At 69.5% G+C, this 55,946-nt stretch carries 54 protein-coding genes and 1 tRNA gene (2 of these 55 only partly in view); 27 read left to right on the top strand and 28 right to left on the bottom strand.

Going from position 1 to position 55,946, the window contains the following annotated elements; all coding sequences use genetic code 11:
- Positions 1 to 954, bottom strand: the 5' portion of a protein-coding gene (locus tag ACFY3V_RS14710; RefSeq protein WP_389773481.1) for a sensor histidine kinase. It extends 174 nt beyond the left edge of the window; only the first 954 of its 1,128 coding nucleotides appear in the window; the start codon lies at positions 952 to 954; the stop codon falls past the left edge of the window.
- A gap of 131 nt (positions 955 to 1,085) precedes the next feature.
- Here ACFY3V_RS14710 and ACFY3V_RS14705 point away from each other — a divergent pair, with 131 nt between their 5' ends.
- Positions 1,086 to 2,852, top strand: a complete 1,767-nt coding sequence (locus tag ACFY3V_RS14705; RefSeq protein ID WP_362905135.1) for a gamma-glutamyltransferase family protein — start codon at positions 1,086 to 1,088, stop codon at positions 2,850 to 2,852.
- Between the two features lie 187 nt (positions 2,853 to 3,039).
- On the opposite strand, the gene ACFY3V_RS14700 is transcribed toward ACFY3V_RS14705, so the two are convergent.
- Complete coding sequence (locus ACFY3V_RS14700; RefSeq protein ID WP_350946585.1) at positions 3,040 to 3,216, bottom strand: hypothetical protein; 177 nt, start codon at positions 3,214 to 3,216, stop codon at positions 3,040 to 3,042.
- Positions 3,217 to 3,346: 130 nt separating this feature from the next.
- On the opposite strand from ACFY3V_RS14700, the gene ACFY3V_RS14695 reads away from it, so the two are divergent.
- Both ACFY3V_RS14695 and ACFY3V_RS14690 read left to right on the top strand, forming a co-directional pair.
- Positions 3,347 to 4,252, top strand: coding sequence for an SURF1 family protein (locus ACFY3V_RS14695; RefSeq protein ID WP_389773476.1), 906 nt, complete (start codon positions 3,347 to 3,349; stop codon positions 4,250 to 4,252).
- A gap of 29 nt (positions 4,253 to 4,281) precedes the next feature.
- Positions 4,282 to 4,599: a DUF3817 domain-containing protein gene (locus tag ACFY3V_RS14690; protein ID WP_350946587.1), complete on the top strand. Its 318-nt coding sequence runs from the start codon at positions 4,282 to 4,284 to the stop codon at positions 4,597 to 4,599.
- Positions 4,600 to 4,813: 214 nt separating this feature from the next.
- Here the strand turns inward: ACFY3V_RS14690 and ACFY3V_RS14685 are convergent, their stop codons facing one another.
- A complete protein-coding gene (locus ACFY3V_RS14685) occupies positions 4,814 to 5,005 on the bottom strand; it encodes a hypothetical protein (protein ID WP_350946588.1) in 192 nt (63 codons plus the stop codon).
- 239 nt (positions 5,006 to 5,244) lie between these two features.
- Here ACFY3V_RS14685 and ACFY3V_RS14680 point away from each other — a divergent pair, with 239 nt between their 5' ends.
- Together ACFY3V_RS14680 and ACFY3V_RS14675 are read left to right on the top strand one after the other, a co-directional pair.
- A complete protein-coding gene (locus ACFY3V_RS14680; protein ID WP_362905129.1) occupies positions 5,245 to 5,379 on the top strand; it encodes a hypothetical protein in 135 nt (44 codons plus the stop codon).
- On the top strand, positions 5,366 to 6,322 hold the full coding sequence (locus tag ACFY3V_RS14675) for a winged helix-turn-helix transcriptional regulator (protein ID WP_389773472.1): 957 nt from the start codon (positions 5,366 to 5,368) through the stop codon (positions 6,320 to 6,322). Before ACFY3V_RS14680 ends, ACFY3V_RS14675 begins: the two co-directional genes overlap by 14 nt.
- Before the next feature lie 46 nt (positions 6,323 to 6,368).
- Here ACFY3V_RS14675 and ACFY3V_RS14670 read toward each other — a convergent pair whose 3' ends face one another.
- From ACFY3V_RS14670 to ACFY3V_RS14650, 5 genes are all read right to left on the bottom strand, one after another.
- Positions 6,369 to 7,706, bottom strand: coding sequence for a hypothetical protein (locus tag ACFY3V_RS14670; protein ID WP_389773469.1), 1,338 nt, complete (start codon positions 7,704 to 7,706; stop codon positions 6,369 to 6,371).
- A gap of 78 nt (positions 7,707 to 7,784) precedes the next feature.
- Positions 7,785 to 9,332: a serine/threonine-protein kinase gene (locus ACFY3V_RS14665; RefSeq protein WP_389773465.1), complete on the bottom strand. Its 1,548-nt coding sequence runs from the start codon at positions 9,330 to 9,332 to the stop codon at positions 7,785 to 7,787.
- Positions 9,325 to 11,199, bottom strand: a complete 1,875-nt coding sequence (locus ACFY3V_RS14660) for a hypothetical protein (RefSeq protein ID WP_389773462.1) — start codon at positions 11,197 to 11,199, stop codon at positions 9,325 to 9,327. The genes ACFY3V_RS14665 and ACFY3V_RS14660 overlap by 8 nt, the downstream gene beginning before the upstream one ends.
- Complete coding sequence (locus ACFY3V_RS14655) at positions 11,196 to 12,764, bottom strand: serine/threonine-protein kinase (RefSeq protein WP_389773459.1); 1,569 nt, start codon at positions 12,762 to 12,764, stop codon at positions 11,196 to 11,198. The genes ACFY3V_RS14660 and ACFY3V_RS14655 overlap by 4 nt, the downstream gene beginning before the upstream one ends.
- Before the next feature lie 430 nt (positions 12,765 to 13,194).
- A complete protein-coding gene (locus ACFY3V_RS14650) occupies positions 13,195 to 14,043 on the bottom strand; it encodes an arylamine N-acetyltransferase (RefSeq protein WP_389773456.1) in 849 nt (282 codons plus the stop codon).
- Between the two features lie 238 nt (positions 14,044 to 14,281).
- Between ACFY3V_RS14650 and ACFY3V_RS14645 the strand changes: the two genes are divergently transcribed.
- The 3 genes from ACFY3V_RS14645 to ACFY3V_RS14635 all read left to right on the top strand — a co-directional run bounded on the left by ACFY3V_RS14645 (position 14,282) and on the right by ACFY3V_RS14635 (position 19,956).
- A complete protein-coding gene (locus ACFY3V_RS14645) occupies positions 14,282 to 15,262 on the top strand; it encodes a GNAT family N-acetyltransferase (RefSeq protein WP_362905115.1) in 981 nt (326 codons plus the stop codon).
- A 191-nt stretch (positions 15,263 to 15,453) separates the two neighbouring features.
- Positions 15,454 to 16,143 (top strand): response regulator transcription factor, encoded by a 690-nt coding sequence (locus ACFY3V_RS14640; protein WP_350946596.1) that lies wholly within the window; start codon positions 15,454 to 15,456, stop codon positions 16,141 to 16,143.
- Positions 16,144 to 16,389: 246 nt separating this feature from the next.
- The gene (locus tag ACFY3V_RS14635) at positions 16,390 to 19,956 is read left to right on the top strand and encodes a DUF4153 domain-containing protein (RefSeq protein WP_389773452.1); all 3,567 of its coding nucleotides are present in this window, start codon (positions 16,390 to 16,392) and stop codon (positions 19,954 to 19,956) included.
- Positions 19,957 to 19,969: 13 nt separating this feature from the next.
- Here the strand turns inward: ACFY3V_RS14635 and ACFY3V_RS14630 are convergent, their stop codons facing one another.
- The 3 genes from ACFY3V_RS14630 to ACFY3V_RS14620 form a co-directional block, all read right to left on the bottom strand.
- Complete coding sequence (locus ACFY3V_RS14630) at positions 19,970 to 20,401, bottom strand: hypothetical protein (RefSeq protein WP_389773449.1); 432 nt, start codon at positions 20,399 to 20,401, stop codon at positions 19,970 to 19,972.
- A gap of 115 nt (positions 20,402 to 20,516) precedes the next feature.
- Positions 20,517 to 20,834, bottom strand: coding sequence for a hypothetical protein (locus ACFY3V_RS14625; RefSeq protein WP_389773446.1), 318 nt, complete (start codon positions 20,832 to 20,834; stop codon positions 20,517 to 20,519).
- A complete protein-coding gene (locus ACFY3V_RS14620; protein ID WP_362905091.1) occupies positions 20,831 to 21,061 on the bottom strand; it encodes a hypothetical protein in 231 nt (76 codons plus the stop codon). Before ACFY3V_RS14620 ends, ACFY3V_RS14625 begins: the two co-directional genes overlap by 4 nt.
- 399 nt (positions 21,062 to 21,460) lie before the next feature.
- On the opposite strand from ACFY3V_RS14620, the gene ACFY3V_RS14615 reads away from it, so the two are divergent.
- The gene (locus tag ACFY3V_RS14615; RefSeq protein ID WP_389773442.1) at positions 21,461 to 22,546 is read left to right on the top strand and encodes a hypothetical protein; all 1,086 of its coding nucleotides are present in this window, start codon (positions 21,461 to 21,463) and stop codon (positions 22,544 to 22,546) included.
- 184 nt (positions 22,547 to 22,730) lie between these two features.
- A complete protein-coding gene (locus ACFY3V_RS14610; RefSeq protein WP_362919962.1) occupies positions 22,731 to 23,237 on the top strand; it encodes a hypothetical protein in 507 nt (168 codons plus the stop codon).
- A 220-nt stretch (positions 23,238 to 23,457) separates the two neighbouring features.
- Here the strand turns inward: ACFY3V_RS14610 and ACFY3V_RS14605 are convergent, their stop codons facing one another.
- Entirely contained in the window at positions 23,458 to 25,167 is a 1,710-nt protein-coding gene (locus tag ACFY3V_RS14605; protein WP_389773438.1) for a glycosyl hydrolase family 8, read from the bottom strand.
- 203 nt (positions 25,168 to 25,370) lie between these two features.
- On the opposite strand from ACFY3V_RS14605, the gene ACFY3V_RS14600 reads away from it, so the two are divergent.
- The 4 genes from ACFY3V_RS14600 to ACFY3V_RS14585 all read left to right on the top strand — a co-directional run bounded on the left by ACFY3V_RS14600 (position 25,371) and on the right by ACFY3V_RS14585 (position 29,867).
- On the top strand, positions 25,371 to 26,894 hold the full coding sequence (locus ACFY3V_RS14600; RefSeq protein WP_389773435.1) for an amidohydrolase family protein: 1,524 nt from the start codon (positions 25,371 to 25,373) through the stop codon (positions 26,892 to 26,894).
- Between the two features lie 199 nt (positions 26,895 to 27,093).
- Entirely contained in the window at positions 27,094 to 28,212 is a 1,119-nt protein-coding gene (locus ACFY3V_RS14595; RefSeq protein WP_389773432.1) for an alanine racemase, read from the top strand.
- Between the two features lie 25 nt (positions 28,213 to 28,237).
- Positions 28,238 to 28,624 carry a Rid family detoxifying hydrolase gene (locus ACFY3V_RS14590; protein ID WP_362504357.1) on the top strand — a complete coding sequence of 129 codons (387 nt, stop codon included), beginning with the start codon at positions 28,238 to 28,240 and terminating at the stop codon, positions 28,622 to 28,624.
- Positions 28,625 to 28,655: 31 nt separating this feature from the next.
- Positions 28,656 to 29,867, top strand: a complete 1,212-nt coding sequence (locus ACFY3V_RS14585) for a hypothetical protein (RefSeq protein WP_389773429.1) — start codon at positions 28,656 to 28,658, stop codon at positions 29,865 to 29,867.
- Between the two features lie 205 nt (positions 29,868 to 30,072).
- On the opposite strand, the gene ACFY3V_RS14580 is transcribed toward ACFY3V_RS14585, so the two are convergent.
- Complete coding sequence (locus tag ACFY3V_RS14580) at positions 30,073 to 30,627, bottom strand: TetR/AcrR family transcriptional regulator (protein ID WP_362504362.1); 555 nt, start codon at positions 30,625 to 30,627, stop codon at positions 30,073 to 30,075.
- 107 nt (positions 30,628 to 30,734) lie between these two features.
- On the opposite strand from ACFY3V_RS14580, the gene ACFY3V_RS14575 reads away from it, so the two are divergent.
- A complete protein-coding gene (locus ACFY3V_RS14575; RefSeq protein ID WP_389773426.1) occupies positions 30,735 to 31,463 on the top strand; it encodes an alpha/beta fold hydrolase in 729 nt (242 codons plus the stop codon).
- Positions 31,464 to 31,532: 69 nt separating this feature from the next.
- Here the strand turns inward: ACFY3V_RS14575 and ACFY3V_RS14570 are convergent, their stop codons facing one another.
- On the bottom strand, positions 31,533 to 32,153 hold the full coding sequence (locus tag ACFY3V_RS14570) for a LysE family translocator (protein WP_362897405.1): 621 nt from the start codon (positions 32,151 to 32,153) through the stop codon (positions 31,533 to 31,535).
- Positions 32,154 to 32,297: 144 nt separating this feature from the next.
- Between ACFY3V_RS14570 and ACFY3V_RS14565 the strand changes: the two genes are divergently transcribed.
- Entirely contained in the window at positions 32,298 to 35,096 is a 2,799-nt protein-coding gene (locus ACFY3V_RS14565) for an ATP-binding protein (RefSeq protein ID WP_389773422.1), read from the top strand.
- A 163-nt stretch (positions 35,097 to 35,259) separates the two neighbouring features.
- On the opposite strand, the gene ACFY3V_RS14560 is transcribed toward ACFY3V_RS14565, so the two are convergent.
- Complete coding sequence (locus ACFY3V_RS14560; RefSeq protein WP_362897407.1) at positions 35,260 to 35,661, bottom strand: response regulator; 402 nt, start codon at positions 35,659 to 35,661, stop codon at positions 35,260 to 35,262.
- A 71-nt stretch (positions 35,662 to 35,732) separates the two neighbouring features.
- Between ACFY3V_RS14560 and ACFY3V_RS14555 the strand changes: the two genes are divergently transcribed.
- Positions 35,733 to 35,951: an RICIN domain-containing protein gene (locus ACFY3V_RS14555; protein ID WP_362897408.1), complete on the top strand. Its 219-nt coding sequence runs from the start codon at positions 35,733 to 35,735 to the stop codon at positions 35,949 to 35,951.
- A gap of 97 nt (positions 35,952 to 36,048) precedes the next feature.
- Here ACFY3V_RS14555 and ACFY3V_RS14550 read toward each other — a convergent pair whose 3' ends face one another.
- The 3 genes from ACFY3V_RS14550 to ACFY3V_RS14540 form a co-directional block, all read right to left on the bottom strand.
- Positions 36,049 to 36,249, bottom strand: coding sequence for a DUF397 domain-containing protein (locus tag ACFY3V_RS14550; RefSeq protein ID WP_362897409.1), 201 nt, complete (start codon positions 36,247 to 36,249; stop codon positions 36,049 to 36,051).
- A complete protein-coding gene (locus tag ACFY3V_RS14545) occupies positions 36,236 to 37,081 on the bottom strand; it encodes a helix-turn-helix transcriptional regulator (RefSeq protein WP_362897410.1) in 846 nt (281 codons plus the stop codon). The genes ACFY3V_RS14550 and ACFY3V_RS14545 overlap by 14 nt, the downstream gene beginning before the upstream one ends.
- A 167-nt stretch (positions 37,082 to 37,248) precedes the next feature.
- Positions 37,249 to 37,527 (bottom strand): winged helix-turn-helix domain-containing protein, encoded by a 279-nt coding sequence (locus ACFY3V_RS14540; protein ID WP_362897411.1) that lies wholly within the window; start codon positions 37,525 to 37,527, stop codon positions 37,249 to 37,251.
- Positions 37,528 to 38,391: 864 nt separating this feature from the next.
- Here ACFY3V_RS14540 and ACFY3V_RS14535 point away from each other — a divergent pair.
- From ACFY3V_RS14535 to ACFY3V_RS14520, 4 genes are all read left to right on the top strand, one after another.
- Complete coding sequence (locus tag ACFY3V_RS14535) at positions 38,392 to 38,751, top strand: hypothetical protein (RefSeq protein ID WP_389773415.1); 360 nt, start codon at positions 38,392 to 38,394, stop codon at positions 38,749 to 38,751.
- Complete coding sequence (locus ACFY3V_RS14530; protein WP_362897413.1) at positions 38,748 to 39,065, top strand: hypothetical protein; 318 nt, start codon at positions 38,748 to 38,750, stop codon at positions 39,063 to 39,065. Before ACFY3V_RS14535 ends, ACFY3V_RS14530 begins: the two co-directional genes overlap by 4 nt.
- Positions 39,066 to 39,501: 436 nt before the next feature.
- The gene (locus ACFY3V_RS14525; RefSeq protein WP_389773412.1) at positions 39,502 to 40,392 is read left to right on the top strand and encodes a hypothetical protein; all 891 of its coding nucleotides are present in this window, start codon (positions 39,502 to 39,504) and stop codon (positions 40,390 to 40,392) included.
- Complete coding sequence (locus ACFY3V_RS14520; protein WP_389773409.1) at positions 40,386 to 43,121, top strand: PQQ-binding-like beta-propeller repeat protein; 2,736 nt, start codon at positions 40,386 to 40,388, stop codon at positions 43,119 to 43,121. Before ACFY3V_RS14525 ends, ACFY3V_RS14520 begins: the two co-directional genes overlap by 7 nt.
- Here ACFY3V_RS14520 and ACFY3V_RS14515 read toward each other — a convergent pair.
- On the bottom strand, positions 43,118 to 43,342 hold the full coding sequence (locus ACFY3V_RS14515) for a hypothetical protein (RefSeq protein ID WP_389773406.1): 225 nt from the start codon (positions 43,340 to 43,342) through the stop codon (positions 43,118 to 43,120). The two genes, ACFY3V_RS14520 and ACFY3V_RS14515, sit on opposite strands and share 4 nt — an antisense overlap.
- 89 nt (positions 43,343 to 43,431) lie before the next feature.
- Here ACFY3V_RS14515 and ACFY3V_RS14510 point away from each other — a divergent pair, with 89 nt between their 5' ends.
- Entirely contained in the window at positions 43,432 to 43,917 is a 486-nt protein-coding gene (locus ACFY3V_RS14510; RefSeq protein WP_389773403.1) for a DUF5946 family protein, read from the top strand.
- A gap of 221 nt (positions 43,918 to 44,138) precedes the next feature.
- On the top strand, positions 44,139 to 45,311 hold the full coding sequence (locus ACFY3V_RS14505; RefSeq protein WP_389773400.1) for a glycosyltransferase 87 family protein: 1,173 nt from the start codon (positions 44,139 to 44,141) through the stop codon (positions 45,309 to 45,311).
- A gap of 63 nt (positions 45,312 to 45,374) precedes the next feature.
- Here ACFY3V_RS14505 and ACFY3V_RS14500 read toward each other — a convergent pair whose 3' ends face one another.
- Entirely contained in the window at positions 45,375 to 45,920 is a 546-nt protein-coding gene (locus ACFY3V_RS14500) for a TetR/AcrR family transcriptional regulator (RefSeq protein WP_389773397.1), read from the bottom strand.
- Between the two features lie 118 nt (positions 45,921 to 46,038).
- On the opposite strand from ACFY3V_RS14500, the gene ACFY3V_RS14495 reads away from it, so the two are divergent.
- On the top strand, positions 46,039 to 46,725 hold the full coding sequence (locus tag ACFY3V_RS14495; RefSeq protein ID WP_389773394.1) for an SDR family oxidoreductase: 687 nt from the start codon (positions 46,039 to 46,041) through the stop codon (positions 46,723 to 46,725).
- A gap of 168 nt (positions 46,726 to 46,893) precedes the next feature.
- Here ACFY3V_RS14495 and ACFY3V_RS14490 read toward each other — a convergent pair whose 3' ends face one another.
- The 3 genes from ACFY3V_RS14490 to ACFY3V_RS14480 all read right to left on the bottom strand — a co-directional run bounded on the left by ACFY3V_RS14490 (position 46,894) and on the right by ACFY3V_RS14480 (position 49,746).
- The gene (locus ACFY3V_RS14490) at positions 46,894 to 47,196 is read right to left on the bottom strand and encodes a hypothetical protein (protein WP_362897421.1); all 303 of its coding nucleotides are present in this window, start codon (positions 47,194 to 47,196) and stop codon (positions 46,894 to 46,896) included.
- A 4-nt stretch (positions 47,197 to 47,200) separates the two neighbouring features.
- The gene (locus ACFY3V_RS14485; RefSeq protein WP_389773391.1) at positions 47,201 to 47,722 is read right to left on the bottom strand and encodes a hypothetical protein; all 522 of its coding nucleotides are present in this window, start codon (positions 47,720 to 47,722) and stop codon (positions 47,201 to 47,203) included.
- A gap of 74 nt (positions 47,723 to 47,796) precedes the next feature.
- Positions 47,797 to 49,746: a hypothetical protein gene (locus ACFY3V_RS14480; protein ID WP_389773388.1), complete on the bottom strand. Its 1,950-nt coding sequence runs from the start codon at positions 49,744 to 49,746 to the stop codon at positions 47,797 to 47,799.
- A 1,251-nt stretch (positions 49,747 to 50,997) separates the two neighbouring features.
- On the opposite strand from ACFY3V_RS14480, the gene ACFY3V_RS14475 reads away from it, so the two are divergent.
- The 3 genes from ACFY3V_RS14475 (at position 50,998) to ACFY3V_RS14465 (ending at position 52,618) form a co-directional block, all read left to right on the top strand.
- Positions 50,998 to 51,417 carry a C40 family peptidase gene (locus ACFY3V_RS14475; RefSeq protein WP_389773385.1) on the top strand — a complete coding sequence of 140 codons (420 nt, stop codon included), beginning with the start codon at positions 50,998 to 51,000 and terminating at the stop codon, positions 51,415 to 51,417.
- 241 nt (positions 51,418 to 51,658) lie between these two features.
- Positions 51,659 to 51,733: transfer RNA gene (locus tag ACFY3V_RS14470), tRNA-Arg, on the top strand.
- A gap of 228 nt (positions 51,734 to 51,961) precedes the next feature.
- A complete protein-coding gene (locus ACFY3V_RS14465) occupies positions 51,962 to 52,618 on the top strand; it encodes an NAD(P)H-dependent oxidoreductase (protein WP_362897443.1) in 657 nt (218 codons plus the stop codon).
- Here the strand turns inward: ACFY3V_RS14465 and ACFY3V_RS14460 are convergent.
- The 5 genes in view from ACFY3V_RS14460 to ACFY3V_RS14440 are tightly spaced (at most 7 nt apart) and all read right to left on the bottom strand, a layout consistent with a single transcriptional unit that may run on beyond the window.
- Positions 52,561 to 53,121, bottom strand: coding sequence for a hypothetical protein (locus tag ACFY3V_RS14460; protein ID WP_362897444.1), 561 nt, complete (start codon positions 53,119 to 53,121; stop codon positions 52,561 to 52,563). The genes ACFY3V_RS14465 and ACFY3V_RS14460 overlap by 58 nt on opposite strands.
- Entirely contained in the window at positions 53,111 to 53,515 is a 405-nt protein-coding gene (locus tag ACFY3V_RS14455) for a carboxymuconolactone decarboxylase family protein (protein ID WP_389773381.1), read from the bottom strand. Before ACFY3V_RS14455 ends, ACFY3V_RS14460 begins: the two co-directional genes overlap by 11 nt.
- Positions 53,512 to 54,738 (bottom strand): MFS transporter, encoded by a 1,227-nt coding sequence (locus ACFY3V_RS14450; RefSeq protein WP_389773378.1) that lies wholly within the window; start codon positions 54,736 to 54,738, stop codon positions 53,512 to 53,514. Before ACFY3V_RS14450 ends, ACFY3V_RS14455 begins: the two co-directional genes overlap by 4 nt.
- 7 nt (positions 54,739 to 54,745) lie before the next feature.
- On the bottom strand, positions 54,746 to 55,258 hold the full coding sequence (locus ACFY3V_RS14445; protein ID WP_362897447.1) for an aromatic-ring-hydroxylating dioxygenase subunit beta: 513 nt from the start codon (positions 55,256 to 55,258) through the stop codon (positions 54,746 to 54,748).
- On the bottom strand, positions 55,255 to 55,946 hold the 3' portion of the coding sequence (locus tag ACFY3V_RS14440) for an aromatic ring-hydroxylating dioxygenase subunit alpha (protein WP_362897448.1). The gene runs 628 nt beyond the window's last position; 692 of the gene's 1,320 nt are visible here — the last part of the coding sequence; its start codon lies beyond the right edge, outside the window; the stop codon is at positions 55,255 to 55,257. The genes ACFY3V_RS14445 and ACFY3V_RS14440 overlap by 4 nt, the downstream gene beginning before the upstream one ends.

Below are 55,946 nucleotides of genomic sequence, written 5' to 3'. Positions count from 1 at the left end.
GGTGAGGGCGCGGGGAGCGTAGTCGAGCACGATCGTGACCGAGGCGCCGGGAGCGTGCCGGGTGACGTTGGTGAGGGCCTCCTGCACGATGCGGTACCCGGCCCGGTCGACGCCGGGAGGCAGCGGCCCGGCCTCGCCGACGATCTTCTTGGTGACCGGCAGCCCACTGCGCTCGATGAGCTCGTCGAGCCGGTCCAGCCCGGCGGTGGGGGAACGGGGGGCGCCGTCGCGCAGGACGTTGAGCACCGACCGCATCTCGGTCAGCACGTCCTTGGACGCCTGCTTGATCGTGGTGAGCGCGGTCCGCGCCTGCTCGGGGTGGTCGTCGATGAGGTGCAGCGCGGTGGACGCCTGCACGTGGATGAGGGAGATGTTGTGCGCCAGGACGTCGTGCAGCTCCTGGGCCATGGTGAGCCGCTCCTCGCTGGCCCGCCGCCGTAGCTCCTCCTGCTCCACCCGCGCGTGCTCGGCCTGCCGCTCCCTCCTGGCCCGGGAGAACTCGGCGGCCACCACCGCGAGGCCCATCAGCGCGGCCACCGCGAGGTCGTGGAACCAGCCGGTCGTACGAACGGGGGCGAACCAGGACGTGTAAACCACGAAGAACACGTAGGCCAGGCCCCATATCGACCAGGCCACCCGCCGGTGCCCGGTGACCACGGCGGTGTGGAACGCGATGATCGGACTGAGGAAGACCGGCCCGTAGGAGTAGCCGAGGCCGATGAAGATCACTGTGGAGCCCGCCGCGACGGCCAGGCTGAGCACCGGACGGCGCCGGCGTACGATCAGGACCAGCGGCCCGGCCAGCAGGAGCACCCAGCCCAGCGGGTCGAGCGGGATCCTGAGTATGCCGGGGTCGTGGACCTGCCACCACTGCACACCGCGGGTGACCACGCCCTGGAAGACCCCCACGAGCAGCGGGAGCGGCAACTCGGCCCAGCGGGGTTTGACGTGCACGTTCAGCACTGTACGTGCGCCCACAGGCAGGGCGCGTCCATCCCGTGAGGCATGGGGCGATACATCCCCTGCGGTAGGGAAGGGGCTGACAAGGCTTACGGGCTGAGTCAAGCTGTCTGCGGGAGGTCATCATGATCAATCGTCGAGTCGCCGCCCCCCTGGCGGGGGTCCTGGTGGGAAGTTCCTTACTGCTCGTCCAACCCGCCGCCGCCTCTCCACAGGCGTCACCGGTACGGCCGGGTGCGGAGAAGAAACCCGTCGCGGAGGGGTACGGGGGCGCGGTCTCGACCGTCGACCTCGACGCCAGCAAGGTCGCGCTGGGCGTGCTGCGCCAGGGCGGCAACGCCGTGGACGCGGCGGTCGCCGCCGCGGCCGCCCTGGGGGTGACCGAGCCCTATTCGGCAGGGCTGGCCGGGGGCGGGTTCATCGTCTACTACGACGCGCGCCACAAGAAGGTCCACACGATCGACGGCAGGGAGACCGCTCCGAAGGCGATGGGGCCGACCTCTCTGGAGGGCATCCCGTTCGAGGAGGCCGTGACCAGCGGGCTGTCCGCGGGGGTGCCCGGCAGCGTGGCCCAGTGGGAGCTGGCGCTGCGCAAATTCGGCACGCTCTCGCTGAAGCAGGCGCTGAAACCCGCGACCGAGCTCGCCTCCAAGGGATTCAAGGTCGACCAGACCTTCTACGACCAGACAGCCGCGAACGCCGCCCGTTTCAAGGACTTCACCTCCACCGCCAAGCTCTACCTGCCGAACGGCGCCCCGCCGCCGGTCGGTTCCACCTTCCGCAACCCTGAGCTGGCCGAGACCTACCGCAAACTCGGTAAGCAGGGCGGCGGGTGGCTGTACGGCGGCTCCCTGGGCGCCGAGGTCGTGGCCACCGTGAAGAAGCCGCCGGTCACCCCGGGCTCCACCCGTAACGTGCGGCCGGGGCTGATGGAGCTGGCCGACCTCAAGGCCTACCGGGCGCTCGAACGGCCGCCCACGAAGGTGACGTACAAGGGCATGGACGTGTACGGCATGGCGCCGCCGTCCTCGGGAGGCTCGACGGTCGGCGAGGCGCTCAACATCCTCCAGGTCCTGCCGAAGGTCGGTGAGCACGAGTATCTGGAGGCCTCCAGGCTCTCCTTCGCCGATCGGGGCAAGTACGTCGGCGACATCCCGGGCGTCCCGCTCCAGGAGCTGCTCTCCGACGGGTTCGCCAAGGAACGCGCCTGCCTGATCGGCGAGCGGGCGCTGACGAGCCCGGTCGCGCCCGGTAACCCCGACGGGACGTACGGGCCGTGCGCGCCCGCTCCCTCGGCGGAGGCCACCCCGTCGGCCCCCGAAGGGCCGGAGACCACGCACCTGGTGGTCACCGACCGGTGGAACAACGTGGTCGCCTACAACATCACCATCGAGTCGACCGGCGGCAACGGCATCGTCGTCCCCGGCAGGGGTTTCCTGCTCAACAACGAGCTGACCGACTTCACCTTCGGCCCGGCCCCCGGCGACCCGAACCTGCCCGCCCCGGGCAAGCGGCCCCGTTCCTCGATGGCGCCGACGATCGTGCTGGACGACGGCAGGCCGCTGCTCGCGCTGGGTTCCCCCGGCGGTTCGACGATCATCACCACCGTGCTGCAGATCCTGGTCAACCGCTGGGACCTCGGCATGTCGCTCCCCGAGGCGCTCGCCGCGCCCCGGGCCACCCAGCGCAACACCCCCCAGACCCAGGCGGAGCAGGCATACATCGACCGCTACGGCGCCGAACTCACCGAACGGGGCCACAGCCTCGTACTGAACCCCGAGATCGGCGCGGCCACCGCGGTCGAGTTCCTGCGGAACGGGAAGCTCCAGGCGGTGGCGGAGCCGACCCGTCGCGGCGGAGGCAGCGCGCTGGTGGTGAACGAGCGCAGATAGGGCTCCCGTACTCGCGGCGGCACGTACGGTGACGGCGCGAACGGACACCGGATCCGGCGGCGTGGTCTCGGCCGCGCCGCCGGGGACGCCGAAGGGCGTCGGCGGGACGTCTAAGGACGTCCGGGGACGTTCGGGAACGCGAAAAGCGCCGAGGGCGATGCCTTCGGCGCTGCGGACTCCCCGGTCGTCAGAGCAGCAGGTACGCGGCCACGGCGACGACGACCAGCACCCCGACCACCACCGCCGCCGTGATCGGCAGGACGAGCGACCGCTTCTCGGGGGCGGCCTCGGGGTCCTTACGCTGGGCGAACGCGCGGAACGCCTGGGTGTTGCCCGCGGGGTCAATCTGCTGAGGATCAGACATGGAGATGACTGTAGCGATACGGGATACCTCCCAACACTGATTTGTCCACTTTCACGAGACGGATTCCGCTGCTTGGCCAGGGACGAGGGCTGAGGGCCGGACCGCCGACCGGGGCGGATAGCGTGGTGTCATGCTCCGGATCCTGTTCTCCGCCCGCGTGGTGGTGCTCCACCTGCTCGCGGTCGGGGCCCTCGTCGTGTGCGGGCTGCTGGGCAGGTGGCAGCTCGGCGTCTTCGAGGATTCCGGCATGCCCCAGTCGCTGCGGGATCCCGCCCCCGTGGCGGTCGCCACCCTCACCGCGCCGGGGAAGCACATGACGGCCGACGCGGTCAGCCGCCAGGTGACCGCCGAGGGGACCTTCGACGTCTCGAAGCAGCTCCTGGTGGCCGAGCGCGACGGGGGTCTGTGGCTGCTGGCCCCGCTGGACCTCGGCGACGGCACCTCCATCCCGGTCGTACGCGGCTGGGTGGCCACGGCGGGAGATCCTGCCGTCACGGCCCCTGCCGAGGGGCGGGTGACCCTCAGCGGGCGCCTGCGGCCCTCGGAGTCCACCGACAGCGTCCAGCGCCGGACCAGGCAGCTGCCGCCGGGGCAGGTGCTGACCGTGTCGTCGGCCGAACTGGTCAACCTCTGGCGGGGTACGAAGCTGCGCGACGGTTTCGTGATCGCCACCGCCCAGTCGCCGGCTCCCGCGGTCGCGGCCAGGCCGGTGAGCGCCCCTCCGCCGACCGAGCCGGGCGGGCTCACCTGGCGCAACCTCGCCTACGCCGCCCAGTGGTGGATCTTCGGGCTTTTCGCGGTCTTCATGTGGTGGCATTTCGTTCGTGACGCGCTGCGCGGCGGCACGCGGAAGATCGACGCCACTCCCACCGCCGCCACCGAGGCCGACACCGCCACTGTCACCGACACCGAATCCGGTGCCGGTCCCGACTCCGCCTCCGACGCCGGGATCGCCCCCGGCCCGGGGGCCGTCCACGAGGGCGGCGCCGGTGGAGAGCCGGAGACGCCCGCCCTACCGGCCCGTACCGCCCCGTGAACCGAACCCCAAGACCGAGGTAACCGACCGTGGAATCCGCTCTCAAGCCCTTTCGCATCCTGGCCTACATCGTCGGCGTGATGCTGCTCATCCTGGTCACCTGCATCGTGCTCAGGTACGGCTTCGGTATCGAGGAGCCCTCGAAGATCGTCTCTCCGATCCACGGCTTCCTTTACATGCTCTATCTCGTGGCCACGATGAACCTGGGCATGAAGGCACGCTGGACGTGGCAGTACATCCTCGGGGTGATGCTCGCGGGCACCGTGCCGCTGCTCTCGTTCGTGTTCGAGCGCAGGGTGACCCGCCGGGTGGAGTCGGAGCTCGCGACCGCCGCCGCCACCGCCTGACCGATCCGGGCCGGGGCCGGAGGCGGGTCACGGTGCGTCCGACCGGGACCAGGTCAGGTCCGGAAGCGGACCACCCGGCCCGCGCCGGGTTCGAAGACGGGCTCGCGAGATGCGTCTGAACGGTCCGGCCTGGAGGCGGGTCTGTGAGGCGCGCCTGAACGGCCCGGCTCGGAAACGGGATCGCGAGGCCGGGCCGTGCGGGGGCGTCGCCGCGTCAGCGGCCGAGCCCCCGGCGACGCGAACGCTTGAGACGCTCGCGCTGAGACGGGTCGAGCATCAGGTAGCCGACGACCGGGGCGGCGACGACGCCCAGGAGGATCAGCAGCGTCAGGAAACCTGGCAGGAACAGCCACGACAGGAACACCACTGCTCCGGCGCCGATCGCGTACTTCTGGACGGGCGACATCCTCAACATCCTCCGAACGCGGGGCGGACGCCCCGTCTGTAGTTCATTGTGCGTCGCCCGTCCAACGTGTGAACCCATCGCCGTGGTTCCAGCCGAGATATATCGCGATTTTCCCGGTGATGGCCGTCCCCTGCCACGGGTGTGACAGGAGGGCATACCTGGCCGTCCGGGCGGCGCCGGGTTGGTAGTTTGGCGGTTTCGCCGGGAACGAGAGTGAACATGTTCCACCGGAAACCGACATGATCACGATCGTCGGTGCCGGGTTCGGCGACGGGCACCACCGCAGGAGGGACGACCGGACGGGCGCGACCACGCTCGCCGGCGGCGAGAACGATCACGCGACCATGTGGAGGACAGGCTGTGGACGGCACTGAGCGGGAGCCGGCGCGAGGCGAGCTCAGTGCGATCGGGCAGGCACTGGCGATCCTGGGAGACCGGTGGGTGCTGCTGATCCTGCAGCGGGCGTTCCTGCTGCGGATCCGGACCTTCGCCGGCTGGCACGACGCGCTGGGCATCTCCGAGTCGGTTCTCGCCGCCAGGCTCAGAGAACTGGTCGACCACGGCATCTTCGAGCTGTCGGCGTACCGCAGCGGTCGCACCCGCTACGAGTATCGGCTGACGGAGCGCGGGCTCCGGTTGTGGACCCTGCTGGTGGCGATCCACGCGTGGGAGCGAGACTGGGTCGAGCCGAAACGACGCCCGCCGCTGCTGCACGAGCAGTGCGGCCAGGACGCCAAGCCGCACCTCGGGTGCGGTTCCTGCCTGCGGCCGATGAGTGCCCGCGACACCCGGACCGAGCCCGGCCCGCTCGCCACGTTCTCCCGGATCGGCACGCCGCGGCGGCACCGCCGCACGGTCCGCGCCGACACCCCGATCGACCCGATCGGCTACTACACGACGTCGATGGAGATCCTCGGCGATCGGTGGGGCACCAGCGTCCTGGCCGGGGCGTTCCTCGGCATCCGCCGGTTCGTCGACTTCCAGTCCGGCCTCGGCGTCGCGCCCTCGGTGCTCACCGACCGGCTGCGCCGCTTCGTCGAACTGCGCGTCTTCGACGCCCGGCCCGACGGCTCGTACCGGCTCACGGACAAAGGACTCGCCTTCTTCGAGGTCTTCGCCTTCCTCGTCGACTGGGCCCAGCGCGAGTTCCCCGCCCCCGAGGGCTCGGCCCTGTCGATCACCCACGCGTTCTGTGGCGCCGCGTTCCAGCCGGTCCTGCTGTGCAGGGCGTGCGACCGACCGCTCCAGCGACGCGAGGTCCGCTTCATCCTCCCCGATGACCCGATGACGACGCTTGAGGGTTCGCCACACGGGTGACGGCGCTCGGAGGCTCGCGACCGGAGGGACGGCGCTCGGGGGTTCGCTACCCGGAGGGCGTCTCCCGGACGCGGAGTGAGTCGACCGTCCAGCGGGCCGCCTGGAGGGCTCCGGCGCTGCCCCTGCCATCGGTGTCCGGAACGGTGAACCGGTGATACTGCAGCGCCGTCACGATGTTTCCCACACGGATGACGATCACCGAGTTGACGCTCGAATGACCGTTGCTGATCTGGTAGGCGTAGGCCTCGTCGCCGAGCCCCGGCACATCGGCGAGAGCGCTCACGGTCCGCGTGTCCTTCATGTCCTGTGCGTGGAGGCGAAGGTATTTCGCGTGCGCGAGCGTCGCCTTCGATTCGCGGACGACGGTGATCTTCAGAGTGTTCCTGAGACTGCCGGGCGCGGTCGTGTCAGCCGCCTGCCACTCGCATGTCGCCTTCTCTCTCGACGGGGAGGGCGCGAGGTAGAGGCGGCCCGCCTGTTCCTCCGAGATCAGGGAGCACGGGTCAGGGGCCTTCGCGAAGAAGGTGGGCAGTGGTGCCGGAGCCGCGTTCGTCGGCTGGGACGCGGGACGGGACCAGAGCCAGAACGCCGTACCGCCGCCGGCCAGGAGGACCAGCGCGGCGGCCACGACGATCAGGAGGGGGCGGCGTGATCCGGCGGGCCGGGGAGTGAGTCCCCGCAGGATCGTGCGGGCGGTGTCGGCGTCCGGGCGGTGGGCCGGGTCGGCCGTGAGCAGACTCTCCACCAGCGGGGCGAGCGGGCCGGAGGTCGCCGCGCCGGTGCTCCCCGAGGCGGGGCCGGATTCGACGAGGTCCCCCAGGGGAGAGGCCGGGGCGGTGCCGTCCGCCGGGCGCGGGCCGGTGTCCGGCACCTGTCCCTCGACGGCGGTGAACAGGAGGGCGCCCAGGTCGCGCAGCTCGTCGGTGGTGTCGAAGATGGCGAAGCCGGTGACCACGACCCTGCCGTCAGGGGTGAGGAGCACGCTCTCCGGGCCTGCCAGAAGGTGAACACCGCGCTCGTGGGCGGCGGTCTGCGCGTCCAGTACGCGCAGCCCGACCTCGGCCGTCCGCTCGGAGGTGAGCGGCCCCTCGGCCCGGACGGTCTGCAGCACCGAGCGGCCCTCGACCGACTCCAGGATCAGCCAGACCTGGTCGGGGAAGGAGACGACGTCGTGCAGGGTGATGACGTTCGGGTGCCTGAGGTCCGCCGCGGCGCGGATCCTGGCGAGAAGGCCGTCGCGCTGCGGGCCGGGTGGCGGGAGCGCCATCCCGGTGACCGTGACGTCGCGCTGGAGCAGTTCGTCGCGGGAACGCCAGGTGGTTCCTGTGCGGTCGCGGCGCTCCAGCAACCGATAGCGACCGGCCAGCAGGTTCGGGTCGCTCATACCGGTTCCTCGGGTGCGCTGGTGTCGAACCGTGCGGGTCGCCCGAGGGCCGCCGGGGGAAACGCGGGACGAGGGCGCTCAGTCAAGGTTGTTCAGCTTCTCGGCAACCTGGCGGGCGGCGCGAAGGGCCTGCCGGCGCATTTCGGCGTTCGGGCGCTCGCCCTTCTGCGACACGTCTACCTCGATCAGCAGGTTGCTGATCCGGAAACGAACCGTGGAGTGGACCCGGTCCAGCGCGGTCACGTCGAAGGCGAAGGCCTCCGCGCCCACTCGATCGGCCTTCCTGACGGCACCGGTCGCGCCGAGAGGGCCTTCTCCCCTGTCGGCGATGGTCCTGGTGCGTTCGGAGACGAAGAACTCGTGGGCCACCTCCGGGGCGGCCTTCGCGTTCACGGGGGCCTTGCGGGTGAGTGAGACCCGCAACCAGTGCGCTTCCGACGGCCCGCCCCAGCCGCAGGAGGACCCCTCTTCCGCCCGCGTGGTCGTCGCGGGCTCGGGGGTCGCGCCGGGCGCCACGGCCCGGCTTTGGGAGTCCGCCAGCAGCGAGCAGGCGTCGGGCGCGGTGGCGAACCGTCCGGCGCCGGCCGTGGGCGACGGGGTCGCGGGCGCCTCTGAGCCGTTCGACGTCATCAGGACCACCGCCCCGGTCGCGGCGAGCGCCACCGTGGCGAGCGCGGCCCCGGTGATCAGGGCGGTACGGCGGGGCTTGGTCACCTGCCTTCCCGGCATGGTCTCCTGCGTGGAGAGGGGCGGGGCGGCCGGGCCGGGGGAGACCGGGGAGAGCGGCTGCGGGGGCAGTCCCTGGGAGATCTGCCGCAGGGCCGTGCGCAGTCCCGCCTCCCCTGGGCGGAGCCGGGGATCCTTGGTCAGGGCCGCCATGAGCACCGGAGTCAGATCCCCCGCCCTGCGGGGCGGTGGCACCTCCTGGGTGAGGATCGCGCCGATGGTCGCGGCCGGGGTGTCGCGACGGAAGGGACTCCGGCCCTCGACGGCCGTGTACAGGGTCGCCGCGAGGGACCACAGGTCGGTGGCCGGGCCGTCGTCGGTGCCGCGCAGCCGCTCGGGGGCCATGTAGCCGGGGGAGCCGATCAACGCGTCCGGGGAGGTGAGCTGGACGTCCCCCTCCAGGACGGCGATACCGAAGTCGGTCAGCAGCACCCCGCCGTCCACGGCGAGCATGATGTTCGCCGGTTTCACGTCGCGGTGCACGATGCCCCGGCTGTGCGCGAGGGCGAGCGCGTCCAGCACGGCCAGGCCGATCACGGCCGCTCGCCGGGGCGGTAGCGGCCCCTCGGCCTGGATCGCCTGTTCCAGCGAACGGCCCTTGACCAGGTCCATCACGATCCACGGGCGGCCGTCCTGCGCGACGACGTCGTGTACGGCCACGATGGACGGGTGCCCCAGCCGGGCGGCGGCACGCGCCTCGCGCAGGGTGCGTTCCCGCGCCTCGACGCGTTGCGCCTCGGGCAGGTGCGGGCCGAGCTTGACCTCCTTGATCGCGACCTCGCGGTGGAGCAGCTCGTCGCGGGCCCGCCACACGACACCCATCCCGCCCGCGCCGAGCTTCTCCACGGCCCGGTAGCGACCCGCCAGTATCGGCAGCGGCCCCGCCGTCCGATCAGTCATCGGTTTTCAGGGAGTCGGTGAGCCAGCGGGCCACCCGCAGCGCGCCTTCGGCGATCTTGCCGTCGGGGTCCTCCTTGACGCCGCCCCGCTCGTACTCGACCTCGGCGATCAGGTTGCTGACCCGGAAGACCACGGTCGCCTTGTAGGAGCCGTTGTACAGGTTGATGGCGTTGTACGTGCCCGAGGTGAACGCCTCCTCGCCGACGCCCCGCAGGTCCTTGGGCGGGAGGGGTTTGGGGGTGACGAACTGGCCCTTGTCGACGAGATCCTTCTTCTTGCCCGCCAGATACTCCCTCGCCCTCATGACCTCGGAACCGTCCTGCTTCTGGGCGATCAACCGGACGCGCAGGTCGTACTTCTCGACGTTGGGCTTGCGCCAGTCGTGCTGGTTGAGCCAGTTGCAGACGGAGTGCTCGACCTCCGAGCTCTTGTATCCCGGTACGACCTGGCTCACCTGGTCGTCGTCGAGCAGGCCGCAGGCCCGGGGAGCCGTGGCGAAGCGGCCCTTGGCGCCCGAGGGTTCGGCGGCGACGGTGTCGTCGGCGTTCGTGACGATCGAGGTGAGGAGGACGCCGATGGTGACCGCCATGCCGAAGAGCAGCGCGCCGGTGAGCGCGACGACGGGCCGGGGTACGAGCACTCCCGTCGTCCGCTCGGGAGGCTCCGCGGACGCGCCCGGTGGCGTGGGAACGGGAAGGGGGGCCGGCTCACGCGAGGTGGGGGCGTCCTGCGGGTTCTGGTGGGGCGGTGTGGGAGCGGAGGGGAAGGGCGCGCCGGGGTGAGGCTGTCCCTGCTGGGGTGTGCCCTGGTGGGGCTGTCCCTGCGGGGGGAGGCCGGGGGTGGTCCGCTGCTGCGGCGAGGACTGGTTCTGCGAAGGCTGGTTCTGCCAGGCGATCGGCGTGCCCGGAGAGGAGGAGAGCGCGACCTGCGGGGGGACGGGGGCGTCCTGCTGGGGAAGCTTCGCCGTGATGTCGGACATCTGCTCGGTGAGGGTCTTCCTGAAGGGCGCGGTCTCCTCTCCCGGGCGGGACGGGGCGGCCTCGTCCTCCTGCCTGCCCGCGACCCCGGGACCTCCGAGGGGCGCGGTCGCCTCGTACCTCTGCGGCCCTGTCGTGGTGGCCGCTCCCGGGGCCCCGGGAGCGGCGGGTCCCGGAGGGGGCGTCTGCCCGAAGGCCGCCGTCGCCGCGACAGCGGAGGGGGGGAAGGGGATGGAAGGGGAGGAAACGGAAGAGGGAGGAGGGCCGGAGGCTCCCGGCTCCGAGGTTCCCCCGAACTGGCCTCCCGAGGCCGAAGGGAGCGCGCCGGTGGGAGGCGGCGCGGCCGGAGGCCCTGGACGGTACTGGGAGACCTCGATCAGGGCGCCGCGCAGGGTGACCGGGTCGGGCCGCTGGGAGGGGTCGGCCGCGAGCAGATGGAACAGGACGGGCGCGATCGGGCCCGCGTTGTCCAGGGAACCGCCGGGCGACGGCGGACGGCCCTCGACGGCGGTGTAGAGGGTCGCGCCGAGTGACCACAGGTCGGCGGCGGGGCTGGTCACCCCCTCGGGGGAGGTGAAGAGCGGGGACGGCAGGGACGGCGCGGAGAGGACGATCTGCTCGTACGGGCCGAGCAGTACCGAACCCGGCCGTACGTCGCCGTGGAGCATGCCCTGCCGGTGCGACACCACGAGCTGGTCCAGCACGGCCACCCCGACCACTGCGGCCTGCTGCGGGGACATCGGCCCGAACCGGGCGATCACCTGTTCCAGTGAGCTCTGTTCAAGCATCGGCGCGCCCTCGGCTCCGGCGATCCCGGGGCCCGGCGCGGTGGGAGCGGCGTGCGCGCCCGCGTGCCTGCCCTGCGTTCGAGGGACCTCTGGATGGTTCATCCGCTCGCTTTCTGCTTGTTCAAGGCGTTCGCGACCCATGTCGCGGTGGTGTGAGCGCCCGCCTGGATCGCCGGGCCGTCCTTGCTGCCGTCGACCACGGTGTAACCGACGTCGAGGACGAGATTGTCCACGCGTACGACCACGTAGCTCTGCTCCAGCCTGCCTGTCTTGCGATTCTCGTAGACGTCGTAGCCGAACGCCTCGTCCCCGACGGGTTCCACCGCCATCGGCGCCGTGCTGCGCGAGGAGCGGATACCGGCCTGGATCTCCGGCCAGCTCCAGGCGTTCTCTCCGCTCGGTATGACCTCATGGCGCCGGTTCACGAACAGCTCGTGGGCCTGCCGCGGGCTCTTGCCCCACTGGTCGGCGCCGGAGAGACGCACCTCCAGCCCCATGCCGCTGGTGGCCCACTGGCAGCCACCGTCGTTGGTCGGTTTGCCCTCGCCCGTCAGCGCGGGCAGCAACTGCCTGGCCATGGAGCCGGGGACGAGCGCGCACACGTCCACCGGCGTGGCGAAGGCGCCGGGGCTCTCGCTGAGCCTGACCCGCTTCTCGGCGGCCGTGGGGTTCGAGGTGAGCAGGAACGTCACCCCGAAGGTGACCGCGATGACCGCCGCGATCCCGGCCGTCTCGACGGCGGCCCACCGCGCCGTACGGCTCAGGCGCGACGTGGGCGGCAGTACGGAGACGGGAGCGGGAGACGGCGGGGGGACGGGCGGCGCGGCCGGTGTCCCGGTCGCCGTACGCCCTGCGGCCAGCTCTCCCAGCGAGCGGGCGACGGACTCGAAGGACGGCCGGGTCTCGGGAACCGGGTCGAGCATGCGCGTCAGCAGCGCGCCCAGCTCGCCCGCGCGCTCCGGCGGCCTCGGCGGTTCGGTGAGCACCCGGCCGATCGCCGCGATGGGGCTCTCCGCGGGGTGCGGCGGCATCCCCTCGACGGCGAAGTAGAGCGTGGCGCCGAGGGACCACAGGTCGGAGGCGGGGCCGCCGCGCTCACCGCGCAGCCGTTCCGGCGCGATGTAGTTGGGCGAGCCGACCAGGTGGCCGGTCCGGCCCGAGGTGGCCTCGCCGTCGGCGACCGCGAACCCGAAGTCGGTGAGGACGGCCTTGCCGGTCCTGGTGAGGAAGACGTTGCCGGGCTTGACGTCGTGGTGGACCACCCCGGCGGCGTGCGCGGCACCGAGCGCGCTGAGGATGCCCACGCCGATCCTCGCCACCTGGTGTGCGGGCAGCGGGCTCCGGTCGCGGACGGTCTGCTCCAGGGAGGTGCCCGACAGCAACTCCATGACGAGCCAGGGCTGATCCCGATCGATGATCACGTCGTGGACGGTCACGATCGAGGGGTGCTTGAGCCGGGCGGCGAGGTTCGCCTCGCGGAGCGCCGAAGCGAAGATCTCCTGTCGCCTGGCGGGATCGAGGTCAGGCGGGAGTCGTACCTCCTTCACCGCCACGTCGCGGCCAAGCGTCTCGTCGGTGGCGAGCCAGACCGTGCCCGCCCCGCCCTCGGCGAGAGGGTTCAGCAGCCGGTAACGGCCCGCCAGCACTCGAGTGTCGATCCCGTTCACCCCGTTCGCTCAACCCATCGCGGACAGCAACATAGTCACTTAGTGGCACATGAACCAATGAACAATGATTCCGTCCCATCCATCGCCCCGTGGCTTCTGTTCTCGTAGTGTTACGAGCGTCCTCATGATGCCCTTGGGGTGCGATGAAACGGGAAGCGGGGGAACCGCCTCCTGTGAGTTCTCCGAACGCCGGGAGATCGTCGAGACGCTGCTCCGTCCCCTGAGAAGATCCGCAAGCGGAGCCGGAGCGGTCGTCGGCGACGGGCGGCGACGGGCGGCGACGGGCCGCGACCGGGGAGCACGGGAGTTTCGAGCCGGTCTGAACCAGGCCGGGCTGGGAGCCGAATCGAGCCGGGTCGAGAGCTGATCCGGGCCGAGCCGGCAGCTGATCCGGGCCGGGTTGAGAGCCAGGTCGGACCGGAGCCGGGGGTCAGTGGGAGTCGGACCACTTCTCGTGGGCGGTCCACAGGCGCTGCCAGAGCTTGGCGCGTTCCAGGGGGGTGACGTCGGGCAGGTGCAGGCCGAAGACGTCGGCGAGGATCTGGAAGTAGTCGCGCTCGGTCCGCGCGGTCAGGGAGTGCTCGCGGTCGCCGCGACGACTCAGGATCAGCCCTCGCATGACGTCGACACCGCCGGCGTCGCGCCGCTGGATCGTGGCCACGCGGACGAAACCCGAATCGGGCGAGGTGGAGAGAAATTCGTGCATCGCGGCGAACTCTCGCATCTCGGCGGGCACGCCGCAAAAGTCCATGCCGAGGAAGTCGCCGCGCGGGTCGTGGTCGAACCGCCACCCGCCGGGCTCCACCTCGGAGGGACGCAGGCCGTAGGTGAAGGGCCCCTGCCGGTATGTGCCCTCGACGAGCGGGAGCGGGTCGTGGAGCGCGTCGCCCAGGCCCTGGTCGACGAGCCACCTCCCTTGAGGATTGCCCGGGGTCGGCAGTCCGGAGACCGTGAGCACGAGGTGGCCGCCGTCCACGTTCGCCGGGCCCTGGGCACGGCCCTGCACCCCGCCGCGATGCCGGGTCACCCGGTAGCCGAGCGCCTTCAGCAACTCGGAGAAGGCCCCGTTCAGGTGGTAGCAGTAGCCGCCACGGCCCCGGACGATCCGCGCCGCCGACTCCACCGGGTCGACGGTCGTCGGACGGCCCAGCCAGATCTCCATGCACTCGTACGGCACGCGCTCGACGTGTGCCCGGTGCAGCAGATGCAGTGACTCCACGCTCGGAGGTCCGTCGACCTTCACGCCGATCCTGCGGAGGTACGCGGTGACATCGATCACCCTGTCACGTTAACGCCCAGGTGAGCGCGTACCTAGCCTTGGACATGCGCTTTCTCGGGAATGAGCGGTGCGCGCCCGGATTATCCGGTTGAGACCGCCCCGGGTACGCCGGTAGCCTGACCGTCCCCGCGAGTGTGAGGAGGTGAGGAGCACATGTTCGCCGTTTCGGTCACGCGCTCCCGCCTCGGGCGACAGGCCGCCTGAGACCGGGAAGCGCACCTGCTTTCTGGAGTTTCGCTTGTCCGAGCCATATCTGTCCGACCTGTCCACCTCCGACCTCTCCGATCTGCGGTTCCGTCCGCTCGAAGCGGGCGAGTTCGACCTGTTCCACCGCTACGGCCCGCTCCCGGCCTCCGGCGTCGGCGCCCGCCACCTGCCCTTCAAGAAGCTCGACTACCGGCCCGGATGGGTCTGGGTCGCACTGCGGGGCGACGAGGTGGTCGCCAGAGCCGCCTTCTGGGGTCCGCCGGGCTCTGAGCACCCCTACAGCCTCGACTGGTTCGACCCCGGCTCCGGCCCGCGCCGGATCGAGGTGGGAGCGGCCCTGCTGCGAGCCGCGTACGCGACCCTGGTCACGCCCGGGTACGCCACACCGTCCGGGGCGCGACCCGACTACCACCTGTTCCTGCCCGCCGACTGGCACGAGCGCCCCGACGCGTTCGCGGACGCCTCCGACCGGATCGCCGCCGCGGAGACGGCCGGACTGCGGCGGTCCGTCGAGCGGCTCAACCTGCACTGGCTCCCCGAGTACGGTCTGCCGCCCAGGTCGGCCCGGCTCACCTTCGCCCCGGCCGACGACGACGAGGTGGTGGTGAACCTGCTGGCCCGTGTCGCCGAGGGCAGCCTCGACGACTGGGACCGGCGTAACCTCGCCGAGCGGGGTGCGAGGGCGACGGCCGAGAGGACCGTGGCCGAGGTCGCCGACATGCCGGGAGGGCGCCGGAGGTGGCGGCTCGCCCGCGACGCGTCAGGAGAGCTCGTCGGCATCGTGATGGCGACGCGCAACTCCAGGAACGCCACGATCGGCTACCTCGGGGTCGACCCGGCCCACCGAGGCCGCGGTTACGCGGACGACCTCGTTGCCGAGGCGCTGCACAACTTCGTCGCGGAGGGCGAGCCCGAGGTGAAGGACAACACCGACGTGGGCAACGCGCCCATGGCGGCCTCGTTCGCCAGGATCGGCTACCGGATCACCGGTCGTCGCCTGATCCTCGCCTGATTCCGGCCTCCCCCGGATCCGTGGGATCTTCGCACGCGCGGAAGGCCCTGCGGACCCGTTCGGGAGGGCCGCACTCGCCGACGGGACCTCGTACGCGAGGCCCCGTCGGCGGGTCGGCCGGTCGCCGGGTGCGCAGAACCTTCACAATTCACCACAGGTCTTCTGCACGGCTCAGGTCTACGCTGCCGAGCATGGCAACCCCTCAGCAACGCCGTGTCCTCGTGGTCGAGGACGACGAGACGATCGCGCGGGCCGTACGCCACAGGCTGGCCGCCGAGGGCTTCGACGTGCAGGTCGTCGGGGACGGGCAGACCGCGCTCGCCGCCTACGCGAAGACGGGACCCGACGTGGTGGTGCTCGACCGGCTGCTGCCCGGCCTCGACGGGCTGGAGGTGTGCAGGAGGATGCAGGCCGCGAGACCGGTACCGGTGCTCATGCTCACCGCCCTGGGAGAGGAGACCGACCTTCTCGTGGGGCTCGGGGTCGGGGCCGACGACTACATGGCCAAGCCGTTCAGCATGCGCGAGCTGGTCGCCCGGGTGCACGCCCTGCTGCGCCGGGTCGAGCGGGCCTCGCAGCTGGCCGTGGCCGACACGGTCATCCGCCTCGCCGACATCGAGATCGACACCGCCGAGCGCCGCGTCTACGTGCGGGGCACCGAGGCCCAGCTGACCAGGACCGAGTTCGACCTGCTCTGCCGCCTCGCCGAGCGCCCCGGCCAGGTCTTCGAGCGGGAACGGCTGCTCGCCGACATCTGGGGCTTCTCCGAGGCCGCGGCCACCCGTACGGTCGACAGCCACGTGCGGGCCCTGCGCCGCAAGCTCGGCCCCGGAGTCGTCCGCACCGTCCACGGCGTCGGCTACGCCCTCGTCAAACCGTGAACGGCCCTCCCGGTCCGCCGATCGCCGTTCACGGTCCGACAGGGGCGCCCGGCCGCGACCGCGTTTCTCCGTGGTGCCACGGAGAAACGCTCGACGGTGCCACGGACCCACGCTCGTGTACGGCCGCGAACGCTGGTTTCCGCGCGCCTCGGAAACGGCGCTCACGCCCGGAGGAGAACCGATCGCCCTCCCCGTCACTCAGACACTCATGTGCCCTTCCACTCCAACACCGGGACGCGCCGACCATTGAGACCTCTCGACTTCCTGGGCCGGATCAAGATAAAGCTCGGAATGGTGATCCTGCTGGCCGTGGTGACGGCGTTCGTCGTCAACGAGGTCGGCATCAACGCCGGCTACTCGCGCGACGTGCGCGTCGCGGTGGCCGTGGTGTTCGCGTTGATCATGGTGCAGCTGCTCGGGCGGGGCATGACCAAGCCGCTGCGCGAGATGGCCGCCGCCGCGCAGACCATCGCGAAGGGCCGCTACGGCCTGCGGGTCACCGCGTCCTCCCGCGACGAGGTCGGCGAGCTCGCCCGTGCCTTCAACGCGATGGCCGCCGACCTGGGGGAGGTGGACCGGCAGCGACGTGAGCTGGTGGCCAACGTCAGCCACGAGCTCCGTACGCCGATCACCGCGCTCCGTGCGGTGCTGGAGAACGTGGTAGACGGGGTCTCGGAGCCCGATCCCGTCACCCTCGGCACCGCGCTCGCCCAGACCGAGCGGCTGGGCCGCCTGGTCGCGCAACTGCTCGACCTGTCCCGTCTGGAGTCCGGGGCACGGCTCATCGAGCGCGAGGACGTCGAGCTGCGTCCGCTGTGCGAGCAGGCCCTGCGGGAGGCCGTACTCGCGAGGGAGGGGGTGGTGGCGCGCTGCGAGGTCCCCGAGGGCCTGAGCCTGCGCGCCGATCCCGACCTGCTCGCGCAGGTACTCGCCAACCTGCTGGACAACGCGGTGCGCCACAGCCCCGCGGGCGGGGCGGTGGTGCTGGCGGCCACGGCCAGGGGAGAGGGGGTCCGGCTGAGAGTGAGCGACCAGGGGCCGGGGATCGCGGTCGAGGACCGGGCGCGGGCGTTCGAGCGCTTCTCCCGCCTGGACGCGGGCCGGGCCGCCGACGACGGCGGCGCCGGGCTGGGCCTCGCCATCACCAAGGAGATCGTCGAACTCCACGGCGGCTCCATCCACGTCGACGACGGTGTCGGCTGCCACATCGTGGCCGACCTTCCGGAAAGGATCGAGATGAACCCCCCGTCCCTCCCCGGCAAGGACCCCCTCCCCTCGGGGGAGGACGCCGCCGCCCGGGGCAAGGAGCCTTCGAGCGAGGCTCCCGCGGAACCCGCGGAACCCGCGGAACCCGCGGCTCTCGCGGTCTCCGCGCCGCCGGTCCCGCTCGTGGCCGGTACGACGCTGGTCCCGTCCGAGACCTCCGCGCCGTCGCTTCCGTCCACGGCCGGTACGCCGCCGGTCCCGCTCGTGGCGGGGCTGTCGTCCGGACGTCGCGAGGTCGTCGAGGTCGCCGCAGTCACTGGGGTCACCGGGACTCCCGTGTCCGACGAACCGGTGGAAGCCGGTCGCGCGTCCGGGGCCGATCAGGGTTCCGTGGCCGTCGAATCCAGGGAGCCGGTCGAACCGGCGGAGAGCGGTCGCACGCCCGAAGTCTCTGAGACGGTTGCGGCCGGACAGGTGCCCGCTTCTCCGGGGCCGGGGCCGGGGCCGGGGCCGAGGTCGGGGTCGGGACCGGCGCCTGCCGCCCTCGACCCCGGAGCCGCCGCCCTGCCTCCTCCCGTACGACCCTCCCCGCAGCCGTACCCTCCACGACCCGTGCTCGCCAGGGACGGGAGCGCACGTCAGCAGCCGGTCGTGATGCGGAACTGGCCGGGAGCGTTCTCCGGGGTCTTCCTCGGCGGCATCGCGGGGCTGGTGTGCGGGGTGATCGTGGGCATCGCGCTCGCGACCGTCGACGCCTTGCTCGCCGCTTTCGCGGGATCCGTCCTCTTCGCCATCGGCGCGTTCATCGGCACGGTCATCGGCGCCACCACACCCACCAGCGATTTCCTGGCCTCCGTCGAACCGCTCCCGCACCGGCCTTCGGGACGGGAACCCGCCACGCGACGCGTCACCGCAGGGGGCACAGGGGCTCCCCGGCGGGAAGGTGAGGTGCGGGCGGCGGGAGTCAGGGAAGGGGCGACGGGCTCATCGGCGGGCTCCCGGCCGGGCGGGGGGAGCGGTCCCAGGACTCCCGGAGAGTACAACGGTCCCGGAGCTCCGGGAGGGCACAACGGTCCTGGGGTTCCCGGAGGCTACGACGGTCCCGGAGCTCCGGGAGGGTACAAGGCGCCGCCGGTCTTCCCCCGCCCCGAGCTGCCGGACACACCCCGCTGGGTGCTGCCGGTGTCCGCCGCCGTCGGGCTGCTCGCCGCGGTCGCGGTGCCGTACAGCAGGGCCGGGCTGGGGCTCGTACTGGTGGCCGCGGCGATGGGGGCGGCGACGATCCCCGCGGTGCGCAGGAGGATCACCCCGTGGTCGGCGGGGATGGGGGCGGTCGCCTACGGGCTGGTCGCGACGGTGATGTTCAGGGACGCGGACTGGCTGGTCGGCATCCTTCTGCTGGCCGGATTCCTGACGGCCGCGCTCGCTCTGTCGGGGGCCGGGCGCGGCTGGCTCGGGGTGATCAGGGGCGGCGCGTCGGTGATCCTGGGCCTGCTGCCGGTGCCGTGGTTCCTCGGGGCGAGGCTGAAGGGCCTCGCGTCCCGTCGCCGGGTGATGCCCCTGCTGCTGGGGGGCGGGCTGACCGTCGTGCTGCTGGCGGTGTTCGGGGCGCTGTTCGTCTCGGCGGACGCGGTCTTCGCCGAGGCCGTCGAGCGGGTGTTCAGCGCGCAGGAGTGGGCGGAGTCGCTGCCGCTGCGCATCTTCCTCTTCGTCGTCTTCGCGTGCGTGGTCGCCTCCGCCGTGCTGGTCGGGCTGCGGCCCGTGGCCGAGCCGAAGGCCCCCGACTTGAAGGTCACGGTGGGCCGCGGTCTCTGGGTGACCCCGCTGACGGCGCTGAACCTGCTGTTCGCCACGTTCGTGGGGATGCAGCTCACCGTGCTGTTCGGCTCCACCCGGTGGGTGGTCTCCGCCACGGGGTTGACCTACGCGGAGTACGCGCGTTCGGGGTTCTTCCAGCTCGTCGTCGTCAGCGTGTTCGTCCTCGCGATCGTCGCGGTCGCCTCGGGGACGCTGGATCTCAAGGGCTCCGACCGCTGGCTGATGGCCGGGCTGCTCGGTGTGCTGTGCGTGCTCACCCTGGTGATCCTGTTCTCCGCGCTGCACCGCCTGGACCTGTACGCGGACGCCTACGGGCTCTCCCGGCTGCGGGCCTCGGTGTCGGCGACGGTGCTGTGGCTGGGCGGGGTCTTCGCGCTGGTCCTCGCCGCGGGCGCGGCCCGGCTCACCGGGCGCGGGCACGCGCGCTGGCTGCCCAGGACCCTGGTGCTGATGACGAGCGCCGCGCTGCTGGCCTTCGCGGTGTGGAACCCCGACCTGCGGGTCGCGGAGACCCAGATCGCCGTACGGGGCGTGGACCGGATCGACCTCGAATACCTGGGCGACCTCGGCGCGGAGGCCGTCCCCGCCCTGGACCGGCTGCCCGAGCCGTCCCGCAGCTGCGTCCTGCGGGACGTGGTCGCGGCCAACGACCTCGCCGGACCCGATTCGTGGAACGGCTGGAACCTGGCCCGCCGCGAGGCGAGGGATCTGCTGGCTCAGCGGCCGGTGCTCAGCACGGTTTCCTGCCCGCAGACGATCTCCCGCCTGGAGATCCCCGACCAGGACTGAACGACGGCCGCGCTCACTTCGTCTCCGCGCCTTCCGGGTCGCCGGCGAGCGTGCGCGCGGCCGCCGCGTCGTCCTCGCTCCAGCCCCAGTGGCCGTCGCGTTCCCCGGTCTGCTCGTCGATCCACCGGTTGTGGGCCTCCCACGCGGCCTGCTTGCTGGTCCCCAGCGCGGCACCGATCTGCGACCACGAGGCGCCTGCCCGGCGGGCGGAGCGTACGGAGAGCTGACGTCCGTAGCCCGCCTTCCGCGCGATCACCTCACCCAGCGCGAGGAGCTCCAGCGCCTCACCCCTGGTCAGGGGCTCGGCGCCGGGGTCGAGCGGCGTGAGCTCGGCGTCGTCCTCGTCGGCCGGTGCGGCCAGGGCCTCACGGGTGCGTAGCGCGTCGTAGCGCGCGGTCGCGGTCAGCAGCGTGAACTGACGTTCAAGATCCTCTGGAGTCGCCATGGGCCGAGTATTTCGTCATGCTGCCTTGACGTCAAGGAGGCTTGACGTCAAGGCAGCATGACGTTAGTTGGCGGCCCTCTTGGGGGCCATGTGAGAGGGCCGTCGTGCCCGTTCATCAGAAGTGGCCGATGCTGGTTGAACTGGAGGTGAGGGCCCAGCGGTGGAGCGTGGTCCTCTCGGCCTCGCGCATCTGGGCCCTCAGCCCTTCGGCGGTCCGGTCGCAGATGATCAGCGGCTCGGGGACGGGCCAGGTGGCGATGGCGTGGAAGAGACGACTGCTGGTGCCGTACAGCACGGCCCAGCCCGGCTGGGTGATCTCCAGCATCGCGGCTTGAGCGCGGGCTTCGTGGTCCCAGGTGTAGTGCGGGACCGCGATGACGGCCTGGCCGTCGCGGTGGCGGCCTCGGGCGGCGGACAGGCAGCGGCGGATCATGAGATCACCTGCCCGGCCTGTGCCTCCCGTGCGATGGTTTCCTGCCGTTCGGTCTCGGCCCGCAGGGCTTCCAGATTGTCGGCGTCGACGGTCCGCTCGGCGCCGGCGTGGAATGCGGCCGACGGGAAGGGCTCCTCCCGGCTGGCCCATAGCCGCCCGGCATCACTGAGAATCAACCGCCAGCCGGGGATGGTGGATACAGGGTGGGTGGATTTGGCATCGTTCACTGATTGGACCTCCATCCGATAACGGGCTCGTCCGATCGTTCGCAGTGATGGACGAGCCCGTTTCATGAGGTGGGCAAAGACACGGAGGGGATGCCGTACGGGCTGGATGGCCAGTACGAAGGCGGGGTGACCGCTGAGCGCTTTCGGGTCCCGCCTGTTTGAATTCTCTGTCCATCACACGCGGTAAACCTGTGCATCGGTAGGTGGTGCTGGGGGAAAATAAAGGGATCGACGTTTCCCCTCGGCCCGAGGTGCGTGATGAAAAAGCTTCCAGTATGGGCTGTTCGACTCCGCGAAGAGCGGTGTGCTCGGCTTTGGTCGCAAAAGGAGATGGCCAGGCGCCTGGCCGAAGCGGCTGACGAGTGGACCCGAGAGCGCCTCCCGGCCAGGGAGTCGCTGGTGCGATCGATCAAGGGATGGGAAGCGGGGAAACACCGGCCCAGGGAGCCTTATCTCACGCTGTACTGCCGGGTGTTTGGTTTCAGGGAAACCGAATTGTTCGAGGAGAACGTCCATATTCGTCCAGACGCATCGGCATCACTGGGCATCGAGGCGCTTGATCCATTTGTCGTAGACGGCCGACCGGCCGATGCGGAGTATGTGATGACGCTCCGGACTACCGGGCAGGCGCTTGTCGCGTTGGACACCGCGTACGGGGGAAACGAGATCTTCCCCCTCGCAGTGCGGGTCTTCCGAACTGCCAGTGCCAAACTCGCCGCAGGAAACTTCACCGCGACCGTCGAGCGAGACCTCGAAGCCGCTGCCGGAGAGGCCGGGGAGATCGCCGCATGGCAGGCCCATGACGCCGATCGGCAGGACGTCTCACGTCAGATCATCCACGAGGCGATGATGCTCTCCCGTCTCGCAGGAGATCGCAGTATGGAGCTGCTGGAGCTGGCTCACCTCTCGATGCTGTCCCAGTTTCAGCGTCGCCCGCACGAGACGTTGCGGATCGCCGACGACGTGCTCGCCGGTGGTGACCTCCCTCCTCGTGTCGAAGCGATATTCCAGGTACGGCGAGGTCGGGCGCTCGCCGCACTGGGTGACGGGACGCGGGGGTTCGGAGCGCTCCATCGGGCACGGTCCGCGCTCACCGAGAGCATCGGCACTCGCGATCCGTACTGGTCGTGGTGGATGGACGAGGCCGAGTTGGCCGGGCATCAGGGGATGGCCTACGCGGAGCTGGGCGAGTGGGGCAAGGCTGTCACACCGCTTACGGAGGCTTACGAGCATCACCTGACGCGGGGACGTTCTCGCTATAACTGCGGGGCCCAACTGCTCAACGGCCTCGTACACGCACAAGCGTGGCAGGAGGCCGAGCCGGTCATCGTGGAGGTGATGGCACAGGCGAGCGAGATCGCCTCGGCACGCACGGTCAACCTGCTGCTCCGTGTCGCCGACCGCATCGAGCTCGCCGGAACGGGGCCGACGTCAACGCTGACGGACTCGGCCCAGGACCTGCGCCGCGTGCTGACCTGCGCGTGAGGCTCACGAGTGGCGGCCCGCGTGGCACCCCTGCTGTTCCAGCTCGAAGAGGTGCTGTGCCTGCTATGGGATATTTGCCCCCTAGTGCACTATTGGCAGTAAATTCACACCTAAGGTGACCGCAGGTCTGATTCGGTGAATTTGGGTGGGGAAATATTCCTTAATGGGGAGCTAATTGCGGCCGGTGGACGTTATTGATGTCAAGGTCGCCAGTTCTTCCGGAGGGGAAGTGTCATTGGAGAGCATCGTGGCCATCTGCAGTGTCGCCGTAGCCGTGGTGGCTGTCGGCTTCGCGGCCCAGCAGACGCGTGCCGCGACGAAGCAGGTGCAGATCGGTAACGCCATCGCCGGGGCGTCCACCACGGACAGTGTTTTCGTCAATCTCCACAATGCTCTGCGGGTCATCATCGACCACCCCGAGCTGTATCCCTACTTCTACGAGTCCAAGCCGGTGCCGCAGAACGGAGAGACACGGGTTCGCGTGCTCGTGACGGCAGAGATGCTGTGTGACGTGCTGAGCATCGGTCTGCGTGCGGCGGAACAGATCCCCGCCACCGGGCACGGTCTGAATCTCTGGAGGGATTACAGCCTTCAGATGTTCAAGAGCTGCCCGGCCATCAGGGAGGTGGTGGACCGGGACCCGGACCTATGGCACTACCTCGCACCTTTGCGTACGGCCTCGGTCGCCTGACCTTCGGGCAGGCCGCCCGCGAGAACGGCCAGTTGTATTGACCCGCAGGGTTGTTGACGCGGGTGATCGGTGGCCGAAGGGTGGGAAGAGGCTTCACGCCACATCGGTGCCCACACTTTCCGTAACAGCCTTCCGGGCGATATAAGAATCCGTTGACGATTACGGGCACGCCGACGCGGCCCCCGCTGGAAGGCGAGGGCCGCGTTGGTTCGGGTGAGGGTCAGGGCACCCAGTGGTTGCCGGTTACGGTGATCATGACTTGGAGCTGGATGCTGGTCGAGTAGTAGTCGTTCGCGGTGAACGGGGTGTTGAGCATCTTGTTCCACAGGGCGTCCAGCCAGGCCTGGCTGCCGGAGTCGGTCATCGCCGCCACCGCGAACGGGGCGAAGTGGGCCGGTGCGCTGCCGCTGGAGATCTGGGTGCCGTTGAGGGAGTAGCCGATCGCGATGTTGTTCGGGTTGCCGCCGGTCTTGCTCTTGATCCAGGTGTTGAGCTTGCGTGCGGCGGCGAGGGACTTGGCGTCGCCGCTGGTCACCGCGTCGTTGCCGATCCGCCACGGGTCACGGCAGGCGTTCCACCAGTACTTGCCGTCGTTGGCGGACTCCAGGACCTCACCCGGCGCGGGCTTGGGGGTGGTGTTGGTGTTGACGACGAAGTCGGCCAGCAGGCCGGTGTTCGGCGCGTAGGTCGACTGCTGGGAGGCGATCAGGTTCTGGTGGTTGGTGCGGACGGTGTCCCAGGTCGTGTCGCCGGTGGCCTTGCGGAACGCCCTGAAGTGATCGATCATCCAGTCCGAGGAGCGGCTGATCCAGTAGTACTGGTCGCCGGAGCTGCTCCAGTCGCCGAGCTTCATCAGCTTGGTGGTCGGGTTGACCTCACCGGCCTTGATCGCGTTGATGTGGTTGATCGCGAGCTGCCGGTAGTTGTAGGTGCCCGTGCTTCCCCACTGCCGGTCGGCCAGGAGCAGGCCGTAGGCCACGTCCAGGTCGCCGTCGGTGGCGGAGTCGCCGCCGTTGACGCTCTGGCAGGCGGTGTTCTGCTCGGCGGCGAGCAGGCCGGGGGTGATCGACGACGGGTGGGCCAGGACGTACTTCACCAGGCCGTCGAAGATCTTCTTCGCGTCCGGGTCGGCCCCGGCCATCGTGGCGGTGATGACCATGCCGTAGCCCTGCGCCTCGGCCACGTACGGGTGGTCGGCGTCGGGGGAGATGATCTGGTACCAGCCGTTGCCGCAGTTCTGCTTGACGAAGGCGGCCTTCCAGCGCCGGTAGTAGTCGACCACCTTCTGGTCGAGTGTCGCCTGGGTTCCGGTCGGGCGCAGCATCCCGGCCGCGTAGGGGATCTTGTGGGAGCCGAACGGCACGCCGGGGGCGCCGGGGGACGGGGTGACCGTGGGGGTGGGGCTCGGGGTCGTGCCGCCGGTGCTGCCGTAGACCTCCATCTCGTACAGCGAGTAGCCGTACACGGTGCCTCGCGCGGTCCCGTACATCCGCACGTAGCGGCCGGTGCCCGAGAGGGTCAGGTCGTCGACGCCGCCGTCGCCGGTGGTGGTCGAGTAGACCGACGTCCAGGTGGAGCCGTTGGGCGAGACCTCGATGCGGTACGACTTCCCGTACGCGGCCTCCCAGGTCAGCTTGACCCGGGAGACGGTGGCGGAGGCGCCGAGGTCGACGCGGATCCACTCCGGGTCGTGGCCCTCGGCGGAGGCCCAGCGGGTGGCGGCGTTGCCGTCGAAGGCGGCACCGGGAAGCAGGGTGGAGTCCTCGGTGGAGGAGGCGGTGGCCGGGCGGCCACGGGAGAGCAGGGAGTCGGCGGCGAAGCCGGCCGGTGCCGCCAGTACGAACAGCGATGCGATCAGTGCCGACGCCAGTGCCAGGGCGAGGACGGGCGAGGGGCGTTGGAGGCGTTCGAGGCGCGGTCTCGCGTGCACAGGGGTGCCCTCTCTGCGATCATCTAGTTAGGAAAGGTTCCTAACTAGGGAAAGATGGCACCATCCCTGACACGCTACGGTCAAGGGGATGGGGGGCCCAAATTCCTCCCATACCCAGAACCGGGGAAATCCGGGACAGCGGCAGGGAGAACGAAGACGAGCGCTGGATGCGGCGCAGACCTTTCGGGTGATTGAATCCCCGCATGTCGTTCGATGTGTTGATCAGGGATGGCTGGGTGCTCGACGGCACCGGGGCTCCGGCTCACCGGGCCGACGTCGGTGTCAACGGAGACCGGATCACCGCCGTGGGCCGCCTGGAGGGCGCGGACGCCGCGACCGTCGTCGAGGCCGCCGGGCGCCACGTCATGCCCGGCCTCGTCGACTGCCACGCTCACGGTGACGCCCTCGTCTTCGACAAGGACGTGCAGTTCGCCGCGCTCCGCCAGGGCGTGACCACGTTCGTCCTCGGCCAGGACGGGCTCTCCTTCGCCCCCTCCACCACCCCGGAGACCTTCGCCTACGCGACCCGCTACTTCGCCGCCGTCAACGGCGTCCACCCTTCGGCCGACGGGCCGATCGGTGTGGCGGAGCTGCTCGCGGGCTACGACCGGGCGACCGCGCTGAACACCGCGTACCTGCTCCCGCACGGCACGATCCGCCACGACGTGATGGGCGCCGCCGAGCGGGCCGCCACCGCCGACGAACTGGCCGCGATGCTGGCCCGCGTCGAACGCGGCCTGGCGGAGGGCGCCGTCGGCCTCTCCACCGGCCTGGAGTACGCCCCCGGCCGCTACGCCGACGCCGCCGAGATCGCCGCGCTCTGCGCACCGCTGGGCACCCTGCCGTATGTGACGCACATGCGCGGGTACGGTGCGGCGGCTCCCGCCGGGATGGCCGAGGTGAGCGACATCGCCCGCCGCTCGGGCGCCGCCGTGCACGTCTCGCACTATCACGGTCCGGCCTCCACGCTCCTGCCGCTCGTCGACGAGGCCCGGCTCATGGGGGTCGACCTGACCTTCGACACCTACCCCTACCTGCGGGGCAGCACGATCCTCGCGATGGTCGCGCTGCCGCCGTGGGTCCCGGCCGCCGACGTCGAGCGCACGCTGGAGGTGCTGGAGTCCGAGCCGATCCAGTGGGACGAGGCGCTCTGGCTGAGAATCACCTTCTCCCACCTACCCGGTGTCGAGTGGGCCGAGGGGATGACGCTGCCCGACGCCGCGGCCGAGGCCGGGCTGGAGCCGGGGGAGTTCTGCCGCAGGATCCTGATCGACACCCGGCTGGAGGCCGGATGCGTGGCGGCCCGCCCCGACGAGGGCCCCGAGGGTGAGGCATCGGTCCGCGCGGTCCTGCGTCATGCGGCCCACACCGGCGGCTCCGACGGCATCTACGTGGGCGGCCACCCGCACCCGCGTGGCTACGGGGCGTTCGCCCGCATGCTCGGCCACCACGTCCGCGAGACCGGTGACTGGACCCTGGAGCAGGCCGTCGTCCACCTCGCCTCGCACCCGGCCCGCCGCTTCGGCCTCGAAGGGAGGGGCCTCGTCCGCCCCGGCCAGGTCGCCGACCTGGTCGTCCTGGACGCCACCGCGGTCGCCGACCTGGCCACGTACGCCGTCCCGCGCACCCCGGCCACCGGGATCGGCGACGTCCTCGTCTCCGGGGTTCCGGTGCTCACCGCGGGAGCGCTCACCGGCGCCACCCCCGGCAGGGCACTACGCCCCTGAGAAACGGCGTCACCCCTCGGCAGGTCGCCCGGCTTTCGAGGAACGGCGCCGCCCCCGGCGGCCCTTCGGACACGGCCCTGGAGAGGGTGCCGTGAGGATAGGGTCCTCAGGGCGGCGAAAGGGGACGCGATCCCCCACGCCCGGATGCGGTGGCCGATAAGCCGCCGAATCCGTCAGGCGACGCGGAGGGGGACGGGACGTGAAGGGCATCGTGGATATCGCGGACCCCGGGGCGGTGCTGGGGGCCTCACTGTTCGGCGGGGCGTTCACCTTCCCCGTGATGGTGGCCCACCGGAGCGCGCTGGAGCACAACATCGCGACCCTCGCGGCCTTCACCCGCGAGTACGGGCTCACCTTCGCCCCGCACGCCAAGACCACCATGTCGCCCGAGCTGGTGAAGGCGCAGCTCGACGCGGGCGCGTGGGGGATGACGGTCGCCACCCCCAGCCAGGCGCTCACCCTGCGCGGGTTCGGCGTCTCCCGCATCGTCCTCGCCAACCAGGTCTTCGACCCGGCGGGGCTGACCGCTCTCGCCGCCCAGCTGGACGAGGATCCCGCGTTCGAGTTCCTGTGCTTCGTCGACTCGACGGCCGGGGTCGAGGCGCTCTCCCGGCACGCGGGGGCCAGGCCGTTCCGCGTGCTGGCCGAACTCGGTCACGAGGGCGGGCGCGGCGGCAGCCGTACGCTCGCCCAGCTGCTGGAGGTCGCCTCGGCCGCGCAGGCGGCCGAGGGCGTGGAGTTGGCGGGCGTCGCGGGATACGAGGGCTCGCTGGGGTCGGCGGAGGAGGTACGGGCCTACCTGCACCGGCTGCTGGAGGCGCTGGAGCACCTGCGGGTGCGCGACCCGATCCTGTCGGTGGGCGGCAGCCAGTGGTTCGACGTGATCGGCCGCGAGCTCGCCGCCTGCCAGGCGAGGGTGATGCTGCGCAGCGGCGCGTACGTCTCCCACGACGACGGTTACTACCGCGAGCGCACCCCGTACACCCGGATCGACGGAGAACTGCGCGCGGCGCTGGAGATCTGGGCGCACGTGCTGAGCGTCCCCGAACCCGACCTGGCCGTGGTCGGGTTCGGCAAGCGCGACGCCCCCTTCGACGAGGGGTTGCCGATCCCGCGCGGAGCCGCCGCGGGCGCGACGGTGCTCAAGGTCCAGGACCAGCACACGCTCCTGAGGCCGGCACCGGGCTCGCCGGTGCGGCCGGGCGATCTGGTGTCGTTCGGCATCTCCCATCCGTGCACCGCCTTCGACAAGTGGCGGACCATCCCGGTGGTCGACGAGGAGTATGTCGTCGTCGATCTGATAAACACCTTTTTCTGATTTTCCATCGCTGAGGATTGGTGAGATGAGCGACAAGCAGGAGCTGAGGACGAGCGAGGGCGCGGCGCCCGTCGGGGCGTACTCGCAGGGTCTCGTGGTCGGCGACTTCGTCTACACCTCGGGCATGGGGCCGCTCAGTCCCGAGACCGGCGAGGTCGTCGGGACCGACGTGGCCGAGCAGACCCACCAGGTGATGCGCAACCTCGGCGCGATCCTCGCGGCCCACGGGCTGGGCTTCGACGACGTGGTGAAGTCGACCGTGCACCTGGAGCACCTCAAGCGTGACTTCGCCGCCTACAACGAGGTGTACAAGTCGTATTTCACCCGCCCGTACCCGGTTCGCACGACCGTCGGCTCGGACCTGATGGACATCCTCGTCGAGATCGACTTCGTGGCCTACAAGCCGCGTTAGAGTCTGACCGACTTCGTGGGAGGGCGGCGGCTTGGACAGCTCGCTATACGTCTACGTCGAGGACGTGCGCGGGGAGGGCCTTGAGGCGGTCCTCGACCGGATCACCGGATACGGCGTGACGGGCGTGACCGTGGCCGCGGCCTACCACCGTGCCCGCGACGTCACCCCGCACGGCCGCCCCCGGGTGACGCTCCGCAACGACGGCGCGCACTTCACGCCGCCCGCCGACCTGTTCGGCGGGCTGCGCCTGGTGCCGCCCGTCCAGGACGGCGCCGAGGACGAGCCGCTGGCCGCCCTGCGCGAGGCCACCGCCGCACGGGGGCTCGCCCTGCACGGCTGGACCGTCTTCCTGCAGAACACCACGCTCGGCCTGGCCAACCCGGACGTCACCGTACGCGACTGCTTCGGCGACCGCGGCTCGCCCGCCGACCTGTGCCCCTCCCACCCCGACGTGCGTCTGTACGCGGTCGCGCTGGGCCGGGCGGTGGCGAGGCAGGGGGTCGACAGCGTGGTGGCCGAGGCGCTGCACTACGGAACCTTCGGCCACGGCTACCACCACGAGCGCAGCTTCGTCCCGCTCGGGCCGATGGACGCCTTCCTGCTCGGCCTGTGCTTCTGCGGTTTCTGCATGCGCCGCGCCACCGACCTGGGCGTGAACGCGGAGGTGGCGCGCGAGGAGTGCTCCAGGATCGTGGGCGCCGTGTTCGACGGCGACCCTCCCGCCCAGGGCGAGGTGACCCGCGCCGCCCTGACCGCGTACGCGGGGCCCGAGGTGGTCGCCTACGCGCGGGCCCGCTCGGAGACGGTGACCTCGCTGGTCTCCGAGGTCTCCACCGCCGTCACCGGCGAGGGCTCGCGTCTCGTCTTCCTCGACGGGACCGGTGCGGTGAAGGGCTATACCGACGGGCTGCCCTCGCCGGGGCTCGCCGCGCACGACTCCTGGCAGCTCGGCGTCGACCTGGTCGCCCTAGGTGACCTGGTGCCCTCACTCGGCGTGCTCGCCTACGCCAGGGACGTGGCCAGGGTGGCCGACGACGTCGCCGCCTACCGCCGCTCCACGGGCAAGGACAGGGAGTTGCGGGTCGTGCTGCGCCCCGGCCTGCCCGACACCGACTCGGCCGACCGGCTCGCCGCCAAGGTCCGCGCCGTACGGGCCTCGGGTGCCGACGCGGTCGACTTCTACGCGTACGGGCTCATGCCCTACCCGATCCTGGACCGCATCCCGGGGGCGCTCTCCGCCTGAGACCGGCCTGGTCCGGCGAGAGACCTGGTCCGGCGAGACCGGCCGGAGGAGGCCGATGTCTGGTCGGCCGGGGGGCTTCGCGAGGCGGGGCTCGGGTTCTGCGGCGGGTCCACGGGCGGGTTCGTGGGCGGGTTCATGAGCGGGTTCGTGGGTGGGGTCGCGAGCAGGTTCATGAGCGGTTTCACGAGCGGGTCGGTGGGCGGGTTCAGGAGGCGCGGGCGCCGTCCAGGACGGTGCTCACGGCGCGGGCGGCGAAGTCGTCGTCGAGGGGCAGGCCGCGGAAGACCGCGCGCAGCCAGACCGCTCCGGCGAGCAGGTCGACGATGAGCATGGGGTCGGCCCCGGCCGGCAGCTCGCCGCGCCGCCGCGCACGGTCGAAGACGGCCTGCTCCCGCGCGAACCGGTCGGCGAAGAAGCGCCGGGTCGCCTCGGCGAGCTCGGGGTGGTGAACGGCGGCACCGAGGGCCGCGACCGCGACGTCGGCGGCGGGCGGACGGGTGAGCAGGGCGGCGACCCCGCCGACCAGGGCCTCCAGATCCCCCCTGAGGTCGCCGGTGTCGGGCGGCTCCATCGCGAGCAGGTCGGCCTCGACCAGGGCGGCGGCGAGCAGTGCCGCCTTCGACGTCCACCACCGGTAGATCGTGGTCTTGTTCACCCCCGACCGCTCGGCGACCCCTTCCACCGTCAGGCCCTCGTATCCCTTGGTGGCGAGGAGTTCGAGCGTCGCCTGGAAGATCTGCTGTTCCTTGCGCGGTGCCATGGGCCGACTATAGCGACTCATAGCAACGCAACGGTGCGTTGTGTTTTAATCGACGCAATTCCCGGCCGGGCCATCTCCCCGATCGGGCCGACCCCCTGGAGGCGTGCGTGCTCCCCGTCGTTCTCGTCCACGGCATCCGGCTCAGCGCGACCATGTGGGGCCCCGTCATCTCCCACCTCTCCCGCCTGGGGCGTCCCGCGACGGCCGTGGACCTGCCGGGCCACGGCACCCGCCGGGGCGAGCCGTTCACGATGGACGCGGCGGCGTCGGCGGTCGCGGACGCCGTCGACGCCCTCGGCGGCCGGGCGCTCGTGGCCGGGCTCTCCCTCGGCGGATACGTCGGCATCGCCACCGCGGAACGCTTCCCCGAGCGGGTGGCCGGGCTGATGGCGATCGGATGCACCGGGCTCGGCTCGGCGGCGGGCCCCCACCGGTTCGCCGCCTCGCTCGCCGCCCGGAATCCGTCGCTCGCGAACCGGATCAGCTCCTACGCCCTTCGTCGTCTCCTGCCGGGTCCCGTGGGGGAGGCGACGGTGGCCGGGGGAGTCTTCTGCGAGGTGATGCCCCAGGCCGTCGACGCCGTCGCCGACCAGGACCAGCTCACGGAACTGGCCTCCTACCCGGGACGCGTGTGGCTGGTCAACGGCACCCGGGACCCGTTCCGGGTGCACGAACGCGCCTTCCTGCGCGCCTGCGGGAACGGACGACTCATTCTCGTCCCCCGCAGGGGGCACCTGGGCGTGCTGGCGGCGCCGGGAGCGCTGGCCAGGCTGGTGGGCGACCTGTGCGACCAGGTGGACCACTGTCCGCACACCGGAGCGGAACGGCGCGTCTAGACGGACCCGCGCGTCCAGATGATCGCGTACCCCCACGTATGCCTCGTATGTCGAGGTGGTCTCGTGTGTTCAGACGGAGCGACCGGAGAGGGCGGTCGCGACGCCGAGACCCAGGTAGACGATCCCGCTGAAGTGGCCGATCAGCGGCGCCCTGTTCCTCAGCCGCCCGCCCACGGCACCCGCCGCCACCGCGTAGATCAGGTCGGAGAGCAGGCCCAGGAAGAGCAGGGTTCCGCCCAGGACGGCGATCTGCAGCGGCACCGCGCCCGCCTCCGGCTCCACGAACTGGGGCAGGAAGGCGAGGAAGAAGAGGATCACCTTGGGGTTGAGCACGTTGACGACCACGCCCTCCAGGAAGATCGCCCGAAGCGGCTGCGGCGGGGTCTCCCGGCTCGCGAACTCCTGCCTGCTCGTCAGCGCCCGGATGCCCAGGTAGACCAGGTAGGCCACCCCGGCCCACTTGATCACGTTGAACAGGGTCGCCGATTGTGCGATCACGTACGAGAGACCGGCCGCCGCGGCGGCGATGTGCACCAGCGTGCCCACCTCGACGCCGAGCGCGCTCGCCACTCCGGCGGCGCGGCCCTGGGAGACGGCGCGGGCGATGATGTAGATGTGGTTCGGGCCAGGCACCAGGACCAGTGCCAGCGACGCGACCGAGAAGATCAGCAATGTGGACGGGGAGACCATGCCCCGACGATAGGGGCGGCCCGGCCCTCGCCGTCAGGGCCAATGCCTGGACCCTTTGGTGTACCAATCGGTTCAGGTTCGCCCCTTACTGATGTACCAATCGTTCCCCGTTCATCCCCTGCGGGTGGAATGTCGATTCCGTCAGTGCCCCGTGCGATACTCGCCGACGTGGGGTGGAACAGCACGCGGAGTGTTCTGATCGGGCGATCGGCGGAGCTCGATCGCCTGACCGCGGTGCTCGACACCGCGGCCGCTGGGCAGGCCGGGGTCGCCCTCGTAGGAGGCGACGCGGGTATCGGCAAGACCCGCCTGATCACCGAGCTGGCCGGACAGGCCGAGGCGGCGGGGTTCGCCGTGCTCGTCGGCCAGTGCGCCGAACTCGGCGACGCCCTTCCCTACCTCCCGCTCGCCGACGCCCTGCGTTCGGCACGAGGGGAGCTGCGCGCGGCGCTCGACGAGCGGCCCGTACTCGGCAGGCTGCTGCCCGGCGGCACCGACCAGGGCAGGGAGAGCACGTCGGGCCTGACGCAGCAGCAGCTCTTCGGCTCGATGCTCGGCTTCCTGGCCACGCGGCCCGTGCTGCTTGTCCTGGAGGACCTGCACTGGGCCGACCAGTCCACCCGCGACCTGCTGGTCTTCCTCAGCCGGATGCTGCAGACCGAGCGCGTCTGCCTCGTCGGCACCTACCGCACCGACGACCTCCACCGCCGCCATCCCTTGCGCCGGGTCCTCGCGGAGCTCAAGCGCCTCCCCTCGGTGACGCCGGTGGAGCTGGAGCCTCTCGACCGCCACGAGATGACCGACTACCTCGCCGCGCTCGGCGGCACCGACGCCGGCGTGATGAGGAAGGTCGTCGACCGGGCCGAGGGCAACCCGTTCTACGCCCAGGAGCTGCTGGACGCCGCCTCCGAGGGCTCCTCGATCCCCGACGGCCTGGCCGGCCTGCTGCTCTCCCGGACGGAGCCGCTCTCCGACCCCGCGCAGCGGGTGCTCGGCGGCGCGGCCGTCGCGGGCCGCCGGGCCGACCACGACCTGCTCCAGCAGGCCTCGGGCCTCGACGACCTCGCCTTCGAGGAGAGCATGCGGGAGATCGTCTCGCGCGGCCTGCTCCGCCCCGACGGGGAGTACGGCTACGCCTTCCGGCACGCGCTTCTCCAGGAGGTCGTCTACAACGACCTGCTGCCCGGCGAGCGGACCAGGATGCACGCCGAGTTCGCCCGCCTGCTGACCGGCCGAGGAGGTTCGGCTGCCGAGCTCGCCCACCACTACCTGGCGGGCCACGACCTGCCGGGGGCGCTCGCCGCGTCCGTGGAGGCGGGGCGCAGGGCCGAGCGGCTGGGGGCGCCCGCCGAGGCACACCGCCACTTCGACCAGGCACTCGGGCTCTGGGACCGCGTTCCCGACGCCGAACGGCTGGCCGGGATCGACCACATCGCCCTCGCGGCGCGCAGCGCCGCCGCGGCGGCCGACAGCGGCGACAACCACCGGGCGATCTCCCAGCTCCGAAGCCTCCCGCCCTCCGCCGAGATCAACGAGCGGCTCTCGTACTACCTCATCGACGCCGAGGACGCCGAGGGCTCGATCGCCGCCGCGTACGCCGCCGTCGAGGCCGCGCCGGAGGGGCCCGTGCTCGCCCGCGCCCTCGCCACCTACGCCCGCTCGCTCTACTGGACCGAACGCCACCACGAGGTCGAGGCCCTCGCGAGGCGTGCCCTGGAGGCGGCCCGCGCGAGCGACGCCGCCGACGCCGAGACCAGCGCGCTGATCACCCTCGCCGCCCTCGCCGCGCTCGCCGACGACATCTCCCACGCCAAGGACCTGCTCGCCTGCGCGACCGCGGAGAGCTCGGGCAACCTCGCCATCGACCTGCGGGCCATGTTCACCTACGCCCGGGTCCAGTACGAGAACGGCGACCTCGCCGAGGCGGCGGCCACCACCGACCGGGGGCTGCGGCTGGCGCGCGAGAGCGGTCTCAACTGGAGCACCTACGGCACCGACCTGCGCTTCCTGCGTCTCCTCATCCACTACGTCGCGGGGGAGTGGGACCTGGCGGAGAAGGTCGCCTCCGGGTTCGCCGTCCGCGTCGGCACCCCCTCCGAGGCACTCCTGTCCTCCTTCGCGCTCTTCGTCGAGGTGGCCAGGGGCCTGCCCGTCGTCGAGGACCGCCTGTCGTGGCTGGAGCCCTTCTGGCCGGACGACGTGACGATCGCCGCCATGAGCCGCGGCCTGGCCGCCGAGCACGCCCTGTGGCGCGGCGACCCGGAGACGGCGCTCGAACACGCCCGCGCGGGGCTCGACGTCATCCTCCCCAACGACCCCGCCGTGATCCGGCTCAGTGGCACCGCCCTGTGGGCGCTGACGGACCTGGGCCGCGCGGAGGAGGCCGACGCCTTCCTGGAGCGGGCCAGGGTGCCCGCCGCCGTCGGCCCCGGCTCCGTCCGGCGGGGCCCTCTCGGTCCGGAAGGGCTGGCCTGGCTCGCCAAAGCCGAGGCCGAATGGCACCGCGCGCACGGCCGCTTCGACGTCGCGGCGTGGCGAGCGGTGGTCGAGGCCTTCGACTTCGGATTCGTCTACGAGGTCGCGCGCTCGCGGTGGCGGCTGGCCGAGGCGCTGCTCGTCGAGGGCGACCGCGCCGACGCGTTGAAAGAATGGAAGCTCGCCGTCGAGGCCGCCGAGTCACTGGGCGCCCGGCCGCTCGGCGCGGCCCTGGCGGAGCTGGGACGCAGGGCGCGCTTCACCTCCACACCGCCGACCCTGCTCACCGCCCGAGAGCAGGAGGTGCTCGCCCTGGTGGCCGAGGGCCTGCCCAACCGCGAGATCGGCGAGAGGCTGTTCATCGCGCAGAAGACGGTGAGCGTGCACGTCTCCAACATCCTGGGCAAACTGGGCGTCTCCTCCCGCACCCAGGCCGCCGCCGTGGCCCACCGGGACGGTCTCGTCTGACCCGGGTGGATCCGCGTGAGCCGCATGGCTCAGGTGACCTCGGCAGGGCCGGCCGATGGCGTAACCCGCGCTGGTACGGCCCTTGACCGGCGTGACCCGTGGTCGGTGCGGCCCGCGACGGGTGGCCTGCGGCCGACGTGTTCTGCGACGTCGTCCCGTGAGTTCAGGCTCTGCCCTGGCCGCTGCGCGCGGTCAGGGCGAGGTCCCGTACGACCTGGATCAGCTCGGCCGGATCGAAGGGTTTCGTGAGGTAGGCGTCGACCCCGATCCCGAGGCCCCGCCGCTTGTCGTCCTCCTGTGCCCGCGCGGTGATCAGGACCACCTTGATATGGCTGGTCCCCTCGTCACCCCGCAGCCTGGTGGCCGTCATCCAGCCGTCCAGCCTGGGCATCATGACGTCCAGAGTGATGACGTCTGGCATCACGTCCAGCACCCGATCCAGGCAATCCTGCCCGTCGGAGGCCGTGTCCACCTGGAACCCCTCCAGGGTCAGGTTGACCGCGATGAGCTGCCGGATGACGTCGTCATCATCCACTACCAAGACCTTGCCGAGAACCTCTCCCACGGCGTGAGGCTAACTCCTCTCTCCCGTCCACGCGCGGCTTTCCGAAGATGTGTACGCGTAACCGTCACCGCGTGACGGGCTTCCCAGGGCCGAGCCCTCCCCTCTGCGTCCCCGGCGGCATCGCGGCCACCCCGAGTCGTCAAACGCGTCCGACGAAGCGGCTCCAGGACCTGCTTGCCCAGCACAGCGGCAAGTGCCTGGACGCGGACGGTGCCGGCAGGGCCGACGGCGCCAACGTCATTCAGTGGACATGTCAGCCGCAGTCCAACCAGCAGTGGCGGCTCGTCTGAAACGACGACTCCGTACCATCCGTTCTTCGAACTTCGGGTAGGAGCTTTGTGGCCGGATAGCTCTGGGCGATTCCGGCCACAAGGTGTTCGCGATCGGTTAGATTTCTCCGCTGCGAATGCCTGTCAGGAAGTTGTTCCAGGCCGTGGGGGAGAGGGTCAGTGCAGGGCCGGCAGGGTCCTTGCTGTCGCGGACGGCGACGAGACCGGGCAGGTTCGTTGCCACTTCCACACAGTCGTTGCCGCCACCGCTGAGACTGGACTTGCGGAACTCGGCGTCGGACAGGTCAGGGGAGATCATGGCTGCTCCTCACTGCGGCTATGAATGCCGCAGACTTCTCGGGGGACAGGCAGACGTCGCGAAGGCGCTCAAACTTTAGGGTAAGTCGGAGCACCTGGTCGGATGCTTCGACGTAAACGTCTCCGCTGGAGCATTCGGTGTAGCCCACTTCCGGGTCATCGTCGCTGAAACTCAGTACGGAGAAGGCGCCTTCCAGGCCGCTGTGTGCGCCGACCGCAGTGGGGAGGACCTGGATTGTGATGCTGGGCCAATCGGAGACCTGGAGGATGTTGTTGAGCTGGCGGACCATGAGGCCGGGCGATCCGACTGGGCGGCGTAGCGCGGCCTCGTCTATGAGGGCGTGCAGGGTTGGCGCACCTGGGCCGAGCAGGTTGATCTTTCGGGTCATGCGGGCGCTGACGTGCCGGTCGAGCTGTGTCTTGGTTAGCTCGGGTCGCGCTGCACGGATGACCTCATAGGCGTACTCCTCGCTCTGGAGCAGACCCGGGATCAGGATCGGCTCCCACTTGCGGATAGTCGTCGCCTCGGTTTCGAGTGCGATGTAGTAGCCGGTGAAGACATCCGAGTAGGCGGTCCACCAGCCACGTACGGCGGCGTCCTTGCAGAGCTGGATCAGTTCGCTCTTCGTCGCGAAGTCCGCGCGGTACAGGTCACAGGCGTTGGCGACGTCCGAGGGGGTCACTGTGATCCGCGCGTTCTCAACCCTGTTGAGCTTGGATCGGCTCCACCCAAGCGGGCGAGCTGCCGCCTCGGGCGTGAGCTCGGCTTGCTCCCGGAGTCGTCGTAGTTCACGGCCCAGACGACGCTGCCGGACTGTGGGGCTCTTCGTCATGCTGCTCAGTGTGCTAGGGATCCGGTAAAAAATCTATACGCACAGCGCTTGCGCGCTCGCACAGTGTAACTGCATGATGGCTCGACAACATCGCTACTTTGAATGGGGTGCCGTCGTGCTAGACCGCCACTCCGCGAGCGGAGCTGACCATGGTTGTTGAGCCTCTGTTAGGACTTCGCGGTTCGCGTGCCTCCGGAAGGCTCTTGCGTGCTGTGCTCTGGGGGCAACACAAAGGTTCCGAGGCTGGAGACGAGCTTGACGAGCCCCAGGTCGCGCAAGTAGCGAAGAACGTGACGGGCGGTGTTGTTTCCGACGTCGTAGTCACCCATGATCGCCACGATGCTCGGGATCTTGTGGCCAGGTGGCCACTCGCCACTGCGGATGCGCTGCTCAAACGTCTCGGCGATCTGCTCCCACTTGGGTCGGCCCGGCTCGAAATCGATCATGTTAGCGACCGTATTGGTTGCCAGCATGCCTGGGCGATATCAGACGTGCCTAGACGTGCCTAGGCACGCATGGACACGCATGGGCATGCCTACGAGATGTCCGCTTTGACTGCTCTCAAACAAACGGACCCGTCCGACGAGGCAAGCGTCTGGACGGGTCCTTGACCAGGAAGGGAGTCCTGATCCGTGAACAACCCTAGTACGCCAGTTCTCGACAAACAGGTGGTCGGCGGCTGCGGCTGTTTCGCCGAGGTGCCGCCGCTGCCGATGGGGTGTGCGACCTGCGGGCATGCCCCCTACGCGCACGGCTGCCCTGATCGGCCCGCCGATCACGAGTACGCCCAACCCTCAGGTGACCTGCTGGAGGTCCGGTTGCGGGCCCGTCGTACCGGAGACCGTTCCCTGCGGTGCTTCGAGCCCGTCCCTGCGACCTCGGCTGCCGTGATCCCCGTTCAGCGGTCCGTCGAGGTGGTCGCGCCGGTATCCGTTCGGCGGTGTGCCGGGTCGGACCCGGTCGAGGGGGCTGCGGCGGCAACCGAACAGTGTCGTCCCGAGCGGACCCCGGCCGTCGAACCGCCCGTACCGGTGTCGTCGCCTCGGCGGATGCCCTGTCGCTCGCGTCCGGCGTCGCCGTCAGGGGCCGCTCTCACTGGGCCGCCCCGGCTCGGAGGTGGACGCCATTTGGTGTCTCGCTTCGGGCGAAGAACCACCTGCGCACCGAACCGCTCAGCGGTCACTCCGTCTTCGTGCCGGTCACCTGATCGGTACGGCGAACCCCTCCAGAACCGTCCCTGTTTCATGAGGCAGGCCCGCCCCACGCTGGAAACGACCGGGCGGGCCCTTGATCGGATCGAGGTCCAATCAGTGACAGATGGTAGTTCCACCCACCCAGAGCCCACCAGCCCCACGACGACGATTCCCGGCTGGCGGCTGATCCTCAGCGACGCCGGACGGCTGTGGGCCAGCCGCGAGAAGCCCTTCTCCCCGGCGGCCACCGACGCCGGGGCGGAGAGGACCGTCGACGCCGACGACCTGGAGGCGTTGCGGGCCGAGACCGACCGGCAGGAGACCTTCGCCCGCGAGGCGGACGAGCAGGCAGCGAAGGAGGAGCAGGCGGCACGCGAACAGCGGACGCGGCAGGCTCCTGCCCCGGACGAGAGGGAACAGCGGATGCGAGAGCGACAGGCGGCGGAGCGGGAGCAGGCCAGGCAGGTGATCTCATGATCCGCCGCTGCCTGTCCGCCGCCAGGGGCCGTCACCGCGACGGCCAGGCCGTCATCGCGGTGCCGCGCTACACCTGGGATCACGAGGCCCGCGCCGAGGCCGCGATGCTGCAGGCCACCCGCCCAGGCTGGTCGGTGCTCTACGGCACCGGAAGCCGCCTCTTCCACGCCATCGCCACCTGGCCCACCCCGGAGCCGCTGATCATCTGCGACCGAACCCTGGAGGGGTTGAAGACCCAGATGTACGAGGCCGAAACGGCCGTCCTGCACCGCTGGGCCCTCACCTCCAGCTCGGTCACCATCGGCCACTTCTGACGAACGGGCACGGCGGCCCCCCTTCCCCGATCCAGGGGCCGCCGTGCCGCCCACGACATACCGCGCGAAGGCGAAACATCGCCGTACATCGCCGAGGGAAGCCATATGGAACAGGCCCGGCGGGAACTTAAGAGCGCTGAGAGCGAACTCGCCCTCCGCTGTACGCGCGCATCGAGCCGATCCTGTCGGATAACGACCTCTTCGAGCGCAAAGCGACAAGGTGGGCGTCACGCGAACACGCCAGGGCTGATTTCTGCGAGGTCGTTCGGCATGTAAAGGCGAAGGGGATTTCGGGCCTGAGCCGCCGCGAGGCACTTGGGAACCTGCCCGCCGCAGAGGAAATTGCTCGATAACTCAACGCTGCGGCCGTCCAGCGCTATATAGCTATCTAGCGAAGGGGAGTCAGCTGCCGGTCGCCGTTCGTAGGGGGCGTCTCATGGCCAAAGCGCGCCAGAACAGGCGTGCCAAACCGGGTCGAGCCGATGCGACTCCCGCCCCTCGGGCCGAGGAGGCCGAGCCGGCCAGGTCGGGGCGATGGAAAGCCGCGTGGGCGTGGCTGGCGGGAATTCTCAGCGCTGTGATCATCGCAGTAATCGGTGTCGTGTTCACCGCTTGGTTCAACGCACGCGGACCCGACGCGGTCGACCGGATCAGCGGGGAGCCTCCGATCAAGGTCGGCCACGTGGCCGTCGACCACTCCACGCAGGACACTGCCCTGAGAGAGCCGGTGACCGACGCCGGAGAACGAGCGGTTCTGCTGAGCAGCGCGTCCGGGGCGCGCCATGACGCCGTCATGGCGCGCCATCACCGGGCACCTCTCGAAAAGACGGATGTCACCGTCGTCCTCGTCGGGAACCGCAGCAGCCTACGCATCGTCGACATCAAGCCGCGCGTCCTCGACCGCAAGCCGGTCTCGGACGGCGCGCTGCTGGTCTACACCCCCGCCGGCGGAGAGGTCGACACCATCGAACTCTCCGCCGATCTCGATGAGTCGGCTCCCCGCTTCGCTACGGGCAAGGACCCGGACACCTCGTATTTCAGGAAGAAGCAGATAGACCTGAAACGGGGTGAGCGGGTCACGCTCTCCATGTCGGTCAAGGGCACGGCGGCGTACTACGAGTTCGATCTCCTGGTCACCGTGCTCGCGGAGGACCAGACCGAGCAAATTACGATCAAAGGGCCAGACAACAACCCGTTTCGGGTAACCGGCATTGCCGACGCCTACCGTACCTACTACACCCTCTCCCCGCTCCGTGGCTGGCAGCCGACCTCTCGTAACCAGGCATGCGTGATCGAGCGGAAGATCCAAGAGAGCAAAGGGTGCTGACCGTGCACGGGCGTCGCTCGGTCGCGGTTCTGTTCGCGGTGGTGCTGGCGGCCTGCTCGACCGCGGTAGCGGACACTCCGCGGCTCCCGCTCGTGCCCGTCGAGTGGCGTGCGGCGTGGTCGGTCCCTGCGGACGCCGACACCGGTGAGCTGTTCTCCGAGACTCCGCGCTACGCCGTGTCCGACCACGCGATCGCCGTGGCGACGCGCCAGGACACCGTGCGGATCCACGATCCGCGCACAGGCGAGCTCCGGCGCACCATCCCCGCCGACCCGGCTCTCACCGCGCCCATCACCGGCGTGTGGATCGTGGCGAACACGCTGGTCGTGTCGAGAGGCACGCGGGACATCGTCGACCACGCCCTGAACGGCCACGACCTGACCACGGGCGCCGCGCTGTGGCGGCGCACGATCACCGTCTCCGATGATCATTCCCGGACGGAAGACATCGGTCTGTACCGGGGCCCGCGGATCATGGTGACCGAGCGCGGCATCGTGGTGTTGGAGCGGCGGGCCGAGCCTTTCGACATCCGTGCCCTTGATCTCCGGACCGGGGCGACCACGGCACGGATGACATATCCGCGGGGCTGCCACCTGCGAGGCGCGGCAACCGTCCGATCGGTGGCGCTGCTCAGCTCCTGCACGGGAGACGGGTATCGGCTCACCTCGATGGACCCGCGAACACTGCGGCACGGTTGGACGCGTCCACTGTCGTCCTCCTCGCCGCCGGGCGGAGACGCTGTGATGCGCGTTACGGCCAATGCGGAGGGATACGTTCACGCCTCGGTGGGAAACGATGATTTCTTCTACGGGGCAGACGGGCGCTTGCTGTCCACCGGTCCGGAAGCCATGAGGGTCGTGAACCCGAGCCGCTGGAGCCCGCCCTTGTTCGCCGGCTCGTACTCCGCGGCAGCCGACTATGGCGAGGGCCCCCTGAGAAACGAATGGCCGTTGCCCGCCTACCTGTTCTCCGTTGACCCCGAGACCGGACAACTCGGCGGATTGCCGCTCGACCTGCCCTACCATCGTGCGTCCCTTGTCGGGGCGATCCGGGGTATGGCCTTCGTGCACAGCGATGTCCCCGGTGATGGCCGGATCACCGCGTACAAGCTGATCTACGGACTTGCGCGCGGGCCTGCCCGCTTCGGCGGTATCCCGGCGAGCACCTGGCCGGATGCCTGTGCCCTGCTTACCAGCCATGATCTGTCGGTCCTCGCGGACGACTACCGCGCAGTCCCCAGAGCGGACGATCCGGCGGGAACACCGCTGCCGAAGCCGGCGAAATGCGACTGGATACCGCCCACGGACGACGGCGCCGTCGTCTCGCTCTCCGTCGAATGGGTGTCCTCGTCGAACGCGGGCGCTCGGAAGCTCTTCACCGCCGAGGTCGGCGCCATCAAAGAGGCGGACGCCTTCGATCCCACCACGGAGAGCCCAGGCTTCCTCTCCTATACCGTGGCCGAGACGAACGGGTTCTACGGTGCGACGATCATCAACGTGGGCCCCGTCATCGTCCGGCTGAGATCGCTCTCCCGACAGGCGGTGCGACTCGTCTCCCCGTCGCTGCAGGGCAATCTGCTCGCACGGTATCAGCCAGGCGTCCGCGCTTCCGGCCCCGCGCGCGCGAGCGGCTGGAACCATCCGACCGACGCGATCGTCTATGCCGAACCGGTGGTGGTCGGCGGTGTCGTCTACGCCACAAGTGGCGATGGCACGGTGTCCGCGCTGGACGCCGCCACCGGCGTGATGCGGTGGCGCTTCCAGACAGGCGGTTCCCTGGTGGTCGATCACGTGGTGGTGGATGGCACCGTGTTCGTGGCGAACACTTTCGGCAGGCTGGTCGCGTTGGACGCCGCCACCGGCCGCGTGAGATGGAGCCGCAGGATCGATGTGATCAGCGACCTCGTGGCCGCGGCCGGTCGCCTCTACGTCTGGGCCAAGAAGTCCTTCCTTTCGACGAACGCCGAGGTCGTCGCGCTGAACGGTGCCTCCGGCAAGAGGCTGTGGAGCTTCCAGCCCGAGGGCTATGTCCTCAACCCCGATCCCGTGCTGGTCGGCGAAGTCGTCCATGTCGGCAGCGACCATGGCATGGTGTACGCGCTGGACGCCGGTTCGGGGGCCCGGAAGTGGCGCTTCCGGGTCGGCGGAGAACGAGATCACACTTATCTGGTGCGGGCCGGAGGGGTCGTCTATACCGCGAGTTCCGATGGCGAGGTACACGCGTTGGAAGGCTCCTCGGGGAAAGTCCGATGGAGCTCAAGAATCGACGGTCTTGTCGATTTCCGCATGGTGGTGGCCGACGGGGCCGTGTACCTCGACAACAAGGACGGCGCGACATACGCACTGGACGCCGACTCCGGCACGCGGTTATGGAGCTTCCAGACCGAGGGCGATAGGTCGAGCTTCAAGTGGGATGTCGCGGCGGCCCGGGGACTCGTATACGTCAGCGACGACAGCAGGCTGTACGCACTCGACGCCGCCACCGGCGCGGCGCGATGGAGCTTCCCGGTGGGCAAGGGCTTCACCTCCGGCCCCGTGGCGGAAGGCGGGAGCATTTATGTCGGACACAGCGGGGGAACGCTTCACGCGCTCGACGCCGCCACCGGCGCGGTGCGATGGAGCTTCCAAACCGGCGGCACCATCGAAACCAGACCGGTGGTGACAGGTGACTTCGTGTACGTCGGCAGCGCGAACGGCAACGTGTACGCATTGCCCACGGCAGGCGGTTAGTGTCTCGCGCCAGAAATTCGCTGTGGACATCGGGCGAGTGGGTCGAGGATCTCGTCAGCGGCCTCCTTCCATACGAACGGCTTGGGGCCGGCGTTCCAGTCGGTCATCCAGGCCCGGATGTCCTTCTCCCGGGTCCGGACGCTCTTGTGGGCCCCGCAGCGGATCTTCTGTTCGGTCAGGTAGCCCGAAGCCTGCCGCCTGAAATCGATGTTCACGTTCATGGGGAATCCCAGCATGGCGGTAGGTAGAGCATGAGCCGACGCCGATAACATGTCGCCAAGGTCGGGACCGGCCATCTATGTTGCAGCCCATGGCAAATATCTCCATGACGGATCGGTGCGACTGCGGTGCGGCGGCCGGCCCACTGGGCATGTGCGTGGATTATTACCACGGGATCCTGGCCGAGGAGCAGTCGGATCCGCAGATGTACAAATGGCACGGGCCCGTGGTCATGACATATCTTCTGCAGCATCCTTCCAGAGCCCATGAGAAATACCTCGACGGCCAGTTTCGCCAGTTGCAGCTCTACGTGGATCAAGGCCTTGACGCGTGGCTCCGCCTGTCGGCTCATCAGGTGGCACGGAACAACCACCGGGCACGCCTGGGCTATGACATGACACTGTTGGCGGCATACGCACCGCTCCCGAAGGGTGAACCATCCGGCTTCCGCGCCTCGTTCAGCGGGATGCCGTTCAGGGACGGCAGCTTTGTGTTCGACGGACATCCGGCGTACGGGGATCACATCAAAGCCATCGCCGAAGCGACGGTGGAGTCCTGGAAATCCGTTCAGAGCTGATGCTCGAAGGCCGGTGTGAGGGGTGCGTAGACATCGGCCGAGCGCATCAGAGCCCTGACCGGTAGACGGTCGACGCAGCACGACAAGTTTTGGACAAGCCGGCGTGGCTAGCGTGCACCGTAGCTAAGTCGGGAGCCGCCATGCCTTCTTCAGCGCCAGTCGGTCCGCGAATTCGTCTGGGCAGCAGAGATGGCAGCTCTTTCCACATGGCATGCGGAGTATTGATCGCGTTGATTGGCGCGGTGGCAGCCTTCGCCTTCAACGCGATCTATGCGAGGGGCTGGATCGATCTGGAGGTTTATCGAGAAGGCGGAGAAGCGGTACTGCAGCGTACCTCTGTCTACAGCTTGATCGTGGGTGACAATTGGTTGAAGTTCAGCTATTCGCCGTTCGCGGCGATGCTGTTCACACCTCTCGCGTTGGTGGGAATGGAGGCCGCCGTCGCCCTATGGGTGCTGATCTCCATACTCGCTCTTGAGGTTTTGATATGGATTCTTGTTGGTCACGCTGCGGTGGGGCGCCATAGCCGCCGGACTGCTCGTACGTTGTTGGTCGTTGTCGCGATGCTTCCCTTGTATCCGGTGACGCTGACGTTGTGGAATGGGCAGATAGGTATCATCCTGCTACTGGTGATAGTTGTAGACCTGACGCACGGCAAAGAGAAGTGGCACGGCATAGGAACGGGAGTCGCCGCCGGCGTCAAACTCACCTCGCTGATATTCATCCCCTACCTTCTCGTCACGCGTCGCTTCCGGGCCGCCCTGATGGCGGGCCTCGGTTTTCTCGGCACGGTGGCCCTCGGATTCCTGGTGCTGCCGGCCGATTCACGTGATTACTGGGGTGGTGAATTTCTCGACACGCAACGGGTGATCGCCGGGCAGGGTGTGAATTTCTTCAATCAGTCGCTTCGCGGCATGCTCATGCTCGTGTCCGGCTCCTGGCCCACCGTGCCCCTCTGGCTCGCCCTGTGCGCGGTGGTCGGCGCGGGTGGACTTTGGGTCGCCGCACGGACCGCGAAGGAGGCGGGAGAGCTCGCCGGAATCACCGCCTGCGCCATCGTGGGACTACTTGTCTCACCCGTCTCCTGGCCACACCACTGGGTCTGGTGCGTACCGCTCCTGGTGCTCTGGGCGCAGCGCGCTCAGCGCGTGGACTCCACGCCTGAGAAGGTGGGTGTGGGGCTCTTGTGGTTCGTCTTTCTACTGCCCGGATATATCGTCCTGGCGACGCTTTTCATATATCCGTCCCACGTCGGAACGTGGCTGATGTCGCTGACAGGTAGTTACGTGCTCGGTGGACTGTCGATATTGCTGGCGCTTGCGGTTCGTTTCGGCCGAAGCGATTGGCGGCAAAGAAGGCACGGGTCGGTCGACGGCCAGGGTTATACGGCCTGACCTGGGTGTGAGTTCGCAGCCGGTCGTATGGCCACGGCGTACCGACCGGCCCTGTAACCGGGATCAGTCGTTCGCCGTCAAGGCCGCGCGTGTGGCGGTGAGGATCTCCTCGGAGAGAGGGGAGCCCTTGGTGGCCCGAGCCAGGACGAGTGCGCCGAGCATCGTGCACAGCCGGGCGAGGCCGTCCTGGTCTTCGGTGGCGAGCCGCTCGGCGAAATCGCTCACGCCTTCGGCGTAGACGCGGTGGGCCTCGCGATCACCAAGTTCCCGTGCCATGTCGGTGGCGAGCCCGGCGACGGGGCAACCGTCCGCAGGGTTGTCGCGGTGCTCGACGGAGAGGTAGGTGTCGATCAACGCCTGCTGGGCGGCGTGCGACTCCGGTCCTGTCGTGCGGTGCCGGGCGAACTCGTCGAAGGCGTGGGCGGTGGCCTCGTCGACGAGTGCCTCCTTGGAGGCGAACTGCTTGTAGAAACCGCCATGGGTCAGACCACACTCCTTCATGAGGTCGGCGACGCTGACCTGCGTGCCTCGTTCGCGGAACAGCCGGGAGGCGGCTTCCACGACCCGCTTGCGGTTCTCCTGCGCTTGCGCCTGCGACACGCGGCCCATCGGCCACCTCCCAAGTTGGATGTCGGTTGACATCTATCTTACCCTTCGGTTTAGATTATGGATGTAATCTAAATTCGGGACTCGGTCATCGGAACCGTCCACGACGCTGGGAGCAAGCATGGAACTGAAGGACGCGGTCGCAGTGGTCACCGGCGCCAACCGGGGGTTGGGTCGCCAACTGGCCATCCAGCTCCTGGAACGCGGAGCGAAGGTCTACGCGGCGGCCCGCCGCCCCGAGAGCGTGGACGTGGTCGGCGCCATCCCGCTCCGCCTGGACGTGACCGACGAGGAGTCGATCCGAGCCGCGGCCGGCGTCGCCTCCGACGCGACGCTGCTGGTGAACAATGCCGGGATCTTCACCGGCACCCCCCTGGTCGCCGGTGATCTGGACTCGGTGCGGTTGGAGATGGAGACGAACTTCTTCGGGCCGCTCGCCGTGACGCGGGCCTTCGCTCCGATCATCGAGAGCAATGGCGGCGGCGCCGTGCTCAACGTCCTGTCCGTGCTGTCCTGGCTGCACCCGGCCGGCTCCGGGGCCTATTCGGCGGCCAAGTCCGCCGCGTGGGCCCAGAGCAACGCGATTCGCGAGGAACTGGCACCTCGCGGCATCTCCGTCTCGGCACTGCACGTCGGGTACATGGACACCGACATGGCCGCCGACGTTCCCGCCGAGCGGAAGACCGACCCGGCCGAGGTCGCGGCCCAGGCCCTGGATGCCATCGAGAAGGGCCTTCCCGAAATCCTCGCCGACGAGATCACCCGGCAGGTCAAGCAGAACCTGGCCGCGACGCCGACCCCGGTCTGAGGCGCAGCCCGCGGCGCCCGTCACACGTTGCCTTCGGTGGCGTCGACCCGACTAGGAACTCGTCTTCTCACCGGATACGGCCGGAGTCCATGTCGAGCCTGCTCGGTCTGGTTCGGCGGTGGGGAGTCGGCGGGTCGTGGAACCGGACCTGAAGCTCTCTGGGCCTCGTCAGGGGAGGCCGTACCGCTGCTTGATCATTTTGGCCTCCTCCTCGCTCACCTGGAGGGGGGTGACGGCCAAGGTCCTTCGCAGGTCGGAGATGATCTTCTCGCCCGCGCCCCGGACCCGAGTGCGGTGCTGAACGAGCTGGGCGTCGAACTTCTTGGCGGCCGGTCCCGTCCACACTCTGCCTTCGTGAAAGTCCCGGTACGGGGGGTCGATGCCGCTCTCGATCTCCTGGACCAGCGGCTCGACCGTTCGGAGGGCCTCTCCCAACGCCGCGTGGAGCGGATTGGGCACCAGCTTGGCCATGAGATCAGTCCTTCTTCGGGGTGGAGGAAGGGGACTTTGGTGTCGCGGACGGCGCGCTGGCGTCGGTGAGCAGTTTGGGGGCGATCAGCTTCATGAGTGCCAGCACATCGGCGGCGTTGTCCCGCCCCTCGACACCGATTTCGAGGAGGATGTTGATCTCTGCCTTGCCGCGCACCAGGGTGGAGAACGCTGCGTTGTTCTCGCCGCTGACTCGCTTGAAGTAGTAGCCGGTGACCCCGGGAAGGATCTCCGGAAGCGGTGTGGCGCCGCCTTCGATCTGCTCCTCGACCGGCCCCGGATATCCTCCCGGTGAAAGGTTGATCAGCAGGACCTTCAGCTGCTCGCCCTCTCGCTGGTAGATCGCGCAGCTTCCGTCTCCAAGGCCGCCAGCGCTTGTTAGGTCGAAAGAGCCGCGAACCAGCGGATTGCGCACTCCGGTCATCAGTTCAACCGCTTTCAGCGGGATGTGATCGCAGAGGTATGGAGGGGCGGCCACCGCTGGCAACGGAGTGCGATCGACCGCCACCTCCCCACTCTGACAAGCTATCAACGTGGCTAGGGCGCAGGTCAGCGCAGAGGTGACGGCAAACGCTCTGCGCATCATGAGCCGTACTGAGCGAAGCCGTTGGCGAATCCCTCGTGCAGACGACTCTCTGTCTCTCGCCAATGTTTTCCTGAAGGTCCCTCATGGAGCCATCGGTAATAGGCCTCCAACCGTCGATACTTGTCGGCGGTGTTGGTGGCCGTTTTGTCGATCATCTCGTCCTTAGTCATAAGGGTCTGGCCATCAGCCTTGAGGAAGTTGTTGGGGTTGTCGCGAGGGTCATCCCCCTTCTGCAAGCCCTCCAAGGTGGCCCAGGGGTGGTTCCGGTCGGGGGGCTCGGCGGAACCAAAGAGGTCGTTTTTGAGCATGGCTCGAACGGCGAGGTCATTTACAAGGCCGCGGGTCTGGTTGACCATGATATTTGCATCGTTACGGGCGTTGTCCTCCGCGTTGCCCTTCGCGGCATCCTCAATCATCCCGGTCCACGCCCCGGTGACATCGGCGATGACTGGCCAGGCTCCCCCCTTGGGGGCGATGAGGCCAGTATTGACCACTGCCATGAGCAACTTCATGTTGCGTTGCTGTGCCTCATCCAGATCCTTGCCTTCCTTGATCTTGGCCAGCCCTGCCGCATCGGTGATCAGGCCGAAACCCGTCCCAAGTTGTCTCGCGTTGGCCAGGAGGGCATCGTTACCTCGCCCTGCGGCCACCTCCGCAGCACCGTGATCAATAAGTTTGCTGGCGTATGCTGTCTGAGCGTCCAAAACAGCGGAAAATGCCTTGGAGTCGGTGAACGCTCCCTTCATCACTTGATGCAGTTCTCTCGTGTTGAACTGCACTCCCCAGGGGTCTCGACCGGGCACGCTGGGATTGTCGGTCCCCCTGACTCCAGTGGCAACGATGAGGTCACCCGCCTGAGTGGCGCGGTTGATGTCGCTGATGTAGCCAGCCAGGATGCTTCCCATCGCGGCGGGGCTCACCGGAGAGTCGGGGGATTTACCGTCCTTGATCCGTACGGCATCCAGATGGACGAGCTCCGAAGCGAGCTTGGCCGACAGGAAGCCGCGTGACGGGTTCTGCGGTGAGCCGTCGTGGTCGCGGAAGACGAGCGTCGCGGCCTTCAGAGCCGCGCCAAGGGCCACGCCGTCGTCGCTCAGGCCCCGTTCGGTCATGAAGCGTTTCAGCGTGGTCGGGTCGCCCGCGAAGAAGTCCTGGGCCGCCGCTGGATCACGGCTGAGCCCTTCCAGCAGGGTGGCCATGACCTGCGGATCCAGTGGCCTTTCGCGATCGATGGACTCGATCTTCCTGGCGGTGGCGAGGAGGAAGGCGGTGCTGAAGGTGCCGTGTTTGAGGGCCAGTGTGGCGGCGTAGCCCTTCTCCCAGCCGACGTAACCTCCCTTCGGGGCGGCGTCGAGGTCGGACAGCAGCTCTTTCCACCAGGCGTCGCCCAGGCGCGGGGTCGCCGTACCCAAGGTTTTTCCGAGGGTGGCCTGCAGGCGCTCCGCTTTCTTGTCGTCCTTGCGCTTCGCGGTCTCGACCATCAACTGGCGGAATCTCGTCGTGCCCAGCGTGTTCATCAGCGCGGCGGCGAACGTCGCGTCCCCCGTCCGCTTCTCCAGCCCTTTCAGGAGTTTTTCGTCGATCTCGCCGTCTTTGACGGTCTTGCCGAGACCGAGGGTTGCGGCATAGATGTCCGAGTTGTGGCCGGCCTTGCCGTACAGCGCCTCGTCGAAGGCGGCCAGCCCGCTGGGCGCCTCGGTGGCGGCACCCCACTCGGTGAGCTTGGTGCTGATCGTCTCGTTGCGACGTCGCAGGTCGGGGCGACTGGTTTCGATCCAGCTCTGCATCTCGCGCAGCGCGCCCAGTCCCGAGGCGTCCAGGTCGAACCGTTGCAGGGTACGGCGGATCTGCGGTTCGTTGCGTCCGAGTGCGTCCTGCGCCCGGCCGAGCCCTCGCTCGAAGTCGTTCATCCGCTCGGGGTCGATCCCCGAGTACTCGCCGTTCACGCTCGGAGTCGGAGTCGCCGGGGCTCTGTGCGGTGCGGGGGAGGGGACAGCGGGAGCGGGTTGAGCGGTGCCGGTCGGCTGGGCGGTGCCGGTCGGTGGAGAGGGAGACCGCTGGTCAGGGGCGGACTGGGGAGAGGGGGAGGGTGTGGGATACGGATGGGTCATGAGGGCGCTGGACTCCGGCTTGGTCCGTGAAGGTGACAGCTCCAGCGGACATATTAATTTCAATCCGCCTATCCCGCCAAGATATTTCCTAAAATGGAAATAATTGATAATTGTGTCGCTTTGAAATAGGTGCTTGCCGGGTGTAAGTGCTCACAGCTCCTCGGCCTGTGTCGCCGCTCGGACGGACTGTTTCGCCGTGCTCGGGGAGGTGGTGCTTCACGAGTTATCCCCAGAATCGGGTTCGGCTCGTTGGCGATCGCTCCATCCCGCTGATCCTGGGGCCTCGATCCTTCATCGAGCCCAAGGAGGGCGTGCGTGATCACGGCACTCGTCACCGTCACCATCCTCTCGGCGGCCCTCGCGGGAAACTCGCCCTTCCCCGCGCCCCGCCTTTCCCCGGAAGCCTGCGAGACCTGGGGCCACCTTCTCTCCTTTCCTCCGATCGCCCCGCCGGGCGGCACCCAGCACCTGCTGGTGGAAGAGGATTTCCTGCCGGAGAAGATTCGCATCGCTCTCTCCGCCATCTGCGCGCCCTGGGCGCTGCTCTCGCCGGATGCGGGTGGCGGCGGATCGACATCCCCGCAGGGCTCCTTCTCACAGGGTTCCCCTGCCTCGGCCTCCCCGCAGGGCTCCTTCCCGGCCTCGGCTGCGAATCCGGTCCTGGCCTCGGTTCTGGGTGCGGTCGGCGAATGGCCGCCCGGGTTCCCGGGAGCGGATGCCGGCTTCGCTGACCCTTCCGGTCCGGAGGCGGGAGGGGCAGTGGAGTCGGCGGAAGACTCAAGTGGCAGGGGAGACGCCTCGGTCTCTTGGATGAATCCGGCATCTTGGGCAGGGCTGAGAGATCCCCGAGCCTCCTCCCGGCCCGAGTCCTCCTGGCTGGAGTCCTCGCGGGCGCGAGCCAAACGGCCGCAGCGCCCTTCCGAGGGACAAAAAACGCCCGCCGATCGCGGGGCGGTGCCTTCACGCGGGGCGGTGTCCTCGCGTGGGGTAATGCCCCCGCGTGGGGCGGCGTCCTCCCGAAAGAAGGCCGTTTCCCGAGGGAAGGCCCCCTCCAGCGGGCGGATGGCACCTTCGCGAAGGAGAGCGATGTCCTCGCGCGAAGGTGTCCAGGGCCTGCGGGGCCGGATCGCCGCCACCGCCGCGCTCCGCCAGGTCGGCAGGCCGTACGTCTGGGGTGGCGGTTCGATCGCGGGTCCGACCGGCGGGGGCTTCGACTGCTCCGGGCTCGCCCTGCACGCCTGGGCCAGGGCGGGAGCAAGGCTCACCCACTACACCGGCACCCAGTTCAGACAGGGCCGCCGGGTGGCCTTCTCCCGGCTCCGCCCGGGAGACCTGGTCTTCTTCGGCGGAGGCGGCGGAGACCCCACCCACGTGGGCGTCTACGTCAAGGGCGGCGTCATGGTCCATGCCCCCAAGACCGGCGATGTCGTCAGGACGATCGACTTCACCGCCTCGCCCTACTATCTCTCCCGCTATCGAGGCGCCGTCCGCCCCATCCCGCGCTGACTCGCCCCGCCCGGCCTACCTGATCTGCCCCATTCCGCGCCGACTCACCTCGTCAGGCCTGCCCCATCCGTCCCATCTCGCGCTGACTTGCTCCGCTCGCCCGACCTCGTCCGCTCCACTCCGAGCCGACTCGCCCCGTCCGGCCCAGGCCGCACTCGATTCGCCTCCGTCTCGGAGATCACTCGCCCGCCCAACCGAGTGTCGGTTCCCCCCAGGATGCTGGTAATGTAATCACGCGTTGGCCCCCTTAGCTCAGGGGATAGAGCACCGGCCTCCGGAGCCGGGAGCGCAAGTTCGAATCTTGCAGGGGGCACCAGCGATCCATCAAGGGGAAACCCGGAGACGACCCGCGGAGACGCGGGTCGTTTTTTTGCTTTCCTGAGTCCTTCCAGCGGCGTCCGTCTCGCCCTCGCCCAGCGGCGCTCAACCCGTTTGGGGGGTGGTCGATTGTGGGTAGTTTGAGGCTGCCTCAGCGTGCGGCCGTGGGTGCTTCGTCAGGTGGCCGGTCCTGGATGGCGCTGAGCGGACAGGGGAGGCCCTTCGGATGAAGGTCGTTGCGTTGTCCTGCACGCAGAAGCGTCTCCCGTCGCTGACCGACGCGCTGCTGGAGGCGGCGATCACCGGCGTCCTCCGGGAGGTCGGTGACGCGGAGATCCAGCGGATTCGGTTGATCGACCATCGCATCGCGATGTGCGAGGGCGAGGACACCTGCCTTGATCCCGAGGTGGGCCGGTGCACGCTCGACGACGACTTCGAGCACGTCGTCGGTCTGGCCGAGGGCGCGCAGGCGATGCTGCTCGCCATGCCGGTGTACGCGGGGAACGTGCCCGCGATACTGAAGATCTTCCAGGAACGGCTGAAGAGCTTCATGAACGCCGGGCAACGCCCGTTCGGCAACCTGCTGGTGGGGACGATCGTGCATTCGCGCACGATGCTGACCGAGCCCGCACTGGGATCGTTGTTCCCGTGGTACCTGCGCCTACGGAACAGGAACGTGGCGTCGGCGTGCTTCACCCAGAACGATCACCAGGACCTGACCCGCACCGCGGCGCCCGACCTGTGCGTGGCCGTGGGCCGGCAGCTCGGCATGACGCTCGGCGGCGGCCGGTCGCCGGCCGACGAGCGCACGGCACTGCCGTTGGTTCAGTCACCGGCTCGTCCGCGGTGCGGCGACCCGACCGCGTCCTCTTCCGGAGAGTGAGGGGATTCCGCGCGCCAGGTGCACCCGTCGCCCACCTGTTCGCACGAGACCGTGACGCCCGGTTCCACGTAGCGGGCGGCGATGGCGGTGTTGAGTTCCTGGCAGTACGGGCACGGTGACGGGAACGTCAGTACGACGCCGTCACGGGCGGCCCGTTTGCGGTACCGGAGGATCCCGCAGTCGGCGTTGCGCAGGACGGTGCCCGACGGCTGGGGCTCACTGGTCACCGCCGAGTCGTACAGCAGCAGCTGACGCCGCAGCCGGGTCATGAAGTGATCGGTGGCGGACACCCCGGCGGGCCGTTGCGCCCGCAGCAGCTCCGCGGTGATGCGGGAGTTCGCCTGGATCCACGCGGTCAGCCCTTCTTCGCCGTGCTCTCCCAGGATGAACTCCTCCGCGGCCGCCTGGGCCTCGAAGAACCGCTGGCGCCACAGGTCGACCTTCTCGGCCGGGTCGAGGGGAGACGTTTCAGTCAGGTCGAGAGGAGCCGGTTCATCGGTCATGGTCCGCGTCCTTCCCGGCGGCGTCCCCGGCGGCGTCGTCCAGTTCGGCGAAGACCTCCTGGGCGACGCGCAGCCCGTTGTTGGCGACCGGCCAGCCACCGTAGTAGGCGAGCTGAATGATGACCTCGATGATCTTCTCTCGCGACATCCCGAGGTGCAGGGCCGCGCCGATGTGGCCGCGCAACTCCCAGTCGGTCCGTGCCAGCGCGACCGCGGTCAGCGCGACCAGTTCGCGCTCCTCGACGCTCAGGTGCGGGCGGGTCCAGATCTCGCCGAACAGGTGGTCGACGGTGATCCGCAGGAACTCCGGGTAGGAGCCCGGGCGTGGTTCGCGGCCGAAGACCTGCTGGAACATGGCCTCGCCCCGCTCATGCCGGGAAGACGGCTGATTCATCGATCAACTCCCTCGTGTTGGTCGAACACCGGTCGAACAGTTGTCAACGTCCACGACGCCACGAAGGCGACGAGCAGCAGCGCGGCGCCGCTGCCGAAGGCGGCCGGAACACTCACCCGCTCGGCGATGAGTCCCACGACGACCGGTCCGACGACGGCGCCGACGTCGGTGCACATCGAGAAGACGGCGACGCCACTGCCGGCCCGGCCGACGACGACGTCACCGATCAGCGCGGCCGGTGCGGCGTTGAGCAGCGCCGATCCCGCCGCGTACACGCTGAGCAGGACGACGAGCCAGGCGTACCCGTCCACGAACATCAGGGCCGTGATCGCCGCCGCGGCCACACCGGTGCCGGCGATCATGGCGAACCGGCGGCCGGCCCGGTCGACGACCCGGCCGGCCGGCATGATCAGCAGCGCCTGGACGACGGCGGATGTCGTGAACGCCCACCCGACCCATGTCACGTCATGTCGCCACGCCACGATCACCGTGGGGACCAGTGCGCCGCGCAGCCCGAACAGGACCCATCCCTGCGCCAACGCCGCGAGGCAGGCCACCACGTAGCGTCGGTCCCGCAGCAGGACCGGTAGCCGGACCACGTCGCGGCCGGGCTCCGCGCCGGTGCCTCGGCCGGTGTGGAGGACCGTCGATGCCAGCATCGCGGCGGCGAGCAACAGCACGGCGTACGCCACGAACGGTGCGGACAGGCTGATGAGAGCGAGCAGCCCGCCCAGCGCCGGTCCGCAGATCCCGCCGAGCAGGAAGCCCGCTTCGAACACGGCGCCGGCCCGGCCCCGCTGGTCGGCGGGCGCGATCGCCAGGAGTGTCGCCAGTGCGGACACCGAGAACAGCACCGAGCCGACGCCGCCAAGGCCGCGGAAGGCGAGCAGCTGCCCGTAGGACCCGGCGAACGCGGTCAGGGCCGAGGAGACCGCGCACAGCAGCAGGCCGGCGACGAGGACCCGCCGCTCCCCGAAACGAACTCCGAGCCGACCGCAGAACGGACTGGTGGCCAGCCGCGTCAACGCGAACAGGGCGACGAGCGCCCCGATCTGGGTGGGCCCGGCCCCGAACGTCGCCGCGTACACCGGGAGCAACGGGAGCACCAGTCCCAGGCCCAGCATGACGCAGCCACCGACGACACTGAGGACGTAGACCTCGCGGGGGAGACTCGGCTGGGCGGTGGCAACGGGTGGGACGCTGCCGGGGCCGGCCGCCGTCACTGTCCGATCACAGGATGATGCTGAGCTTTCCGTGCTCGTACAACGTCTCGTGGTCGAGCACCACGACCCGTTTCCTGATCCGGAACGACTCGCTCTCGACCACGAGCTCGAACCGGTATTTTCCGACGTAGACGTCAGAGCGTCCGTGCCCGAACCGGTACACGACGACGTTCGCCGCCACGTCGAGGTGCGTGCCCCGATCGGTCAGGATCTCCACGTTGCCGATCATCCGATTCGTCCGCGACCGGGGGTTCTCGCACCACACCTCGCCGTTGAGGAGCTGTTCGATTCGCTGGCGCAGCCGGGCGGCGTCGTCGTCGATGAGCCCGAGCGCGTCGGCGGTCTCGCCGCGGACGTCGGTGGCCGGCACCGAGTAGCGGATGTCGTCGGTCAGCATCTCGTCGTACCACTCGCGCAGGCGCCACTCGTCGAGCAGCCGCGCCTCACGGAACAGGAACCGGCTCACCCGGTGCCACAACCGCACCTGGGCCGTTTCGTCGACCGTCAGCTCGATGGTCATTGTGGTTGCGCCCCTTGCATCTCGGCCCGGTGGGCGATTTCGAGGTGACCGTCGTCGCCGTGCATCAACCGGTCCCACTGCCGCCAGAACTCGCGGGCCGGAAGCTCGTCGGTCGTCTCCGGGACCTCCTTGTTCATACCGCGGGACAGATCCGAGTAGCGGACCGTGCGGTTGAGATAACCCCGCTGGCACGACTCGACGATCTCGATGTCGTCGGGGGTGGCAAAGCCTGCGGGGCCGAGGAACGTCAGGTAGTGACTCTTGCGGAGTTCCCGGATGTCCGGATCCTCGTCCTTGGGGGCGAGGGCGACCGAGGTGATGGCCATCTGGCCGGCGCCGACCGGGTCGATCTTGCGGATCGTGATCGCGATCGCGTCGATGATCATCAGGTTGGGGAAGATCAGCACCGCACGATTGGTGCCGGTGATGCGTTCGGCGCGTTCGGCGCCGAACCGGTCGGCGAACCGCGCGGCCGTCGCCTCGATCCGCGGCCGGACCTCAGGGCCGAACATCGGCGTCCAGTAGGCGAGCGGGCGGGCCGCCGCTGGTGGCAGCTCGTTGGCTCCGTGCCCCAGTCCGAGGGCGCGGCCGAAGCCGCCTCGTCGCCGTGGTGGCACCGACCCCAGCGACTCCATGTAGCCGACGTAGCGCTTGTGCAGGGCACGAAAGTGGTAGATGTCGACGCTGT

The organism is Streptosporangium sp. NPDC000095 (assembly GCF_042899335.1).
In the GTDB taxonomy this organism is placed as follows: domain Bacteria; phylum Actinomycetota; class Actinomycetes; order Streptosporangiales; family Streptosporangiaceae; genus Streptosporangium.
This window is presented reverse-complemented; position numbering and strand designations above follow the sequence as displayed.

Coding starts and splice junctions, on each gene's coding strand:
- ACFY3V_RS14705 (WP_362905135.1), top strand. CDS start 1,086: ATGATCAATCGTCGAGTCGCCGCCCCCCTGGCGGGGGTCCTGGTGGGA.
- ACFY3V_RS14700 (WP_350946585.1), bottom strand. CDS start 3,216: ATGTCTGATCCTCAGCAGATTGACCCCGCGGGCAACACCCAGGCGTTC.
- ACFY3V_RS14695 (WP_389773476.1), top strand. CDS start 3,347: ATGCTCCGGATCCTGTTCTCCGCCCGCGTGGTGGTGCTCCACCTGCTC.
- ACFY3V_RS14685 (WP_350946588.1), bottom strand. CDS start 5,005: ATGTCGCCCGTCCAGAAGTACGCGATCGGCGCCGGAGCAGTGGTGTTC.
- ACFY3V_RS14680 (WP_362905129.1), top strand. CDS start 5,245: ATGATCACGATCGTCGGTGCCGGGTTCGGCGACGGGCACCACCGCAGG.
- ACFY3V_RS14670 (WP_389773469.1), bottom strand. CDS start 7,706: ATGAGCGACCCGAACCTGCTGGCCGGTCGCTATCGGTTGCTGGAGCGC.
- ACFY3V_RS14665 (WP_389773465.1), bottom strand. CDS start 9,332: ATGACTGATCGGACGGCGGGGCCGCTGCCGATACTGGCGGGTCGCTAC.
- ACFY3V_RS14660 (WP_389773462.1), bottom strand. CDS start 11,199: ATGAACCATCCAGAGGTCCCTCGAACGCAGGGCAGGCACGCGGGCGCG.
- ACFY3V_RS14640 (WP_350946596.1), top strand. CDS start 15,454: ATGGCAACCCCTCAGCAACGCCGTGTCCTCGTGGTCGAGGACGACGAG.
- ACFY3V_RS14630 (WP_389773449.1), bottom strand. CDS start 20,401: ATGGCGACTCCAGAGGATCTTGAACGTCAGTTCACGCTGCTGACCGCG.
- ACFY3V_RS14625 (WP_389773446.1), bottom strand. CDS start 20,834: ATGATCCGCCGCTGCCTGTCCGCCGCCCGAGGCCGCCACCGCGACGGC.
- ACFY3V_RS14600 (WP_389773435.1), top strand. CDS start 25,371: ATGTCGTTCGATGTGTTGATCAGGGATGGCTGGGTGCTCGACGGCACC.
- ACFY3V_RS14590 (WP_362504357.1), top strand. CDS start 28,238: ATGAGCGACAAGCAGGAGCTGAGGACGAGCGAGGGCGCGGCGCCCGTC.
- ACFY3V_RS14580 (WP_362504362.1), bottom strand. CDS start 30,627: ATGGCACCGCGCAAGGAACAGCAGATCTTCCAGGCGACGCTCGAACTC.
- ACFY3V_RS14570 (WP_362897405.1), bottom strand. CDS start 32,153: ATGGTCTCCCCGTCCACATTGCTGATCTTCTCGGTCGCGTCGCTGGCA.
- ACFY3V_RS14550 (WP_362897409.1), bottom strand. CDS start 36,249: ATGATCTCCCCTGACCTGTCCGACGCCGAGTTCCGCAAGTCCAGTCTC.
- ACFY3V_RS14545 (WP_362897410.1), bottom strand. CDS start 37,081: ATGACGAAGAGCCCCACAGTCCGGCAGCGTCGTCTGGGCCGTGAACTA.
- ACFY3V_RS14540 (WP_362897411.1), bottom strand. CDS start 37,527: ATGATCGATTTCGAGCCGGGCCGACCCAAGTGGGAGCAGATCGCCGAG.
- ACFY3V_RS14530 (WP_362897413.1), top strand. CDS start 38,748: ATGATCCGCCGCTGCCTGTCCGCCGCCAGGGGCCGTCACCGCGACGGC.
- ACFY3V_RS14525 (WP_389773412.1), top strand. CDS start 39,502: ATGGCCAAAGCGCGCCAGAACAGGCGTGCCAAACCGGGTCGAGCCGAT.
- ACFY3V_RS14515 (WP_389773406.1), bottom strand. CDS start 43,342: ATGAACGTGAACATCGATTTCAGGCGGCAGGCTTCGGGCTACCTGACC.
- ACFY3V_RS14510 (WP_389773403.1), top strand. CDS start 43,432: ATGGCAAATATCTCCATGACGGATCGGTGCGACTGCGGTGCGGCGGCC.
- ACFY3V_RS14500 (WP_389773397.1), bottom strand. CDS start 45,920: ATGGGCCGCGTGTCGCAGGCGCAAGCGCAGGAGAACCGCAAGCGGGTC.
- ACFY3V_RS14495 (WP_389773394.1), top strand. CDS start 46,039: ATGGAACTGAAGGACGCGGTCGCAGTGGTCACCGGCGCCAACCGGGGG.
- ACFY3V_RS14490 (WP_362897421.1), bottom strand. CDS start 47,196: ATGGCCAAGCTGGTGCCCAATCCGCTCCACGCGGCGTTGGGAGAGGCC.
- ACFY3V_RS14475 (WP_389773385.1), top strand. CDS start 50,998: ATGTCCTCGCGCGAAGGTGTCCAGGGCCTGCGGGGCCGGATCGCCGCC.
- ACFY3V_RS14465 (WP_362897443.1), top strand. CDS start 51,962: ATGAAGGTCGTTGCGTTGTCCTGCACGCAGAAGCGTCTCCCGTCGCTG.
- ACFY3V_RS14460 (WP_362897444.1), bottom strand. CDS start 53,121: ATGACCGATGAACCGGCTCCTCTCGACCTGACTGAAACGTCTCCCCTC.
- ACFY3V_RS14455 (WP_389773381.1), bottom strand. CDS start 53,515: ATGAATCAGCCGTCTTCCCGGCATGAGCGGGGCGAGGCCATGTTCCAG.
- ACFY3V_RS14445 (WP_362897447.1), bottom strand. CDS start 55,258: ATGACCATCGAGCTGACGGTCGACGAAACGGCCCAGGTGCGGTTGTGG.